Raw genomic sequence first — 51,143 nt, 5'->3', positions numbered from 1 at the left:
CCCACGGTGCGCTGCGCGGTCGGCGGCGCGAGCAGCGCGCGCGCGGTGGTGGCGGCCCCGCCCGCGGCCGCCACGGCGGTCAGCGCCGGGAGCTCCGGTGGTCCGTCCTCCTGCGGCGTCGACGTCCCCTGGGGGTCGGCCGGACCGGGGGCCTGCGTGTCCGCGTCGCGCTGGACCGGCCGGAGCAGGGCGGCGTCCGGGCGGGGCCGGGGCGTGGCGGTCGCGCCGTCGCTCCCGCGTCCGCCGACCGCGCCGGTCCCCGCGTCGGGGTGATGCTGGACCGCGCCGGTTCCCGCGGTGTCGGGGTGGCGCTGGACCGCGCCGGCGAGGTGTCCCTCGGAGAGCGGCCCGGCGGCGCCGACCAGAGGGGCGCTCGCGCTGCGCTGGACCGGCGCCGGCCCGGGAGCGTCGGGGCGACCGGGCGTGGGGTCCGTGGGGTCGGCCGCGTCGGTGGCTCCCGGAGCGGGACCGGACGCGGTGCGCGAGACCGGCAGGGTCGACGGAGCAGGTGCCGCGTCCGCGTCCACGCGGTGCGTCGCGCGGGAGCCCCCGACGAGCGGCAGGGACGGTGCCGCGTCGGGCGACCGGGCGACGTGGGGCTCGTCCGCGACCGGGCTCCATCGTGCCGGAGGCACGTCCCCGACGCCCAGGACGCTGCGGCTCACGACCAGGCTCGGCGCGCCGGTGGTGGCGCCGGTGGACGACGACGGGGGACCTGCGGGGACCTCGGCCCCCCGTCCGGCCTCTGCGGCGGGGCCGTGGTGGGGAAGGTCGTCGGGGGAGGCGTCGTCCGCGGGTCCGGTGGTAGCCGCTCGGGCGACGACGGGTCCCGCGTGTGCGGCAGACCGGCCGACGACCGGCAGCACTCTCCCGGCGCCGGCGACCGGCAGCGTGCCGGCCGGGGCGCCGGCGACCGGCAGCGCGTCCGCCCGGGCGTCGACGACCGGAGCCGTGCGACGCCCCGCGTCCGACATCGCGTGCGCGTCGAGGGGCTCGGGGGTGGTGGGGCCGGGGCGGGTCTGCTCCACGGTGCCGCGGGCGGGGAGCTCGACCACCGGGCCGGCGAGGCCCGGCCCGAGGGCGCCGGCCGGATCGGCGGTCGCGGTCTGCTCCGGCCCGACGGTCGCGGCCCGCTGGTCTCCCGTCTCCCCGGTCGGGTCGGGGTCCGGGGTCCGCTGCGTGACGGGCCCGTCCGATCCGGTCGGGGCGTGCGAGCCGGCGGCCGGGTCGTCCACCGTCGGCGTGCCGGGCGTGCCGGGCGTGCCGGGTGTGCTCGGCGCGACGACGGGCGGTGCGTCGACGAGCCGCGCGACGACGGGCATCGCTGCGGCGGGAGTCGCGCCTACGGGCGGTGCGGCGCTGACGGGCATGCCCCTGTCGACCGAGGCGCCGGCCGCCGTGGCCGGGGTCGATGCGGCGCCCAAGCGCTGGTCGGCGGGGCTCCCCGACGGGGCGCCGGGGGCGGGAACGCGCTGGACCGGCCAGGGCGAGGCGTCCGCGTGGTGCGCCGAGGGCCCCGGAGCCGCGGGGGCGGGCGTCGCCGGGAGCGGGGATCCCAGGCCCAGGCGACGCGGCGCGCGTGGGGCCGCCGAGGGCGCCGAAGGTGCCGTCGCGGGCGACGCGGCCTCGACGTGGCGCTGCACCGGTGCGGCGGGGGTCGCCGCGGACGGGAAGGACACCGGGGGGACCGCCACCGACGTGAACCCGTCGTCGGCGGCCGCCCGCGCGGCCGGGGACGCCCCGGCGGGCGGCACCGAGCCGCCGTCCGTCCCGCCGTCCGTCCCGCCGCCCTCGTCCGCCGCCCCGAGCAGCGGGGCACGGGACCCGGCGCCGTCCGGAGCCACCGGCTCGCCGGTCCGGGAACCGACCTCGGAGGTGACGGCGCCCGTGGCGGCGTGGGCGGCGTCCACCGTCGGCGACGCGCCGCTCCCCGGTGCGTCGTCGGACGCCTCCGCGCCCGGCACGGCCGCAGCGGCCCGGCCGACGAGCTGCAGCACCGGCAGGGCCAGCGACGCCGCGCTGACGAGCGGCGCGGACGCGGCCACGGGGTCGGCTGCTGCCGGGCCGGTCGCGGGAGGTCCGGACGCCGACGGGACCGCGGAGCGCTGCACGGGGGGTGCCGCGGTCCCGTCGGACGACTGCGGCGCGGTGCGCACCGCGCCCTGGGCCCGGCCGGGGCCCAGCAGGGGGAGGTCCGGAGCGGGCGACGTCGTGCCCGGAGCACCCGGCGCCGGCGTCGCGTGGGCGCCGAGGCCGGACCCGTCGCCGTCGACGAGACCGGCCGGCGCGTCCACGGTCACGCCGTGCGACATCCGCTGCAACGACGACGGGTCGCCCCACGCCGCGAGCGCGTGACGCGCCGTCGCGACGCCGGAGACCGTCGGCATCGGGCCGACCGTGCGCTGGAGCGCCGGCACGAACGCCCACCCCGCGACGGGCGGCGCGGTCGGTGCGGCGGCGCGGGACGTCGCCGGGGGGTCGCCCTCGGGCTGCCCACCCCCGGGCGCCGGGTCCCGGTCGCGCTGCCACGGCCACCGCATGCCGTCACCGCTCCTGCGTCAGGCGCGTGTTGATGCTCGCGATCTCGGCGACGTACCGCAGCCGCTGCCCGTGCTCGAGGTCGAGGATGGCGTCGAGCGGCCAGTGGAAGTGGTAGGCGACGTACGCGACCTCCTCGTGGATCCGGTCGGGCGCGTACGTCACGATTCCCCCAGGCGGCCACCCGCGAGGTCCACGGTCATCCGGTGCCGGCACGCCGGGCACGTGACGGCGATGCGGGTGTGGCCCTCGGCGTTGACGCGGCGGTACAGGTCCTGCAGGAACGCGACGTCCGAGGCGAACATGTTCTCGACGACGTTCGCGGTGATCGCCGGGACGGTCCCGAGCGACGTGACGACCCGTGCGAGCAGCACGACGGTCGTGTACGCGGCGTTCTCCTGGACCCGCGCGTCGTACAGCGGCAGGAGCTCGTCGCGCGCCGTCGCGAGCCGCATGACCCCCGAGCGGTGCACGACGCCGTCGCCGTCGACGTACCCGCGCGGGAGCTCGAAGGCGAACTCGGTGCGCAGCACGCCGTCGGGAGCGCCGGCGGCGTCCGGGGTGTGCCCCTCGTGGACGTCGAGGCGCTGCTCCTGGCCGTCCAGGACACCGTTGCGCAGGCGCTGCATCACGTGGCTCGGCCCCGTCTCAGGAGATCGTGGACTCGTCGTAGCAGACCGTGAACTTCTCGGTGGCCTGCTCGGCGGCACCGGCCTTGAGCGAGTTGATCTCGACCGACCGCACCCAGCAGTTCACGAAGTTGTAGGTCTTGATCGTCGCGCCCTGGTAGTCGAGCAGCGCGACCGACGCCGTCTTGCGGGACCCCGTGACGTCGCCCTCCATGACCTTCTTGAGCCAGTCCGTCACGGTCTTGGACTCGGTGAGCCCGCGCGTCACGGTGAACTCCCCGGGCTTGGGGCGGCCGATGAGCTGGCGGACGACGTACTTGCCGTCGGACGTCTGCTGCTTGAGCTCGATCTTGTCGACCTCGTTCTTCAGGCCGCTGACCTCGGTGACCTTGGGGATCTGGATCCCGTCGATGGTCACGATGAAGCCGTTCGCCGCCGACGAGTCGAATGTGTCGAGGGGCATCGCTGGTCACTCTCCTTCTGGTTCCGAGCGGACCGGGTCCGGCGTCACTCGTTGACGAGGCTCGTGCCGCCCGAGAACTGGGCGAGCTGGAAGATGACGAACTCGGCGGGCTTCACGGGCGCGACGCCGATCTGGCACACGACCTGGCCGGCGTCGATGCCCTCGGCGGGGTTGGTCTCCCCGTCGCACTTGACGAAGAACGCCTCGTCGGGCGTCGTGCCGAACAGCGCACCCTTGCGCCACTCGTTGACCAGGAACGCGCTGATGGTGCGGCGGATGCGCGCCCACAGCGCCGGGTCGTTCGGCTCGAACACGCACCACTGCGTGCCGATGAGGATCGACTCCTCCAGGTAGTTGAACAGGCGGCGGACGTTGAGGTAGCGCCACGACGGGTCGCTCGAGAGCGTCCGCGCACCCCAGACCCGCACGCCGCGCCCGGGGAACGTCCGGATGCAGTTGATGCCGTTCGGGTTGAGCAGGTCCTGCTCGGCCTTCGTGATCTGCGTCTGCAGGCTCACCACGCCGCGCACGACCTCGTTGGCGGGTGCCTTGTGCACGCCGCGCTCGTCGTCGTTGCGGGCCCACACCCCGGCCATGTGGCCCGACGGCGGGACGAACCGGTTGCTGCCCGACGCGGGGTCGAACGTCTTGACCCACGGCCAGTAGAGCGTCGCGAAGCGCGAGTCGAAGTTCGTGTCCTCCATGCGCCACTTCTTGATCTGCTGCGGGCTGAGGTTCGCGGGGGAGTCGAGGATCGCCATCCGGTCGCCCATGAGCTCGCAGTGGTCGATCACCGCGCGCTGGACCGCGACGACCGTCTCGAGGTCGATCGCCTCCTGCTCGTACGCAGCCATGAGGTCCGGGACGGCGACCATCGTGACCTCGTCGATGGCCTCGAGACCGCTGAAGCCGGTGCGCTCGGCGGCGTCGCCCACGTAGTCGTCGGCGTTCAGCGCGGCGACCGTCGGGGCCTCGGGCTCGGGCTCGGGGGCGAGCAGGCCGAACGTGCCCTTGTCGGGCTTCATGAGCGCGCTGCCCCCGAGGACCTCCTCGAGCGTCACGACCTTCGACTCGGCGTTGACCTTGGTGGCGACGTTCTCCGGCCCGCGCTTGGTCGTCACACGGTCGAACGTCTCGGTGACCTTGCCGTCGGCGTGGACCACGAGCTTGAACTGGTCCTCGGCCGCGTCGGAGCCGCCCGCGTCCTGGACCTCGACGCTCACGGACTTGTTCGCCGCGGACGGCTGCGCGGTCACCCGGTAGCCGCCGACCATCGCGACGGCCGGCCCGGTCACCGCCTTGCGTGCCTTCCCGGCGCCCGCGGCGGTCGCGCCGTTGCCTGCCCGCCCGTTGCCGTTCGACGACGCGCCGCCGATCCGCACGACGTAGCAGTTGCCGCCGCCGTTGAGGAAGTACCCGTACACCGAGTGCGCGAGGTAGGACCCGGGCAGGAAGTCGCCGAACTTCTCGGTGAACTGGGTCCAGTTCGACACCAGGGTCGGCTCGTTGAGCGGACCCTGCGCGGCGAGGCCGACGAACGCGGCGACGGCGGTGCCCACTCCTTCGATCGGGCGGGATCCCGCCTCGACCTCCTGGACGTAGACACCTGGGGAAAGGTAGGTCGGCATGCTGGTCCCTCCAGAGCCCGGTGAGCGCCACTGCGACGTCGAGACCAGCGTCACCGCGGCGCCCGGGCAGCGGCACGTGCGTCGGGCCGTCGTGGAGGGAAGAGGTCGCTGCCCGATCGAGCACCGGGTCTAGCCTGGTCGGAGCGGGCGCAGGGGGCGCTCGCGGGCGAGGAGGCCCTCATGCTCTCGGACCGCTCCCGGGACGTCGTCCGGGCGACCCTGCCGGTGGTGAGCGAGCACCTCCCGGAGATCGCCCGCCGGTTCTACGGCCACATGTTCGCCGCCCGGCCCGAGCTGCTCGACGGGGTGTTCAACCGCGGCAACCAGGCGGAGGGCACCCAGCAGGTCGCGCTCGCCGGGTCCGTCGTGGCGTTCGCGGCGGCGCTCGTGCAGGACACCGAGCAGCTGCCCGAGCACCTGCTGCAGCGGGTCGCGCACAAGCACGCGTCGCTCGGCATCCACCCCGACCAGTACGCGATCGTGCACGAGCACCTGTTCTGGGCGATCGTCGACGTCCTGGGTGACGCGGTCACGGCCGACGTCGCGGCCGCGTGGGACGAGGTGTACTGGCTGATGGCGTACGCGCTCGTGAACCAGGAGCGCGGGCTGTACAGCGCACGCGGGGTGAGCCCGGAGAAGGTGTGGCGCGAGTGGCGCGTGGAGTCCCGCCGCCAGGAGACCGACGACGTCGTGACCTTCGTGGTGCGCCGGACCGACCACCGCTCGGTCCGCACGTCGCTGCCCGGGCAGTACGTCACCGTCAAGGTCCCGATGCCCGACGGCGTGCACCAGCCCCGGCAGTACAGCCTCACGCGCGCGGACGACGGCGAGACCCGGCAGTTCTCGGTGCGGCGCGTGCGCGGCGGAGGGGAGCGGCCGGACGGCGAGGTGTCGACGCTGCTGTGCGAGACGGTGCAGGTCGGTGACGTCCTGACCATGTCGGTCCCGTTCGGCGACGTCGTGCTCGACGACTCCGGGCGCCCGCTCGTGTTCGCGAGCGCCGGCATCGGGATCACGCCGATGGCCGGGATGCTCTCCCACCTCGTCGCGGCCGGCTCGCAGCTCGAGGTGCACGTGCTGCACGCCGACGTCGAGGAGCGCACGTTCGCGCTGCGCGAGCAGGTGCTGGCGGACGTCCGGCGGCTCCCCGGCGGGACGCTCCGCACCTGGTACGAGCGCGGCGCGGTGTCCGCGCTCGCGGTCGACGGCGTGTCCGCCGGGCTCCTCGACGTGGACGACGTCGACCTGCCCGACGGCGCCGGGTACTACCTGTGCGGGCCGCTGCCGTTCATGAAGTCGGTCCGCTCGGCGCTGCTGACCCGCGGCGTGCCCGCGCGCGACATCCAGTACGAGGTGTTCGGCCCGGACCTGTGGGCCGCGGACCTCGTCACGGAGGTCTCGCCGGACGCCTGACGAGCGCGCTCGCGGTTCAGCCCGCGGGCGCCTCCTCCTCCTCGGACTCGTCGCGCTGCACCGCGGCACCCGCCTTGAAGGCCCCCTGCACCGGTGCCTCCTCGGGAGCGTCCTCCTCCGCCTCGTGCCGCTGCACGGCCGCGCCGTCCGGCGCGCCACCACCGGTGCTCGCGCCGACGGGTGACGTCTGCACCGGCGGCGCCGACATCACGCGCTCGGCGTTCGCCGCCGCCTCGCGCTCGAACCGGTCGGACGGGTCGCTCACGCGCACCCCGTCACCCGTCGCGGTGCCGTCGACGGGGCCGCTGCGCTGCTGCACGACGTGCGTGAGCTCGTGCGCGAGCATCGTGCGCCCCGCCGTCGAGCCGGGGTCGTACTGCCCGCGCTGGAACACCACGTCGGAGCCGACCGTGTACGCGTGCGCCTGCACGGACGCCGCCGAGCGGTGCGCCGCGTCGTCGGTGTGCACCCGCACGTCCCCGAAGTCGTGGCCCAGGCGGGACTCCATGTCGGTGCGCACGTGCGTGTCGAGCGGGCTGCCGCCCGAGCCGACGACGTCGAGCACCGGCGAGCGCTCCTCCTGCGCGAGCCCGCGGACCCCCTGGTTGCCGACGGCGCGCTGCAGCCGCGCGAGCCCCTGCGGCCCGACGACGTCCGTGCGCCCGGCCGCGGCGGCCCGCCACAGCGCGCTGTCGGGCCGCTCCTCGGTGCGCTCGGAGCGCGGGCGCTGCGCGTCGTCGTCCAGGTGCTCGTGCTCGTGCTCGCGCATGGTCGCTCCTCACCGGGCTCACCGCCGGGCCGGACCCCGGTGCGGCGTCTCCTCCGAGGCTTCCCCGGGCACCGCGCGGCGCCAAGGACGGTCAGCCGTCGTCCGGGGCAGGTCCGCTGCCCGATCGCGCACGTGCCGGGCTCACCCGCCGGTCGGCTGGAGCATCGACCAGTACCGCCCGAACTCGCCGGGCAGGCACAGCCGGCCGAGCTTGCGGTACTCGTGCTCGACGGCGCTGATCACGTGCGTCATGCGGACCGTGCCGCCATCGTCGGCCGCGAGGTACGCCGCGGTGACCGCCGACGAGCGGATGGCGCCGCCCGCGAGCTCGAACGCACCCGCCACGAACTCGAGGTCGACGTCCGCCTCGCGCGGGACGAGCGCCCCGAGGCTGCGGTCCCACAGCGCGCGGCGGTGCTCGGGGTCGGGCAGCGGGAAGTCCACGAGCACGTCGAGCCGGCGCGTGAACGCCTCGTCGATGTTGGCGCGCAGGTTCGTCGCGAGGATCGCGAGCCCGTCGAAGGACTCCATGCGCTGCAGCAGGTAGGCGCTCTCGATGTTCGCGTAGCGGTCGTGCGAGTCGCGGACCTCGGAGCGCCGGCCGAAGATCGCGTCGGCCTCGTCGAACAGCAGGACCCCGTTGACCTCCGCGGCGGCGGTGAAGATGCGCTCGAGGTTCTTCTCGGTCTCCCCGATGTACTTGTCGACGACCGTCGCGAGGTCGACGACGTACAGGTCGAGCCCGAGCTCGTGCGCGACGACCTCGGCGGACATCGTCTTGCCGGTCCCGGAGTCGCCCGCGAACAGCGCCGCGACGCCGTGCCCCCGCCCGCCGCCGGGCCGCATCGACCAGTCGCCGAGCACGCGCTCGCGGTGCCGGGCGCGCAGCGCCACCTCGCGCAGCGCGACCAGCGGCGCGCGCGGCAGCACGAGGTCCGCCCAGCCGACCGCGGGCTCGATGCGCCGGGCGAGCCCGTCGAGGGCCGAGCCGTTCTCCGCGCGGGCGCCGGCCCGCAGGTGCTCGGCGGTGACCCGCCCGTCGGGCTCGACGCGCGCCTGCACGAGCGCCGACGCCGCGGCCCGGGCCACCTGCTCGGGCCGGAGCCGGAACTGCAGGGTCGCCGCCTCGACGGTCGCGTCGTCCATGCCCGCGGCCGCCGCGTCGCGCTCGTCGTCCGCGCCGGAGCCCAGCGCGCGCAGCCACATCGTCGAGCGCTCGCCGGTGGTGCTCGCCGGCACGGTCTGCAGGAGCGGGGGGTGCGTCGTCCACGCGGGGTCCCACGCCCCGCGGCCCACGAGCAGCAGCGGCTCGGGGTCGCAGGCCAGCGCGGCGAGCAGGCGGGGGCGCGCCGCCACGGCCTCGACCGGCCCGGCGACGAGCCCGGCACCGCGCAGCCGGGCCTCGCGCGCGGCGGACCGGGCCAGCGCGTGCGCGTCCGGCTCCGCGGCCAGGGCGTGCAGGTCGACGACGACGGCGTCCCGGCCGAGCGCGTGCAGCGCCTGGGCGGCGAGTACGCGCGCCGAGCCCGTCGAGCCCTCGCGCAGGTAGGTCAGGGTCGTCCCGCGAGCGAGGGCCCGCGCGAGGGGGCCGGCGTCGCCCCACCGGACGTCCGGGGCGGCCACGAGCACGGGCGCGAGCGCCGCGTCGGGGGCGTCGTCGCCGAGCAGGTGCTCGACGACCCGGTCGGGGACGCGCACGGCCCGGCCCGGGAACGGCCGGTCGGGGTCCTCGACGACGAGCAGGCCGGCGGTCACGAGCGGCCCGTGCGTGAGCCGGGCCCGGCCGTGCGCGGAGGCGAGGTCGACGCCGCACAGCTCGAGGGCGACCGCCGTCGCGGGCCGGCGCCGCGTCACGTCGTCGTTGAGGTACCCGAAGAGCTGCTCGAAGCGGGAGTCGAGGTCGCACACGAGCGCGACGAGCAGGAGGTCGACGTCGAGCGGCGTCAGCCCGCAGCGGCGGACGAGCTCGCGCAGGCGCAGCCGGTGCCCAGCGCGCTCGGCCTCGTCGGCGGTGCGCTCGACCGCGTCGGTCCGCCCGTCCGCGGCCCGGTCGGGGGCGTGCCCGGGCCGGGGACCGGCGAGCAGGCGGTCGACGGCCTCGTCGCTCAGGTACAGCCCCCGGAACGGGTCGTCGGGCTGCGGGTCGACCGCCCGGCGCCGTGCGACGAGGGCGCGGACCCGCTCCTCGACCGTCGCGGCGCGCCCGAGCAGGTGCGCGAGGCTGGCCTGGTCCGACCCGTGGGCGGAGCCGTCCGCGCGCCCGCCCACGCCGGTACCCCGGCCGGCGCCGGGGTCGTCGTCCACCCGCGCGTCGCCGCCCACGCGGGGCTCCCGGGCTACGCGCGTGTCGCCGCCCACGCGGGCGTCCCCGCTCACGCTCGCGTCCCCGCTCACGACGTGCCGCGCTTGCGGGACCGTGCGGCCGGGCGGGCCGTCGTGGGTGCGGCGGTGGTCGTGACCGCGGGCGCCACGGGTGCCGCGACCCGGGGCGGCGGTGCGTGCCGCCGCCGCGGCCCGGTGCCCGAGCCGCCGGCGAGGTCCTGCAGCCCGACGTACGGGCCGTCGGAGACGGGCGGGCCGGCGGGGTACACGATGCCGGTGTCGACGGGAGCGCTCACCACGACGTCGAGGGACGGCTTGAGCTCGCCACCCAGCGCGGACCACACGTCGGCGAACGCGCGGTCCTCGGGCGGCGGGAGCCCGACGGTCACGGGGACGTCGAGCCCGGTCTCGGCGAGGTGGCCGACGACGAGGCCGCGGGGCAGCGCCTCGTGGCGCAGGAAGCACGCGAGCAGCGAGTCGAGCAGCATGTGCTCGTCCTCGGGGCGCTGCGTCCACGCCGTCACGAGGTAGGACAGCTTGAAGAACCGCGGCGCGGGGCTGCGCGAGACGACGACGCCGTCGGACCCGCGCCGCTCGGTCCACCCGCGCTCGCGGCGCTTGAGGTCCTCGCGCAGGTCGTAGAGGTACAGGTTGACCGTGGGCGTGTTGCGCCGCGACGCCCAGTCCTTGGTCGGCGCGTCGAACACGACCTCGAGGTCCGTGCCCGCGACCGCATCGGTCCGCACGATGCTGCGCAGGGCCGCGTCGACCTGGGCGATCACCCGTCCACCCCCTCGTGCGCTCCTGCGCTCGTGCCGCTGACCGCTCCACGGTGCCGACCGTCCCCGCTGCGCGGCACCCGGCGCCGGGCAGCCGATCGGGCAGCGCGAGCGGCCGTCCGGGCACCGGGGACCGGGCGCCGGGCGCAGGGCGCCGCACGGCCGTGCCCCCGCGCGGGCGCCGTCGCCCGCGCGGGGAGCCCCGCCTAGATGAGCCCCTCCCGCACCGCGTACGCGACGGCGTGCGAGCGGTTGCGCAGCTGGAGGCGGGTCGTGACGTCGTGCAGCACGTTCTTGACGGTCCGCTCCGAGTACGAGAGCTGCCGGGCGATCTCGCTCGTGTCGAGCCCGTCGGCGACGAGCCGCAGCACCTCGACCTCGCGCGTGGCGAGCCCGGTGAACGTCAGCCCGCGCGGGCCGAGCACGTGCCGCTGCAGGCGGCCCACCTGGTCGAGCAGCCGCCCGAGCAGGTCCGGCGGGACGCTGCCCTCGCCCGCGGCCGCCGCGCAGATGACCTTGACGAGCCGCTCGGGCGTCGCCTCGCTGCGGCGCACGAGCCCGAGCACGCCGGCCTCGACCGCGGTCACGAGGTCCTCGTCGTCGAGGCGCCCCGCGACGAGCACGGTCCGCGCGATGCCCGCGCGCTGGCTGACCCGCAGGATCGTGGCGGTCTCGTCGTCCACCTGGTCCACCACGATCACGGCGACCTTGGCCTCGTGCAGCTCGGACCGGCCGACGACCCGCACCTCCGGGCGCGGCCGCAGCTGGCTCGCGACCCCGGCCTCGGAGATCGGGTCCCTCGCCAGGACGTGCACCCCGATGCGCTCCATGTCCACTCCTCCCGTCGCGGCCCACCCCCTCGGGGACCGCATGCCCGGGAGTCTGCCGCCGGCCGATCTTCGTGCAGTCAACAGGGACACAACGGGCATCCCGGGCTGCCCCGAAGTCCGGCCCGGCAGCACCGGGGACCGCTCTGCGCACCGCCCTACCGTCGGTCCATGACCACGACAGCCACCCTCGACCCGACCCCGGTCATGCTCGACCCGGGCGGGGCTGCGGCCGTCCCGCTGCAGATCTACAACAACGGCGAGCTCGTCGAGGGCTACCACCTCGAGGTGGTGGGCCCCGCGAAGGGCTGGGCCTCGATCGAGCCCGAGGACGTCTCGCTGTACCCCGGCGCCTCGACGACCGCCACGGTGATGTTCTTCCCGCCCCGCTCGGCCGCCGTGCCCGCGGGCGAGCTCCGGTTCGGGGTGCGCGTCGTCCCGACGGAGCACCCCGAGGAGACCGTCGTCCCCGAGGGGTCGGTCGAGGTGCTCCCGTTCATGGAGACCACCGCCGAGCTCGTGCCGCGCACGTCGCACGGCCGGCGGGGCGCCAAGGTGCGGGTCGCGGTCGACAACCGGGGCAACCAGCCGGTGACCGTGGCGCTGCGCGGGGGCGACCAGGCGGACGCCCTGCAGTTCGGGGTCAGGCCCGCGGTGTCGACGGTCGGTGCGGGCAACGCGGCGTTCACCGACCTGCGCGTCGAGCCGGTCCGGTCGATGTGGCGCGGTCAGCCGAGGACCCTGCCGTACACGGCGACGGTCGAGCCGCGCGACGGGACGCCCGTGACGCTCGACGGCACGTTCGTCCAGGAGCCGCTCATCCCGTCGTGGCTGCCCAAGCTGCTGCTCGCCCTCCTGGCCCTCCTCGCGGCGCTCCTCGCGCTGTGGTTCCTCGTGCTCCGTGGCGCGGTGGAGTCCGCGGCGCAGGAGGCGGTGCAGGAGGAGGTCGCCGCCGCCGAGGAGCAGGCCGCCGTCGCGGAGCAGGCCGCCGAGCAGGCCGCGGCCGCTGCCGGCGGGGCGGAGCAGTCCGCACAGGTCGCGGGCGAGGCCGCGGTCAAGGCCGACGAGATCGCCGGCGGGACGCTCCTGCCGCCCACCGAGATCCCGACGTCCGGCCGGCTCGAGGTCGAGACCGTGGCCGCCTCCACGAGCGCGGACACCTTCCCGGTCCCCGAGGGGCAGACGATCGAGCTCACCGACCTGGTGCTGAGCAACCCGCAGGGCGACTTCGGCCGCGTCCGCCTCGAGATGGGGGAGCAGGTGATCCTCGACTCGGCGCTCGAGAACTTCCGTGACCTCGACTACCACTTCATCTCCCCGATCGTCGGCGTCGCGGGGGACGAGCTCGTCATGACGCTCGAGTGCAACGAGGTCGGCAAGCCGCCCGGGGAGACCACGCCGCCCGACGAGTGCGCCGCCGCGATCTACTTCGGCGGCTCGCTGCTGACGCCGGCCGCTCCGGCGCCCTGACCGGACCGCGGCGCGATGCCCACCGGACCGGCCCTGCGCGCGGGCGACAGCGCGCTGTGCCCGCTGACGGACGGACCGAAGCCGCACGTCGGAGGCCCGATCACCCCCGCGGCGGCGGTCATGACGGTCCTGATCGGGTCGATGCCCGCGGCCGTCGCGAACGCGGTGCCCGGCGGCATCGTGTGCGTCTCCCCGGCACCCAACGGGATCGCCACGGGCAGCACGACCGTGCTGATCGGCGGCTTCCCCGCGGCCCGGCTCGGCGACCAGTCGCTGCACGGCACCCCGATCGCCCCGGGCCCGGGCTGCCCGACGGTGGTCGTCGGCGGATGATCCTCGCGCGCGGACGACCGCGCGCGCCGACGTCCGGCCGGGCCCGCACGAGGACGCGCTCAATCACCCGGACGGCCCAGCCTGGACAGTTGACCAACACCGCGCCAAGCCGCACACTTGAACCTGACAGTGCGCATCGCCTGCCCCCTGCGCGGTGCGCACTGTTCTCACGTCACGATCGGGCGGGTCCTTCCGAGGGCCCGCCCGATCGTCGTTGGGGAGCGGATGACTTCCGCGGGATCACGCGCCTCCCGGCGTGCCATGCGGCGTCCCCCGGAGGCGGCGGTTAGCGTTCCGAGGGTGATCGTCCCTGCGCGCAACCTCGGCCCCGGTGCAGGCTCGGGCTCGCGACCCGACCCGAGCGCGCCCCCCACGCCCCCCTCGGCCACGGGCGGTGCCCCGGTCGACGGCGCGGACGTCACTCCCGACCCCGCCGCGGCCGCCGCCCCCGTGCTCGTCGAGCCGCCGTCCGCCGAGGAGCTCGTCGCCGGTGCGCTCGCGGGCTGGCGCGCACGCCTCGTCGAAACCGCGGGCGGCTCGACCCTCGCGGACGTCGACCTGCTCGGTGACGCCGCCCTCGACCTGTCGGCCGCGCACCCGTCGGGCATCGCCCAGCTCTTCGCGGGCCGCGAGACGCGCCTGTCGAACCTCGTGCGCGAGGGCGGGTCCCTCGCGACCGCCAAGCGCCGCGCCCGGGCCGTCGGCGCACGCGCCGAGCAGTACGCGCAGCGCTACGGCATCGCCCCGACGTACCTCGCGATCGGCGTCGCGACGTGGACCGAGCGGACGACCCCCGACGTGGCCGAGGACGACGTCGCGGCGCTGGCCGCCGTCACGCGCCGCGCGCACGGCACGGACCCCGACGACGCGCTCGCGCCCCTCGGCGGCGTCTCCGCGCCGGCCGGTGCGACGACCGCGAGCGAGCCGCGCACCGTCCGGGCGCCCGTGCTGCTGCGTCCCGTGTCGCTGCGGGCCCGGGGGAGCGGCGAGAGCGACTACGAGCTCGTGCTCGAGCAGACCCTCGAGGTCAACCCCGTGGTCGCGCGCGCGCTGCGCAGCCGCGGCGCACTGCTCGACCCGGGCGCCGTCGCGCGCGGCACGTTCACGGGCACGGGCTTCGACCCGCGCCCGGCGCTCGCCCGGCTCGCGTCGCTCGGCGGCGCGGTCCTCGAGGGTTTCCGGCTCACCGAGAGCCTCGTCGTCGGGACGTTCGTGCATCCCGGGCAGGTGCTCGTCGACGACCTGGACCAGCTCTCCGGGACGCTCGACCGGCACGAGGTGGTCGCCGCGCTGGCCGGTGTCGACGAGGCGCTCGAGCGCGTCCGGCGCCCGCTGCCCGAGATGCGCCGCGGCGACCGCGAACCCGACGTCGAGCGCGGCGTGGGCGACCTCGACGCCGCCCAGCAGCACGTCCTCGACCTGCTCGCGACGGGCGAGCACCTGTTCGTCGACGCCCCGACCGGCTCCGACGTGACCGGGACGCTCGCGGCGGTCGTCGCCGACGCGGCCGCGTCCGGCAAGACGGTCCTCTACGTGCCCGGGCACCGCCGTGCGGCGGGGGCCCTCGCGGCCCGGCTCGCGGAGCTCGGGCTCGACGACCTGCTGCTCGACGTCGCGCCCGAGGCCGGCTGGCGCACCGCCGCCGCGCGCCGCCTGCTCGACGCGATGACCCTCGAGAGCACCCCGGTCGACGCCGCCCGCACGACGCTGCTGCGCCGGGACCTCGTCGCGCACCGCGAGCGCCTGCGCGCCTACGTCGACGCGCTGCACGCCGGCCGCACGCCGTGGGACGCGTCCGCGTACGACGCCCTCCAGGCGCTCGCGAGCCTGACCGCGACGCGCCCGGCCCCCCGCACGACCGTGCGGCTCGCGCCCGACGTGGCGCGGGTGCTCGACGCCGAGGGGCGCGCGGTGCTCGCGGCGGACCTCGAGCGGGCGGTGGCGCTCGGCGCCTCGACGCTCCGCCCGACCGACACGCCGTGGTTCGGCGCCGACCTGACGACCGACCACGCCGCGCGCGAGACGCTCGACCGGATCGGCCGCCTGCTCGACCATGCGCTCCCGATCCTCGCCTCGCGCGTCAAGGAGGTCGCCGCGGCGACGGGCCTGAACGAGGCCACGACGGTCGACGCGTGGGGCGAGCAGCTCGTGATGCTCGGCGGCATCCGTGGCGCGCTCGACGTGTTCCAGCCGCTCATCTTCGAGCGCACCGCCGCCGACCTCGTCGCCGCGACCGCGACCAAGCAGTGGCGCGAGGAGCACGGGATGCCGATGGGCTTCTGGCTCCGCCGCCGGCTGCGCAAGCAGGCGAAGGACATGGTGCGCCCCGGGCGACCGGTCGCCGACCTGCACACCGCGCTCATCGGCGTGCAGGAGCAGCGCCAGATCTGGCAGGCGCACTGCCCGGCGGGTGGCTGGCCGCGCCTGCCCGAGGGCCTCGCGACCATCGAGGACGAGTACCGCACGGTGCGGGCGGACCTCGACGCGCTCGACGCGGTGCTCCGCACCACCCCCGGCGGGGGAGGGCTCACGGCCCTGGCGCTGCCCGCGCTCGTCGAGCGCCTGCGCCGGCTGTGGGGCGACGCGCGCGCGCTCGACGCCCTGCCCGAGCGCACCCGCCTCGTCCGGTCGCTGACCGCCGCGGGCCTGGGCTCGCTGCTCGACGACTTCGCCGCGCGCCGGGTCGAGGCCGAGCTCGCGGGACCGGAGCTCGAGCTCGCGTGGTGGAGCACGGTGTTCGAGCAGATCATCGGGGACGACCCCGCGCTCGCCGACTACGACGGCGCGGCCCTCGGGCGGCTCGCCGCGCAGTACGCCGCGCTCGACCGTGCGCACGTCGCGAGCCTGTCCGGGCCGGTGCGCCGCGCCGTCGTCGGGCACGTCGCGTCCGCGCTGCGGGCGAACCCGGGGCAGACGCAGGCGCTGTTCGCCGAGCTCGTCGAGGACCGCATCACGAACCTGCGCGAGACCGTGACCCGGTACCCGGACCTCGTGCGCCGCCTGCGCCCGGTCCTCGCCGCGTCGCCCATGCTCGTCCCGCAGGTGCTGCCCGCGACCCGCACGGTCGACCTCGTCGTGCTCGACGCCGCCGCGCACCTGCCGCTCGAGGTCGCGCTCGCCGCGATCGCGCGCGGTCGCCAGGTGGTCGTGCTCGGCGACGCCCGCTGCGCGTCCGGCAGCGCGGTCCGCGAGCTCGCCGAGGTGCTGCCCGGCGTCGCGCTGCGGGCCGACGCCTCGCGCCGCGACCCGCACCTGACCGCGTTCCTCGCCGCGCACGGCTACGGCGACGTGCTCAGCCCGACCCCGCTGCCGCAGAACGCCCCGCTCGTGCGCCTCGACGTCGTCGACGGCACGGGCATGCCGGACGCGACGAGCGGCGCCGTCGACAGCACGCGCGCCGAGGTCGAGCACGTCGTCGAGCTCGTCCTCATCCACGCCCTGACCCGGCCCGACGAGTCGCTCGCCGTGATCACGCCGTCGTCCGTGCACGCCGAGCACGTGCGCGAGGCGGTGCTGGCGGAGGTGCGCGACAACCCCGGGCTCTCGGCGTTCTTCGACGCCGGCGTGGCCGAGCCGTTCGTCGTCGCCGACCTCGCGGGCGTCGCCGGGCTCAGCCGGGACGCGGTCGTGCTGTCGGTCGGCTTCGGCCGGACCCCGCACGGGCGGGTGCTGCACCGCTTCGGGCCCATCGGCGGCCCGGGCGGGGACGCGCTGCTGCTCGCCGCGCTCGGCGCGACCCGGCACCGGCTCGACGTCGTCTCGTGCTTCCGCGCCGGCGACCTCGACCCCGAGCGCCTGCGCGGACCCGGCCCCCGGCTCCTCGCGGACCTGCTCGCGTTCGCCGAGCGCCGCAGCGCCGACTCGGGCGAGGTGTCGTTCACGCCGTCGACGACCGCACCGTCGGTCGCGTCGATCGCTGCGGCGACCGCGCCGTTCGTGTCGATCGCTGCGTCCGTCCCGCCGTCCGCGGACCGGACCGCGTCCGGCGACTCGACCACGTCCGTCGACGGGACCGCGTCTGCCGCCTCCACCACGTCCGGCGACTCGACCACGCCCGGTGCCGGGTCGGCCGGGACCGAAGCGAGCCGCTCGGCCGCCGACCCCGACACCATGACGCTCCCGCAGCACGTCGACGACCGCGCCGGGCACGAGCCCGACCGGCTCGTCGTCGACCTCGCGGAGCGGCTCTGGCGCCACGGCCTGACCGTCGAGCTCGACCACGGGCTCCCCGGCGGCACCCGCATCCCCCTCGCGGTCGGCCACCCCGACCTCCCGGGCCGCCTGCTCGTCGCGGTCCTCACCGACGACGAGGCCTACGTCGCCGAGCCGAGCATCCGGGTGCGCGACCGCCAGGTCGCCGAGCGCCTCGAGCGGCTCGGCTGGACGGTCGTGCAGGTGTGGTCGGCCGCGGCGTTCCTCGACCCGCAGGCCGAGGTCGACCGCGTCCGGAGCGCCGTCGAGGCGGCGATCCCGGCGGCGCCCGCGGCGGTGCGGCCCGCAGCCGGCACCCGGGCCCCCGCGCGCGTCGACGAGCCCGAGGACGACGCGGACGTGGAGACCCCGGCGCACGGCGTCGCGCTCATGCCCGGCGGCCCGACCACGCCCGACGGCGCGCCGGCGCACGGCGTCGCGCTCATGCCCGGCACCACGACCACGCCCGACAGCACGACGACGCCCGGCGGCACGGTCAAGACCGGAGCCGAGGGGACGCCGGCCGCCGGCCCGGCAGATCCGGGTTCCGAGGCGCGTGCGGCAGCCGCGGTCCCCGGTTCGCCGGAGGCCGAGGGTCGGTCCGACGCGTCCACGCCCACCGACCCCGCCTGGGCCGAGCCTGTGACCCGTGCGCGCCGCCGGACGCCTCCGCCCGCCGCGCCGCAGAGCCCACTCACGCCGCCGCGAGGGACGCTCGCCGCGCGGAAGAGCCCATGGCACGCCGTGACACCCCCGACCCCGCCGACGCCCGCCGGCCCCGCCACCGCGACCCCGTCCGGGGGCGACGTCCCCGTCGGAGCCCCGCGCACGGGCCCGGTCCCGGTGCGCACGGGTGCGTGGCCGACGATCCCGGCGGCGCGGCGTAGCGGGAGCGCAGGCCCCGACAGCACCCCTCGCCCCGGAGCCGAGGACTCGGACAAGGGCTCGGTCCGCCAGGACGGGCACACCGCGGCCGGCGGTCCCGGTCGCGCGGACGCCACGCACCCCGAGCCCGCACCAGCCGGGACCGGCCGCCGGGCGCAGAGCCCTGCGACGGGCTCGCTCCCTCAGGTCGAGCGCCGCTCGACGGGCGTCATCCCGCGCGTCGGCGAGGCGCCGGCAGGGTCCCGTCACGTCGAGCGCGTGAGCACGGGGAGCCTGCGCCAGGTCGCACCCTCCGGCACCGGCACGGCTACGGGCACGGGCGCGGGCACGGGGTCGACGCCTCGGGTCGAGCAGCCGACGCTCGCCGTCCCCTCGCGGCCGCGCCCGCCGATCCGGCCCGGCCTGCCGATCAACGCCTACAGCGACGACCAGCTCGACGAGGTCGTCACCTGGCTGGTCTCGGACGGCGTCGAGCGGGGTCGCGAGGAGCTCGCCGCCGCGGTGCGCGAGGCGCTCGGCATCACGCGCCGCAGCTCGCGGGTCGACGCGGTGGTCGCCGGCGCCGTCCGCCGCGCGACGTCCTGAGCCGCAGGCCCGCCCGGCGGTCCGCTCTGCGGTGCGACCATGGAGGCGTGAACGCCGACAAGCCCCGTGACGTCCCGAGCGACGACGCACCGCGTCCGCCGGCGCGCCCGGTCCCGGACACGCCGCTCATCCCGACCCGGAGCGCCGACGACTCGGACGCCGGCTGGGGGGAGCGCACCGACGACGCGAACGACGACCGCCTGCTCCGGGACGTCCCGCCCCACTGGTGACCGGGCGGCGGTCCTGACCCACGACGAGCGACGCGCCAGCGCCTCGACGCGGCAGGCAGACGACGCGTCAGAGTCGCGGCACGGTGGCGCGCCCCGCGGCGCGAGGGCGCACCACCCGCCTACGACGCGTCCGGCCAGAGCCCGATCAGGCGGCTGAACCGTTCCACGACGGCCGGGATGATCCCCTCGGCGCCGAGCGCGCGCCGGACTTCCTCGTGCGGCGGGGACTGGTCGCCGTGCGCCCACCGGTGCAGCGACGTGAGCCGGCCGGCGAGCTCGGGCTCGATCTCGCTCCACCGTCGGGCGGCGCGTGCACGGTCGGTCGTCCAGGTGTGGTCGTGGACGCTCACCATCCCGGCAACGGCGAGCAGGGTCTTGCGGGCCACCCGGACGCCGAGCCGATCCGTGCCTTCCGTCCCGGAGCTCAGGCTGTGGCGCCATCGCCGGAGGTGGTGGCCGAGGTCGCCGTTGAGGCCCCGAGCAGCGCGGGCGTCGGCGGGACAGGACGGAAGGGCGGCGGCCGGGTCGGGGCCGGCGAGGTGAACGCAGTAGTGGCGGACGAAGACACGCAAGCCGTAGGCCGCGTCGGTGTCGCCCGCGAGCTCGTCACTCCTGGCGGCAGCGACTTCCACAGCCCTGCACCGGTCGGCGTAGCGGGCCGAGAGACGTTGCCCGACGATGGCCGCATCGGCGAGGTCGATCGACAGCAGATCCACGTCCGACGACCCGGGACGCGCAGTTCCGGTGGCGACCGACCCGTAGAGGTACAAGGACGCCCCCGACTCACCGACGGACTCGACCGCGTCCCGCAGGACGTCCTCGAAGATGGCCGGCACGCGGTCCCGGCGCGCGCCGGTCCTGATCGTGCCGTCGGCGGCCACCCGCTCCTCGGGGCCGGTCAACGTGAGCCCCCGGGCAGGCGGGCGGTCCACCCGAGCTCGGTCGTCGACGCGCAGCAGCCGTCCGTCATCGGTACGCAAGCGCGATCCCAGCCCACCCGGCCAACGTAGCGGGGGTCGTGTCGTGACCGGAGGGGCCTGAGGCGGACCCCGGCGGTCGGGGTGCGAGCTCGCCGTCGGCCGACGCGCCGGACGCACGACGGCCGCGGCGACCCGGAGGTCGGCCGCGGCCGTCGAGGCGTGCCGGCGGAGAGATCAGCCGCGCGGCGTCGGGGGCAGCGACGGCCCGGTGTCGTTGCGCAGCGCCGCCGACTGCTGCCCGGCGAGCAGGTCGCGGATCTGCTGGAGCAGCAGGATGTCCTCCGCCGGAGCCGTGGGCTCCGCCTCGAGGCCCTTCTTGCGGCGCTCGGCGAGCTTGTTGAGCGGCAGGACGATGAAGAAGTAGATCGTGATCGCCGTGATGAGGAACTGCAGGATGGCGTTCAGGATCAGGCCGATCGAGAAGACCGTCCCGTTGATCGTGAACTTCGCGACGTCGCTGATGTCCGGCTGACCGAAGATCAGGGCGATCAGGGGCCCGAGCAGGCCCTCCTGCAGCGAGGCCACGATCCCGGCGAACGCCGTACCGATGATCACACCGACCGCGAGGTCGATCGCGTTGCCGCGTGAGATGAAGTCCTTGAAGCCGTTGAGCAGGCTCTTCACGGTCGCTCCTGTTCGTGGTGCACGCGCACGGCCGGGTGCACGCGTCGAACGGGATCATTCCACGAAGACGGCGCTGAGTCCGGACGAACCGGTCAGCGCCACCGACTCCTCGGGGGTCACCGCCAGCAGCACCAGGGGCGAGCGTTCGGCCTCCCCGCCACCGCCCCCGAGCAGCCCTCCGCCGAGGGGCTCCGTGCCGGACGACCCTCCCGTGTCCGCGTCGGTCGGCCCGGCCAGCACGAGCGCCCCGCGCGCGAGGACGCCGGCACCGGTCGTCCCGTCGAGGTCGTCGTCCCCGCCGAGCACGTCCACGACGACGCCGGGGGTGAGCATCGCGGCGACGCCGGGGTCGGCGAACCGGACCGGTGCGACGACGGTGCCGGGCGGGCCGTGCACGGACGCCTGGGTGAAGAGGCTCGGCACGACCGGCAGCCCTGGCGTCCCCGGCACGGCGAGCGTCGCGTCCGGCAGCTCCTCGGCGGCGCGCAGGCCCGCGTCGGGCACGAGGTCGACCGGCAGCCGCACCGTGCGGACGTCGTCGGGAGCCAGGCGCTCACCGGCGGCGACGGCGCGGTCGAGGACCAGGACGGGTGCCGTCGGGGGCGGGGCGGGCCGGAGGGCGCTCACGACGACGGCGCACGCACACCCGAGGAGCAGCGCGGCGACGGGGAACCGTGCACGCCACAGGAGGAGTCGTGCGCGCACGAGCGGCCGCGGCGACGTGCGCGAGGCCGTGCGCGCACCTCGATGCGGGGCACGGCCGGGGGAGCGGTCGCGGGACGGGGCTGCAGCGCGGAGCAGGGGCATGCCGCGACGCTAGGTCGACGGCGTCCCGACGGTCGGCGGCAGCCGCCGCGCGCCCGGTCCGTCGCCGGGCCGCTGGGCTGAGGGTGCGCGACCGGCACCGCCGCCCGTCAGCTCGCGGCGGTGGCCGGAGCCGAGGACGACCCGCTCGACGCCGCGGGCTTCGCCGGGGTCGAGGAGGACGACGACCCCTCGCCCGAGGAGCCGGAGGTCCCCGACGAGGACCCGCCGTTCGACGACGACGCGGAGCCGGACGAGGATGCGCTCGACGACGAGGACGAACCCGACGAGGACGTGCTCTTGCCCGACGACCGCGAGTCGTTGCGGTAGAACCCCGAGCCCTTGAACACGACGCCCACGGCCGAGAACACCTTGCGCAGGCGTCCCTCGCACTCGGGGCACACCGTGAGGGACTCGTCGCTGAACGACTGCTGGATGTCGAAGGCGTGCCCGCAGGCGGTGCACGCGTACGAGTAGGTGGGCACTGGTGTCTCCTGGTTCGGGCGGGACGGCCGGCCGGGGACGCCGGGCGCTCACGAGGGGCGCGCGACGTCGGCCTGGTCGTCCGACGTGCTGGCACTCTCCAACTTCGAGTGCCAAGTCTACCGGGGGACGCAAGCCCGGCACGCGCCTCGCTGCACCGGGTGCGCGCCGGGGGGCGTGCACCCGGTACGGCCCCGCGGCACGCACTAGTCTCGCTGCGTGCCTCGTCGTCGTGCCGTCCGACTGTCCCTCGCCGCCGCGGCGGCGATCCTCGTGCTCGCGCTCGCGGCGACCGCCGTCGGGACCGTCCTCGTCGTGCGCGAGCCGCTCCCGCAGGTCGCAGGCCGCGTCGAGGTGCCCGGCCTCGGGTCCGCGGTGACCGTGAGCCGGGACGAGCGTGGCGTGCCGTTCATCGAGGCGGACACCTCGGGCGACCTGTTCCGCGCGCAGGGCTACGTGCACGCGCAGGACCGCTTCTTCGAGATGGACTACCGCCGCCACGTGACGGCCGGGCGCCTCTCGGAGCTGGTCGGCGAGAACGAGGCCGCGCTCGAGGCCGACGCCGTGATCCGCACGCTCGGCTGGCGCCGCGTCGCGGAGCAGGAGTGGGAGCTGCTCGAGCCCGAGACCCGGGAGAACCTGCAGGCGTACGCCGACGGGGTGAACGCGTACCTCGACCAGCGCGACCGGTCGGCGCTCGCCGTCGAGTACAGCGTCCTCGACGTCCGGCTCGACCTCGCGGACCCCGAGCCGTGGACGCCCGTCGACTCCCTCGCGTGGCTCAAGGCGATGGCGTGGGACCTCAAGGCCAACTACTCCGACGAGCTCGCGCGCGGCATGGCCTTCGAGACGATCGGCGACGTCGCGCGCGTCGACGAGCTGTTCCCCGCGTACCCGCAGGACGTCAACCTGCCGATCCTCCAGGCGTCGAGCGTGCAGCCGACGGCCGCCGCGCAGCAGGGCGGGGCCGTCGACCTCTCGTCGTCGCACCTCCAGGAGGCCCTCGCGTCGGCCGAGCGCGCGCTGTCGTCGGTGCCGCACCTGCTCGGCGAGGGCGACGGGATCGGCTCCAACTCGTGGGTCGTCTCGGGGACGCACACCGTCTCGGGGCTCCCCGTCCTCGCGAACGACCCGCACCTCGGCATCTCGGCCCCGGGCATCTGGACGCAGGTCGGCCTGCACTGCCGCGAGCGCTCCGCCGAGTGCCCGTACGACGTCTCGGGCTTCTCGTTCGCCGGGCTCCCGGGCGTCGTGATCGGGCACAACAGCTCGCTCGCGTGGGGCCTGACGAACCTCGGCGCGGACGTCACGGACTTCTTCCTCGAGCGCGTGTCCGACGGCACGGCGCTGCTCGACGGCGAGCGCGTCCCGCTGAGCACGCGTCGCGAGGTGATCAAGGTCAACGGCGGCGAGGACGTCGAGCTCGAGATCCGGTCGACGGCGCACGGGCCGATCGTCTCGGACGTCCTCGACATCGACGCGCTCGGCGACGTCCCGGTGCCCGAGGGGTCGCCGTACGGGCGGTACGAGGTCGCCCTCGGGTGGGCCGCCCTGACCCCGGGCCGCACGGCGGACGCGATCTTCGCGCTCGGACGGGCCGCGGACGCGGACGACGTCGCGGCGGCCGCCGCGCTGTTCGAGGTTCCGTCGCAGAACATCGTGTACGCGACGACGGACGGGCACATCGGCTACCAGGCGCCCGGCCGCATCCCGGTGCGGGCGGACGTCGTGGGCTCGGCGGTGCCGTCCGACGGCTCGTGGCCGCGGCCCGGCTGGGACAGCGCGTACGACTGGCAGGGCTGGGTCCCCGCCGAGCAGATGCCCGCGGTGCAGGACCCGGCGGAGGGCTTCATCGTGGCGGCGAACCAGGCCGTCACCCCCGCCGGCGTCGGCCCCTACCTCACGTCCGACTGGGACTACGGCTTCCGTGCGCAGCGCATCCGCTCGGTCCTGGAGGAGCAGATCCGCTCGGGCGAGCAGATCGACGTCGCGACGACCCGCTCGCTGCAGGCCGACGTCGACAACCCGTACGCGCACGTGCTGCTCCCGGCGCTCCTCGCGGTCGACGTCCCCGACTCGTTCGACGACGACGGCCAGGAGCTGCTGCGCACGTGGGACCTGCGCTCCGACCCCGACTCCGCGGCGGCCGCGTACTTCGCGTCGGTGTGGTCCAACCTGCTCGAGCTCACGTTCTGGGACGACCTCCCCGAGGGCTACGAGCCGACGGGCGGGGCGCGCTGGCTCGAGGTGGTCCGCCGGCTGCTCGAGACGCCCGACGGCTCCTGGTGGGACGACCGCAGCACCGTCGGGGTCGTCGAGGGGCGCGACGAGATCCTGACGCGCGCGCTCGTGGCCGCGCGCCGCGAGCTCACCGCCGACCTCGGCAAGGACCCGTCCGACTGGCGCTGGGGCAAGGTCCACACCGCGGCTCCCGAGCACGACGTCCTCGGCTCGCCCGCGCTGCCCGCGCCGGTGCGCCGGCTGGTCAACCCGGCTCCGCGCGAGGTCGGCGGCGGGGCGTCGCTCGTCAACGCGACCGCGTGGGACGCCGGGAGCGGCTCGTTCCGGGTGACGGCCGCACCGTCGATGCGCATGGTCGTCGACCTGGCCGCCCTGGACTCGTCGGCGTGGATCACGATGACCGGCGCGTCCGGCCACCCGGGCTCCGTGCACTACGCCGACCAGCTCACCCCGTGGGCGGAGGGACGGCTGTTCCCGTGGCCGTTCAGCGCCGACGCGATCGACGACGCCGCGTCCGACGTCCTGGAGCTCGAGCCCCCGGCCTGACCTGTCGCGTCAGTCGACGGGGCGCAGCGGCACGTGCCGGCCCGCGTCCTCGGTGCGCAGGCAGTGCCAGCCCTCCGGGGTCGCGACGGCGTCGACCGTGCGGTCGTGCGCCTCGCGGGGGAGCGGGCGCACGTCGGCGTCGTAGAGCTCCTCGGGGAAGACGAGCGCGACGACGCGGACTCCGGGGCGTGCGTGCAGCAGCGCGCGGTCGTACCAGCCGCCGCCCTGGCCGAGCCGGGTGCCGCGCGTGTCCACGGCGAGCGCCGGCGCGACCACGACCTCGGCGTCGGCGATCGCCTCGGCCCCGAGCGTCGGGGTGCCGGGCTCGGGCGGTCGACCGGGGGCGCGCTGACGCAGGTCGTCGGCCCCGGCGTACTCGGCCCAGTCGCGCTGCAGGCCGGTGCCGAGCACCGGGAGCAGCACGCGGACGCCGCGCGCGGCGAGGCGCTCGAGCAGCGGGCCCGTGTCCGGCTCACCCGGACGGGACGCGTAGACCGACACGCAGGAGGCCTCGGCGATCTCCGGGACGGTCTCGACGACGTCGGCGAGCGCGAGGCCGGCCTCGGTGCGTCGTCGGGGGGAGCGGGTGGTGCGCGCCTGGCGGATCGAACGGCGCAGGGCGTCCTTCAGGTCCTCGATCTCCGTGCCGTCAGAGGCGTGCGGATAAGGCTGAGCAGCGCTGCGCATGGGGACCAGTATGGCCAACGTTTGCACTCCCTGGGGGGATCGTGAGGGTGGAGATCCTGTGACGTCCCCCTGAACCGCCGTCCGACACCGCACGGACACGGTGGCGCCGCATGTCACGGCGTGTCACCGCGTGCCGCCGCGGCCCGGGCGGGGGTGGGGCACGGCACAATGCGGGCATGAGATCCGTCCAGGACCACCTGGCGGCGGTGCTCGCCGCCGTGGGCCCGGTCGCCCCGCTCGACGTCGTGCTCGCCGACGCGGTCGGGTGCATCCTCGCCGCCGACGTGGTCGCGTCCGTCGACGTCCCCGCGCTGCGGCTCGCGGAGCGCGACGGGTACGCGGTCGCTGCGCAGGACACCGTGCTCGCGCTCGACGCCCGGGGCGCGGTGCAGAGCATGCCCGTCGCGCACGACGTCCTCGCGGGGGCCACGGCGCCGCTGCGCCTCGCGCCCGGTCAGGCCGTCCGGGTCGCCTCGGGTGCGCCGCTGCCGACCGGCGCCGACGCGGTCGTCCCCGTCGAGGAGACGGACCACGGGACGGCGCGCGTGTCCTTCCAGCGCATCGCGCGCGCCGGTCAGCACATCCGGGAGATCGGTTCGGACGTGCGGTCGGGCGACGTCCTGATCGCGGCGGGCACGCGGCTCGGCGCCCGCCAGCTCGCGGTCGCCGCGGCGCTCGGCCGGGGCCGGCTGCGCGTGCACCCGACGCCGCGCGTCGTCATCGTCTCGATCGGCGACGAGCTCGTCGAGCCGGGGTCCCCGCCGCGCGACGGGTCGGTCTACGAGGCGAACGGGCACTGGCTCGAGGCGGCGGTGCGCGACACGGGGGCCGCGGCACGCCGCGTCGGGATCATCGGCGACGAGCGCGTGGCTCTGCGCGAGGCCCTCGAGGACCAGCTCGTGCGCGCCGACCTCATGCTCACGACCGGCGGGCTCAGCGAGTACGCGCGCGACACCGTCAAGGACGTGCTCGCGCCGCTCGGCACGGTCCGCTTCGACAACGTCGCGATGACGCCCGGGCACCGGCACGGCTTCGGGACGGTCGGCGGCGGGCTCGGGGGCGACGGCGCCGTGCCGCTCTTCGCGCTGCAGGGTCACCCCGTCGCCGCCCAGGTGTCGTTCGAGGTGTTCGTGCGCCCCGCGCTGCGGGCGATGGCCGGCCACCCGGAGCTGTTCCGCCCGTCGGTCACCGCGACCGCCACGACCGGCTGGACGTCCCCCGCGGGCATGCGCCAGTTCGTGCCTGCCGTCGTCGTCGGCTCGCCCGACGAGGGCTACCAGGTGACCCCGGTCGGCGACCCGTCCGTGGTGTCCGTCGCGGCGCTCGCCCGGGCCAACGCGCTCGCGGTCGTCGGCGAGCAGGACCTCGCGGTCCGGCCCGGCCAGCGCGTGCACTGCCTCGTGCTGGAGGGCTGATGGCGGCAGGGTGGCCCGTCGTCCTGGCCGACGGCGACGTGCGGCTGCGCCCGCTGCGGCGGCGCGACCAGGGGGCGTGGATGGCGCTGCGCGCCGCGAACGCGACATGGCTCGAGCCGTGGGACGCGACGTCGCCCGTCCCCGTGCTGGGGCCGCGGCCGACGTTCGGGGAGTTCGTGCGCGCGCTCAACCGGCAGGCACGCACCGGGGCGGCGCTGCCGTTCGCGATCGACTACCAGGACCGGCTCGTCGGGCAGCTCACCGTCTCGAGCATCACGTACGGCTCGCTGTGCTCGGCGGCCATCGGGTACTGGGTGTCCCGCGACGTCGCGGGCCGCGGCATCATGCCGACGGCGGTCGCGCTCGCGACGGACCACTGCTTCGGGCCCGTCGGGCTGCACCGCGTCGAGGTCAACATCCGGCCCGAGAACGCGCCGTCGCTGCGCGTCGTCGAGAAGCTCGGGTTCCGCGACGAGGGGCTGCGCGAGCGCTACCTGCACATCGGCAGCGCGTGGTGCGACCACCGGACGTTCGCCCTCACGGTCGAGGACGTGCCCGACGGTCTGCTCGCCCGGTGGCGCGCGAGCCGCTGACCGGCGGACGGGCGCGCCGGCCGCACGTGGCCGCGACGGTTACCACGGGCGACGCTGCCGAGCACCTCGACAGCGCACTACGGGACAGAAGGGACATCTGCGTGGAGGTCAAGGCCGACACGCCGCAGGCGCGTCCCGAGAGCCGGACGCCGCTGCGCCTACCGTCATGACGTGAACTACCAACCCACCGGCGTGGTCGCCCTCGCGGTCGCCGCCCTGTGGATCGCGTACCTGGTGCCGCACAAGCTGCGGTACCGGCAACAGCTGCTCGAGTCGCGGGCGGACGACCGTTTCTCCGGGGCGCTGCGCGTGCTCGCCGTCACCGGCCCTCGAGGCCGGGAGGCACGGCGGGACGCGGAGGCGGCGGCCCGGGCGGGAGCGGGCGCCGACTGCGGCCCGACGACGGAGAAGCGAGTCGGGCTCCTCACCCCGGGGCGGGGTGTCCCGCTCCTGACAGCCGGCAGAGTCGGAGGCACGGCCGTGGATCGACCGCACGGGACGCAGGACAGGATCAGCGCGGACGCCGCACGGCGGGCCGCCCAGCGTCGTGCCGCGCACGCCGCCGCAGTCGCCCGTCGTGGCGCCGCGGCGCGTCGACGCGCCGCGCTGGCCCTCGCGCTGCTCGTCGCGACCGTCGCCGGGTGGACCGTCGTCGGCCTCAGCACGGTGACGGTCGTCGCGGGCATCGTCCCGTCGGTGCTGCTCGGCGGTGTGCTCGTGCTCGGGCGGCGTGCCGTGCTCGCCGGGCGCGCGGCTGACGCCGAGTGGGAGCAGCGACGCCACGAGGCGCCGCCCGTGACCGGGTCGGTGCCGCTCGTCCGGAACCCGCCGGCCCCTGCGCCGGCGCGTGGTGCCGCTGCTTCGTCCGCCACGTCTGCGGGCAAGGGTGCAGGCGTCAAGGGGCGGGCGGTGCACCCGTCCGAGGCGCACACCGAGGTGTTCGCGCGCATCGTCGACAACGTCGAGGGCACGACGGCGGCGCGTGCGCCGATGTCCTCCGCGGGTCGCCCGGCGACCGGCGCGATCCCGGTGGTCAGGAAGGCCGAGACCGGCGCGCAGCCGACCGTCGCGGCGCAGGCGTCCGCGGAGCAGTCCGACGGCGAGCCGTGGTCGCCCGTGCCCGTGCCGCGCCCGACGTACACGACCAAGGCCGCGGCCCCGCGTCGCGAGCCCGCACCGCTCGGGGACGTCGAGGGGTCGACGGCTGCGGCCGCCGAGCCCGCCGGTCCGGGGCGCGTCGAGGTGCCCGCCGCCGAGTCCCGGCCGGCCGCGCGTGCCGACGAGCGGGCCCCGCTCGAGCCGCCTGCCGCGACGACCGGGTCGATGAACCTCGACGAGATCCTCGCGCGCCGTCGGGCTGCGGGCGAGTGATCGTGCGGCTCGCCGCCCGGGTCCGGCCGGTGCTCGGCCGAGGGGCGGCGCGCCGCGGGCTCGATTTCACGTCCGGGGCGGTCCTGGGCTAAGGTTGAGCCCGCTTGAGGGGCTGTGGCGCAGTTGGTAGCGCGTCTCGTTCGCAATGAGAAGGTCAGGGGTTCGAATCCCCTCAGCTCCACCTCACGATCGGCCCCCGGTGCCCTGAGCGCCGGGGGCCTTTCTCGTACCGGCTCCCCGTGCGGCGGTCGACGACGGGAGCGTCGCCCCGCGTCAGCGCCGCGCGAGCGTGATCACCAGCCGCCCGGTGTTCTCTGCGTTGCCGAGCTCCGTCAGCACGAGCTCGCCGCTCGCGCCGATGTACCTTCCCGTCCCGCCGGTGACGGCGAGCGTCTTCACGGGCGCGTTCGAGGCGCGGCCCTGTGCGGTGATCTGACCGTCGGGCAGCTGGTAGCTGACCTGGCACGCGAGGGCGAGCGGCGGGTCGGCGGGGACGACGGCGGTGACCGTGCACGTCCCGCCGCCGGCGCCGACCTCCCGGCCACCGCGCAGCAGGGTGTCCTCGAAGACGATCTGGTCGCCGCGGCTCGGGCTGAGGCCGGGATCGGTGATCGACGTGACCTCGCGCACGCCGTCCGGCCCGAAGTCGAGCAGGAAGAAGCCGGAGAACTGGACGTCGAGCGTGAGGGTGCGGTCACGTCCGTGAGCCCGGTCGAGAGTGTCGCCTCCGAGGGCGGCGCCGGTGAGCGTGACGGCGGCGAGGGTCGCCGTGATGGCGGCTGCGAGCGGCTTGCGCATGAGGACTCCTGGCTCCGGTCGGACCTGTGGCCGACGGGCCGCGGCCACGTCCGACGCTCCGCGCGCGCCCTGGGGGAGTCAAGGGTCGCGCCGTCGGCCCGCCTCCTCGTGCACCGGCGACGGCTCCGGGGCGTGGAGGTGGCCCGGTCGTCAGGAGCCGGGTCGCCAGGCCGGTCGTCGAGCAGCCCGCGAAAGGATCGCCTTGAGGGCCGCGGCACGACGACGCCGGCCGACCCGTCAGACGGGCCGGCCGGCGTGCGTGGTGTGCGGGACCTACAGAGGCGGAGTCCCCGGAGCGCCGCCCGTCACGGGTAGCTCAGCAGGTACGCGTTCATCGTCCCGCTGTTCACCCCCGGCCCCGTGCCGTTGATGACGTGCGTCATGTTCCCCACGCCGCCGAGGGACACGACCGCCATGTTCTCGAAGCGCACGTTCGGGTTCACGGGCGCCTCGAAGGTGTGGAACAGGGTGACCGACGGGTCGGCCTGGAAGAACACGTAGCTGCCGAGGCCCTGCGCCCGGAACGACGTCACCGAGTCGGCGACCTTGATCGACGCGTAGCCCTGGCGGCTGCCGTTCATCCACGCGGCCTGGTTCGGCGGGTCGTAGGGCTTCTCGTTCTGGAAGAAGATGACCCGGCCGCGCTGGCCGTTCCAGATGACCTCGTACTTCTGGTAGTGCTCGACGAACAGGCCGGTCGCGAGCACGTCGTTGCCGTTGACCACGAGGCCGGTGTCGGCGGTGTTGATCGTCCAGCCGATCGTGCCCGCGTTGCCGTGGTCGCCGCGCCACATCCAGGTGTGGTCGACGATCGTGTTGCTGCTGTTGACGATCAGCGAGTTCGTCGCCTTGCCGGCCACGCGGCCGCCGATCCGGAAGAACACGTCCTGCACGGTGACGGGGTTGGCGGCGCGGCTGGTGCCGATGCCCGCGGTGGTGCCGACCGTCATGAGCGCGTTGCTGTTCGTGGTGCCGGCGTCGATGAACATGCCCTTGACGCGGACGCCGTCGACGTCGCCGACCGCGATGGCCGTGACGCCGCCCTGCGGGACGAGCGTGGCGTAGCCCATGCCCAGCAGCACCGTGTCGGCGCGGTTCACGACGATCGGGGCGTCCAGGTTGTAGATGCCGGGCGTGAACACGACGTGGCAGCCGCCCGCGATGCGGGCGTTGATCGTCGCGGCGCTGTCCGACGGGCGGGCCACGAACACCTGGCTGAAGCTCACGGACGAGCCGGGCGTCGGGGAGCCGACGGCCCAGCTGGCGCCGGTCGCGTTCGTCCGCAGGGACGGCAGGAACAGGCGGTACTCGTTGCCCGCGACGTAGATGTACGGGACGTCGCGCGAGGCCGGCGTGCTGCCGACGTTCGTGTGGTGCACGCCGCTCGGCGAGGTGGAGAAGTTCGTCGCCGGGGCGCCGTTGACGCCCGAGAAGACCATGTTCCAGTTGGAGCCGCTCCAGCTGCCGAGGTTGCTGTTCATCGTGAACCACTGCTGCTGCGACGCGGACTCGACCGAGCCGGTGACGCGGGTGTCGGAGATGTAGCCGCCCGAGGACCAGCCGTACGACGCCGGGAACAGGTCGAGGCCACCGAGGACGTTCATGCGACGGAACGGCGCGGCCTGGGAGACGCCCCAGCGGTTGCGGCCGCCGTTGGTGTTGATCGTCATGTTCTCCGCGCTGCGCCAGAAGTTCTGCGTCGCGTTGCCGGCGTCGCTCGCGTTGAACGCGTCGACCGTGACCGCGCCGTTGATGGTGACGCCGTCGGGGTTCTGCGCGAGGCCCTGGATCGAGGTGTTGAAGCCGATGTTCGCGTAGACGTCGTACGAGCCCGGCTTGAACAGCAGCGCGTCACGCCGGTCGTGGAACTGGTGGGCCTGGGTGTCCTTCTGCGCCTCGAACACCTGGTTGAGCGACGCCTGGATCGTCGCGTCGGGCGTGCTGTCCTCGAAGATGCGGACGTTCGGGCCGAAGTCCGGGACCGTCGGCTGCGCGGCGCACGTGGTGCCGGTCGTCGTCGTGGTGAGGACCTGGAAGTCGAACAGCGAGTACCCGAAGCCGGTGCCGCGGGCCGTGCCGGTCAGCCGGACGTAGCGCCCGCTGCCCTCGACGGCGAGGGTGTCGGTGCCGCCGTCGCCGGTCGTGGTCGAGGAGATCGTCGTCCACGGGCCGCTCGCGGAGCCGCTCGTCTGGATCTGGTACGCGCGGCCGTACGCCGCCTCCCAGCTGAGCACCACGCGGCAGATGCTCTGCGTGCTGCCCAGGTCGACCTGGATCCACTGCGGGTCCGCGAACGCGCTCGCCCAGCGCGTCGTCGCGCTCGCGTCGAACGCGGCGGACGCCGGGGTGCCCGCGTTCTCGGTCGACGACGCGGAGGCCGCCTTGTTCAGCGCGGCGTTCGTCCCCGAGGTGCACGTGGGCGTCGTCGTCCCGGTCCCGAAGACCTGGACCTCCCACAGCGAGTAGCCGTAGCCCGTCGCGCGCTGCGTGCCGAGCACCCGCACGTAGCGGCCGGTGCCGGTCACCGCGAGGGTGTCGACGCCGCCGTCGCCCGTGGTCGTCGCGTGGACGTCCGTCCACGGGCCCGACGCCGACGCCGCGACCTGCACCTGGTACGAGCGCGCGTACGCGGCTTCCCAGCGCAGGACGACCTGGTCGACCGCGTACGTGCCGCCGAGGTCGACCTGGATCCACTGCGGGTCGGCCGACGCGCTCGACCAGCGGGTGCCGGTGTCGCCGTCGACGGCGCTCGCGGCCGGGGTGCCCGCGTTCTCCACGGACGACGCGGTCACGGGCTTGCCCTGCGAGATCAGCGGGCCGGCCGCGCGCGCGACGGGGACGAGCGGGGTGAGGGTCGCGAACGACAGGAGCGTCGCGACCAGGAGGAGCACGAGGACGGGCCGGCGCCAGGGGGACGCCGTGGGTGCCACGAGGGGGACGGTTCCAGCAGATCGGGCCATGGAGAGGCTCCTGACAGCTCGGAGGAGGCGCGCGGAGGACCCGCGGCGCACGGTGCAGCGGGGAAACCGGGACGGCGGAGCACCGCAGGCGATCGGGTGGTGTGCACCTGCAGCGGGACGGTCACGACCTTGTGAGTCCGGTGTTGCGGTACGACGACGCAGCCTGCTCCCGACGCTGGGAGCAACTTACTTTCTGGATAGTAAGACTATGGGAGCCGTGCGCGCCAGGGGTCGAGGCCACCGCTGCTTCCGGCGCAGGGCGACGGATGAGGCGGACCCGGCCCGGGGGAGCAGCGGTCCGGGAGGCGGAGCTGCCTGTGAGGTTCTGGTTCCGAGCCGGAAGCATCCCGATGGCATGATGACGCGATGCCCGGCAGCCCCTCCGAGTCCCCCGGCGGCGCCCGCCGCACCTGGTCCGCCGTGAAGGCGTGGATCGACCCGCTCGTCGTGATGATCATCGCGGTGCTCGTGCTGGGACTCGTGGTCCCGGCCAGCGGGGTCGCCGCCGACGTCCTCGGCACCGTCAAGACCGCCGCGATCGTCGTCCTGTTCTTCCTCTACGGCGCGCGCATGGCGACGCGTGAGGTGTGGGACGGTCTGCGCGCGTGGAAGCTGCAGGGCTCGATGCTCGCCGCGACCTACGTGCTGTTCCCGGTGCTCGGGCTCGCGATCCAGCTGCTGCCCGACGAGGTCCTGGCGCCCGAGCTCAAGACCGGCCTGCTGTTCCTCTCGGTCCTGCCGTCGACGATCCAGTCCTCGGTGGTGTTCACGTCGATCGCGCGTGGCAACGTCGCCGGGGCGATCTGCGGCGCGACGGTGTCGAACGTGCTCGGGATCGTGCTGACGCCGCTGTTCGTCGCGGTGCTGCTCAGCCGGACCGGGGGATCGCTCGGCGGGTCGGCTGCCGCGACCCTGCTCCAGCTGCTCGTGCCGTTCGTCGCCGGGCAGCTCGTGCAGCCGTGGATCGGGGCCTGGGTGCGCGCGCACCGGCCGCTGACCCTCGTGACGGACCGGGCCGCGATCCTGCTCGTCGCGTACGCGTCGGTCAGCGAGGCGCAGGTCTCGGGGGCGTGGGACGGGATCACGTGGGTGTCGCTCGTCGTGCTGCTCGTCGTGTGCGCGGTGCTGCTCGCGGTCATGCTCGCGACGACCTGGGGCGCCGGCGGGTGGCTCGGGCTCAACCGGCCCGACCGGATCGCGCTGCTCATGTGCGGGTCGAAGAAGAGCCTCGCGACCGGGCTGCCCATGGCGTCGGTGCTGTTCAGCCCGGTCGTCGCGGCGAGCGTCGCGCTGCCGGTCATCGTGTTCCACCAGCTGCAGCTCGCGACGTGCGCGGTCATCGCGCGCCGGCTCGCGAGCACCGAGCCCGACGAGGTCGCGGCCCGCACCGCCTGACGCGCCGCCAGGTCAGCGCTCCTGGACCGGGTTCGGCGCCGCCTCCGGAGCCGGCTGGCCGGCGGTCGGGACCGGCGGCGCCCCGGCCGGAGGAGTCCCGACCGGCGGCGCCCCGACCCACGGGCCCGGCGGGTACGGCTGCGGAGCGCGGGCCGGCCGGTGCGCGCGGACCCACCGCCGCAGGCGGACGACGCCGAACGCCACGAGCCCGCCGAGCACCAGCCACGGCAGCAGCACCCCGAGCACGAGGACGAGCGTGCCCAGCATCGCGACGAGCGACTCCCAGCCGACCGCGAGCCCACCGAGGAAGCCCTCGGGCGCCGGCTCCTCCTCGGCGACCACCGGCTCGTCGGACGGCTCCGTGATCGACACGCGCAGCGTCGAGAGCGCGACCTGCTCGGCGAGCCGGGCGCGCTGCCCCTGCAGGGTCTCGAGGTTCGTCTGCCGCTCCGCGAGCGCGACCTCGGCCGTGATGAGGTCCTCGCTCGTCGTCGCCCTGCCCAGCAGGTCCTCCATGCGCGCGACCGAGATCTGCAGCGACCGGATGCGGGCGTCGAGGTCGGCGCTGCGGGCCGTCACGTCCTCCGCGGACAGGTCGATCGACTCGACGGTGCCGATCTCCTCGAGCGCGTCGAGCGTCGGGGTCAGGTCGTCCGACGGCACGCGGACCAGCAGCTCGGCGCCGGCCTCCTGCCCGGAGGTCGCGGCGCGCTCGTAGCGCTCGTCGACGCGCCCGTCGGCGGCCTCGACGAGCCGGACGACCTCGTCCGCGGCGTCGCGCGGCTCCTCGGAGGTCAGGAGCACCTCGCCGCTCGTGACGACCTGGCGCCCGATCGCGTCCGACTCCGCGGCCGCACTCTCGGAACCCTCGGCGCCGGCCTCACCCCCGACGGCACCCTCGGCGGCGTCGGCGGCCTGCGGGGCGTCCTGCAGCGACGCGCCCGCGTCCGACGCGGCCTCGGAGCCGCCCGAGTCGCTCGCGGAGCAGCCCGCGAGCACCCCGACGAGGAGCAGCGGCACGGCGGCCAGCACAGCGGTCCTGCGTCCTCGCACCCGGTGTGGTCTCATGCGGCGACGGTAGGGGCGGGCGCCGGCCGGCCGGGGCGTCGTGGCCCGATCGTGACGCTTCCGTCATCCGATCGCTGCACGGCGGCCGCCGTGCGGGGCTGCACCGTGCGGGCCTAGACCCAGGTGTCGAGCCACATGTGCGCGTGCCAGAACGAGTAGGGGATGACCCACGCGGTCCAGATCGGGTAGAAGAACGCGCTGACCGCGACGAGCACGACCACGAACGCCGAGACCCCGGCGATGGCGCGCCGCCGGTGCACGGGGTCGCCGTCCCGCTCGCCGATCAGCAGCCCCAGCACGTAGGCGAGCGTCAGCACGACCCACGGCGTGAAGGCGATCGAGTAGAACGCGAAGATCGTGCGGTGCGTGTAGGCGAACCACGGCAGCCAGCCCGCGACGATCCCCGAGAGCACGGCACCCGCGCGCCAGTCCCGCTGCCACACGAGCCAGCCGAGCGCGACGACGATCGCGGCGGCCGCGGACCACCAGATCAGGGGGTTGCCGAGCGAGGTGATCGCTTGCGCGCACGCGTCCGCCCCGCAGGCCTCGCGCGCCTGGTCGGGCGGGAGCGTCGAGACCTCGGACGGGTAGAAGTACGACGTCGGGCGCCACTGCACGATCCAGCCCAGCGGGTGCGCGGCGTAGGAGTGCTCGGCGCTGAGCGACGTGTGGAACGCCCACATGTCCGTGTGGTACTTCCACAGCGAGCGCAGCCCCTCGGGCAGCCACTGCACGCCCTGCCCCGGGTTCTGCTCCGCCCACAGGCGCCCGTAGGCGTCGGGGGAGCGGAACCACGACCACCACGAGCCGACGTAGGTGACGACCGCGATGGTCACCATCGCGATCCCGGCGGGCACGGCGTCCTTCACGAACGCCGCGAGCGGCCACGCGCGGACCCCGACGGCGCGGCGGGCCGTCGCGTCCCACAGCACGCTCATCAGGCCGAACACCGCGAGGAAGTAGATGCCCGACCACTTGGTGCCGGCGCACAGACCGAGGAGCACCGCCGCGGCGAGCCGCCACCAGCGCACCCCCATCCAGGGTCCCCAGCCCAGCGCGGCCCCCGAGTCCAGGACCGCCGCCGTGCGTGCCGCGAGCCGGCGCCGCGCCTGCTCGCGGTCGATCAGCAGCGCGCCGAACGCCGCGAGCGCGAAGAACATGACGAACCCGTCGAGCAGGCCGATGCGCGAGTGCACGATCGCCATGCCGTCGACCGCGAGCAGCAGCCCCGCGAGCGTGCCGAGCGCGGTCGAGGCGAACAGCCGCCGCCCGATCCGCGCGACCATGAGCACGCTCAGGATCCCGGCGATCGCCGCGCCGAGGCGCCACGCCGCCGGGTTCTCGACGCCGCCACCGAGCTGCAGCCCGAGCGCCAGCATCCACTTGCCGACCTGCGGGTGCACGACGTACTCCGCGGCGACCTGCAGCGCGCCGGGGTCGCCCGCGGCGAAGCGCTGGTTGGCGTCGTCGCCGAGCCACTGCGCCTCGTAGCCGCGCTCGAGCATCGACCACGCCTGCTTGACGTAGTACGTCTCGTCGAACACCAGGGTCCGCGGGCGGCCGAGGTCCCACAGGCGCAGGAACGCCGCGAGCGCGGTCACGGCGAGCGGCCAGAGCCAGCCCAGGAGGCGTGCGCGCGGGGTCGCGTCGAGCTCGAGCGTCGCGGTGCCGAGCAGGCGGCGCAGCAGGCGGGTCTCGGTCGGGACGATGGGCCCGGCGTCGGCTGCGTCTGCTCCGTCGGCGGCGTCGGTCCCGTCGGCCCGCTCGGTCCCGTCCGCCTCGGCGTCGCCGTCGGCGCGGACCTTCGCGGTCATCACGGCGTGGAACGGGCGGCCGTCGTCGGGCCCGTCGGTGCGCTCCTCGGCGGCGGACGGGCCGCGCGGCGCGCCGCCCTCGGTGCGCTCGTCGGGGTCGGCCGGGGGCCGCTCCCCGGGCGCGCGGGGACCTGCCGGGTCGGTGGACGTCGAGGCGCCCGTGGGCGCGGCGTCGTCGTCGAAGGTGCGCGGCACCCGGTCATCGTAGGGGGAGCGTTCCCGCGTGCGCCCCCTCCGGATCCCGGTCGTTCCGCTCCGTGGGCGCCCGACGACGTCCACCGGCCGCGCGGACCGCCGACCCGCCGAGCCCGCACCGGTGGCGCCCCGTCGAACGTGCGGCGTCCGCGCCGTCGAGGTCCGCCCGGCCCGGTCGCCGGCCCGGTGGCCGGTCCCGAGCGCGGCGGGTGGCAGGCTTGCGGCGTGAGCACACCAGGCACCCCGACCGGCCGGCTCGTCCTCGCGGCGACCCCGATCGGCGACGTCGAGGACGCCTCGCCGCGCCTGCGCCGGCTGCTCGAGGAGTCGGACGTCGTCGCCGCCGAGGACACGCGCCGGCTGCGGGCGCTCGCCGCGCGCATGGGCGTCACGGTCGGCGGGCGGGTCGTGAGCTACCAGGAGCACAACGAGGCGGCCCGCGCGCGCGAGCTGCTCGACGTCGTCGCGCAGGGCGGGACCGTGGTCGTGGTGACGGACGCGGGCATGCCGTCGGTCTCCGACCCGGGGTTCCGGGTGGTCGCCGCGGCGGTCGAGGCGGGGCTGCCGGTGACCGCGGCGCCCGGTCCGAGCGCGGTGCTCACCGCGCTGGCGCTGTCCGGGCTGCCGACCGACCGGTTCTGTTTCGAGGGGTTCCTGCCGCGCAAGGCGGGGGAGCGGGCGCGCGCGCTCGCGGGCCTGGTGACCGAGCGGCGCACGATGGTGTTCTTCGAGGCACCGCACCGGCTCGCCGAGACGCTCGCGGCGATGGTCGAGGCGTTCGGCGGCGACCGTCCCGCGGCGGTGTGCCGCGAGCTGACCAAGACCTACGAGGAGGTCCGCCGCGGGCCGGTCGCCGAGCTCGCGACGTGGGCGGCCGACGGCGAGGTGCGCGGCGAGATCGCGGTCGTCGTCGCCGGGGTCGCCGGGCCGGCGGCGACGTCGATGGCGGACCTCGTCGTCGAGGTGCTCGCGCGCGCCGACGGCGGCGAGCGGCTCAAGGACGCCGTCGCCGAGGTGGCCGTCGCGGGGCAGGTCGCGAAGCGGGACCTGTACGCGGCGGCGCTGGCGGCGCGCTCGCGCTGACGCTCGGGGCGGCGCCGGTTACCCGCTCGCCCGGCACTGCTCGCCCGGCGCCCGCCCGCCGCGGCCCGCGGGATCACCCGGTGCGATCACGATCGAATCGTTACGATGACGCGGTGACCGGCGAGCTGCTCGAGGACCGCTACCAGGGCGGCCGACCCCTGCGCACGCTCGCGTACCTGTTCGCGGGGCAGCGCTGGCGCCTGCTCGTCGCGGCCGTGGCGTTCGCGTTCAAGCACTCGCCGGTGTGGATCATGCCGGTGCTCACCGCGGAGGTCATCGACATCGTCGTCGACCACCGCCCGCTGCGGGACCTGTGGTGGGCCGCCGCGCTCATGGCGCTGTTCATCGGCCAGAACTACCCGCTGAGCGTGCTGTTCATCCGCCAGCTGTCCCTCTCGGTGCGCACCGTGGAGACGAACCTGCGCATGGCGCTGTGCCGCCGCCTGCAGGAGCTGTCGATCGGCTACCACCGCCGGATCAGCGCGGGCGTCCTCCAGGCGAAGATCGTGCGCGACGTCGAGAACGTCGTCGAGAGCACCCGCCAGACGTTCGACTCGGGGATGGCGGCGGTCACGACCCTCGCCGGGGCGATCGTCATCACCGCGGTGCGCGTCCCGGAGTTCCTGCCCGTGTTCGCGGTCGCGGTGCCCGCGTCGGCCCTGCTCGTCGTCGCGATGCGCCGGCGCATGACCGCGCGCAACGCCGCGTTCCGCGCGCAGGTCGAGCAGATGTCGGCGCGGGTCAGCGAGATGACGCACCTCATCCCGATCACGCGGGCCCACGCGCTCGAGAACGACGAGCTCGACCGCATGGACCGCTCGCTCGTCGGCGTCCGCGAGGCCGGGATCCGGCTCGACGTCGTCAACGGCAAGTTCGGCGCGCTCGCGTGGATCACGTTCCAGCTGCTCAGCGTCGCGTGCCTGGTCGGCGCCGCGTGGGTCGCGTGGACCGGCGTGTTCGACGTGAGCGCGGGCGACGTCGTGATGCTCTCGAGCTACTTCATGGCGCTCACCGGCTCGGTGACCGCGCTGCTCAGCCTCGCGCCCGTCGTGACGAAGGGCCTCGAGTCGGTCCGGTCGATGGGCGAGGTCCTGACCGAGCCCGACGTCGAGCGCAACGCGGGCAAGGCCGAGGTGACCGACGTCGCGGGCGCCGTGCGCTTCGACGACGTGCGGTTCGCGTACGACGACGCGCCGGACGAGCACGCGGTCGACGGGCTGACGCTCGACGTCGCCGCGGGGGAGACGGTCGCGCTCGTCGGGCCGTCGGGCTCGGGCAAGTCGACCGTGCTGAACATGGTCATCGGGTTCCTCGCCCCGACGCAGGGCCGCATCCTGCTCGACGGCCGGGACATGGCCGAGCTCGACCTGCGCACCTACCGCCGGTTCCTCGCCGTCGTGCCGCAGGAGTCGCTGCTGTTCGAGGGCAGCGTGCGCGCCAACGTCACGTACGGCAGCCCGGACCTGTCCGACGACGCGGTCCGCGCCGCCCTCCGGGACGCCAACGCGCTCGAGTTCGTCGAGGCGATGGGCGGGCTCGACGCCGTGATCGGCGAGCGTGGCGCACGCCTCTCGGGCGGTCAGCGCCAGCGCCTCGCGATCGCCCGCGCGCTCGTGCGGGACCCGCGGGTGCTCGTGCTCGACGAGGCGACCTCGGCGCTCGACACCGCGTCGGAGCGCCTCGTGCAGGAGGCCCTCGCGCGCCTGATGAAGGGCCGCACGACGTTCGTCGTCGCGCACCGGCTCACGACCATCCAGGGCGCCGACCGGATCGCGGTGATGCGCGACGGGCGGCTCGTGGAGATCGGCGCGCACGAGGAGCTCGTCGCGCGCGGCGGAGCGTACGCGCAGCTGCACGCGATGGGGCCGCTCGCGGGCTGACCGCGGATCGCAGCCGTCGTACCGGCTGGTCGCGCCGTCGGCACCCGGCCGGGCGCGACGCGGACGGGGTCAGCCGAGCTCGTCCGCCGCGTACCGGACGTCGTCGGGCAGGGGCAGGGGCTCGTCCCACCCGGTCGGCGGGCGCCACGACTCCCACCCCTCGTCGAGCGGCCAGCCCCGGCGCTCGACGACCTCCGCGGCGGCGGCGCCTTGCGCGCGCACCCAGGACGCGAACGCCGGCGAGATCGTCCCGGCCCCCTCGAGGTCGGCCAGCTCGTCCTCGTCCTTGTACTGCCACGACCCGTCCGGGTGGACCAGGAGGTCGAGCACGAGGTCGTGGGTCACGGTGGTCCGCGCTCCTCGCCGGTGCGGCAGCTCCACGTTGACGTAGACGCCGGTCCACCCGCCGTCGTCGCCCGTGAAGAACCAGAGCGACCAGGGGGCGCCCGTGGGAGCCACCCGCACCTGGCCCGCACCCTGCCACCGCCTCCGGTTGGGGACCTCGGTGTGCCGGTCGCGCTCCGAGGGCCGCACGGCGCGCACGTCCCGGCCGTCGGGCAGCCGGGCGACGACGGACTCGGAGCCGCGCGGCAGCCACGCGACGAGTCCGCGCGCGTCGTCCCGCACGACGCGGACGGGGTGGCCGCGGTGGGGTGACTCGCGCCAGAACAGGACGTCACCCGGTGACCAGTACGGGCCGCTGCCGTCGACGGGTGTGGCGCCGGGGACCGCGGGGTAGAGGGCCCGGGCTTCGGTGGGCACGTCGGTGCCGGTGCCGCGCGCCGGTCGGGGTCCGCTCACGCGTCGTACGACGCGACGAGCTCGACCCCCGCCGCGGCGAGCTCCGCGCGCGCCTGCGCGCCGAGCTCCGGGGTCACCGGCACGGTGAGGTCCGTCAGCACCCGGGTCCGCAGCCCGAGCGCGTGGGCGTCGAGGGCGGTCGCTCGCACGCAGTGCGACTCGGCGATCCCGACGACGTCGACGTCCGTCACGCCGCCCTCGCGCAGCAGGTCCGCGAGCGGGCGCCCGTCGGTGTCGACGCCCTCGAAGCCCGAGTAGGCGGCGGCGTACGCGCCCTTGCGGACGCTGAGGTCGGGCAGCATCGCGGCGAGCGCGGGGTGGATCGCGGCCTCGGCCGTGCCCGCGACACCGTGCGGCGGCCAGGTGTCGACGAAGTCGGGGGTGTCGCTGAAGTGGGCGCCCGGGTCGACGTGCCAGTCCTGCGTCGTGACGACCAGCGGGTACCGGTCGCGGTGCACGTCGACGTAGCGCGCGATCGCCGTGGCGACGGCGTTGCCGCCCTCGACCGGGAGCGACCCGCCCTCGCAGAACGTCGGCTGGACGTCGACGACGAGCAGCGCGCGCACGGGCCCGGCGCCGTCAGCCGCTGCCCGGGGTGCGGCGTCAGGGGCGGTCGGCGCTGACGTCCTCGGCGCGGCGGTGGCGCTGGTCGGCGTCGGCTGGGCGTGGGAGTCCTGCTGCGTCACGGTGCTCCTCCAGGTCGTGCGGGCGGCCCCGCGTCCCGAGTCTCGCAGCGTGGCGGACCGGGTGCGTCCCCGCACGCGGGCACTAGCGTCGGTCCATGGAGTTCCGCCGCATCCCGGGCCTGCCGCCCTACGTGTTCACGATCATCGACTCGCTCAAGCTCGAGGCCCGCCGCGCCGGCCACGACGTGATCGACCTCGGCTTCGGCAACCCGGACCTGCCGAGCCCGCAGATCGCGGTGGACAAGCTCGCGGAGGCGGCCCAGAACACGCGCAACCACCGGTACTCCTCGTCGCGCGGCATCCCCAAGCTCCGCCAGGCCGTCGCCGACCTGTACCAGCGGCGCTTCGGCGTGAGCCTCGACCCGGACACCGAGATCATCTCGACGATCGGCGCGAAGGAGGGCTTCAGCCACCTCATGTGGGTGCTGCTGCAGCCGGGCGACGCCGCGATCGTCCCGACGCCGAGCTACCCGATCCACATCTGGGGCCCGTACTTCGCCGGCGCCGACGCCCGGCAGGTCCCGATCGGCGACGGCGACGACGGCGCCGGGTACATCGACCGCGTCATGGAGGCGTGGGAGCTCGGCTGGCCCAAGCCGCGCGTCGTCGTGCTCTCGTTCCCGCACAACCCCACGACGACGACCGTCGACCTGCCCGACCTGCAGCGGCTCGTCGACTGGGCGCGCGAGCGCGACGTGGTGCTGGTGCACGACCTCGCGTACGCCGACATGTGCTTCGACGGGTGGACGCCGCCGTCGATCCTGCAGTGCGAGGGTGCCAAGGAGGTCGCCGTCGAGCTGTACTCGATGACGAAGTCGTTCTCGATGGCGGGCTGGCGCGTCGCGTTCCTCGTCGGGCGCCCGGACGTCGTGGGGGCGCTCGCCAAGCTCAAGAGCTACCTCGACTACGGCACGTTCCAGCCCATCCAGATCGCCGCGACCGTGACCCTCAACGAGGCCGCCGACTACCCGACCGAGCTCAACACCGTCTACGCGTCGCGCCGCAACGCGCTCTACGACGGCCTCACGCGCATCGGGTGGGACATCCTCAAGCCGCGCGGCACGATGTTCGCGTGGGCGAGGATCCCCGAGCAGTACGCCGAGATGGGGTCGATCGAGTTCGCCCAGCACCTCGTCCGGGAGTGCGACGTCGCGGTGTCGCCGGGCGTCGGGTTCGGTCCCGGCGGCGACCGGCACGTGCGGTTCGCGCTCATCGAGAACGAGCAGCGGATCGCGCAGGCCGTGCGCGGGCTGCGGCGCGGGCTGACGCGGCTGGGCTGACGCTGCGCGCGGGTCGACGCTGCGTGCGGTGCTGACGCGGCGTGCGAGTCCACGCTGCGCGGGGGTGACGCTGCGCGCCGTCGGGAGGCGGCCGTGCCCGCGACCCGCGAGGCTGACCGCATGGTCGAGCGGACGCGGTGGAGCGGTCGAGGGGTGGACGGGACGGTGACGCTCGCGGTGGCGGCGCTCCTGCTCGCCGGGTGCACGACGTCCGACGCGGGCGGCGGTCCGGCGACCCCCGGGCTGAGCCCGGGGTCGTCGACGGCGCCCGCGACCGGGTCGACCGGCACGGGCGCCGCGCTCGTGGAGGTGCCGACGGTCGACGTGACCGCGGTCGACGAGGTCGTGTCTGGGCTCGACATCCCGTGGGGCCTGGACTTCCTGCCCGACGGTCGCGCGCTCGTGACGCTCCGCGACGCCGGACGGCTCGTCGTCGTCGACCCCGCGGGCGACGTGACGGACGTCGTCGGGCCCGGTGCGGACGCGATCGCGGCGGCGACCGACGCGCAGGGCGAGGGCGGGCTGCTCGGCGTCGCGGTCCTGCCCGCGGAGGGCGCGTCCGAGGGTGCCGCGCCGGGCGCGGGCGCGACGACCGTCGCCGTCTACCTCACGTCCGAGCGCGACAACCGCGTGCTCACCGCCCCGTTCGACGGCGCGACGCTCGGCGAGGTCACCGAGGTCCTCACGGGCATCCCGAAGGGGCAGAACCACAACGGCGGTCGCCTCGAGGTCGGCCCCGACGGGTTCCTCTACGTCACGACCGGCGACACCTACGACACGTCGCTCGCCCAGGACCGCGACAGCCTCGGCGGCAAGGTCCTGCGCGTCACGGCCGACGGCGAGCCGGCGCCGGGCAACCCGTTCCCCGGCTCGCCCGTGTGGACCCTCGGGCACCGCAACGTGCAGGGCGTCGGCTGGGCGGCGGACGGCCGGATGTTCGCCTCGGAGTTCGGCCAGGAGACGTGGGACGAGCTCAACGTGCTGACGCCCGGCAGCAGCTACGGCTGGCCCGTCGTCGAGGGGGACGGCGGCGAGGACGAGGGCTTCGTGGCGCCGGTCGCGACGTGGGCGACGTCCGACGCGTCACCGAGCGGGCTCGCGGTGACCGGCGAGGGCGTCTACCTCGCGGGCCTGCGTGGGGAGCGGCTGTGGCGCGTGCCGCTGGGGTCCGACGGGGTGGGGGAGCCGCAGGCGCTGCTCGACGGCGAGCACGGGCGCCTCCGCGCGGTCGAGGTTGCGCCGGACGGCTCGCTGTGGGTCGTCACGGGCAACACCGACGGCCGCGGCCGGGTGCGCGACGGCGACGACCGGATCCTGCGCGTGACCGTGGTACCCGCCGGCTAGCCCGGGCGCGCGCCGCCCAGCAGCTGCTCGACCGCCGTCTCCACGAGCCCGTCGAGCAGCTCGGGCCGCACCAGGCTGCCGTTGATCATCGACGCGATGCCCTGGAGCGTCGCGAACACCACGAGGCCGGTCCGCTCGGGGTCACCGGCAGGCAGGGCCCCGAGCTCCTGACCCTCGACGACGAGCCCGTGCATGAGCGTGAACGGGGCCGACGCGGCCTCGACGATCCGCTCAGCGCCGGCCCGGTGCTTGCTCGTGTACATGAGCTCGAGCAGCGCGGCGTTCTCGGTCGCGAAGTGCACGTAGGCGGTCATCGCGGCGCGCAGGCGTCCCGGGAAGTCGGCGCCGGAACCGGCGTCCGCGAGCGCGCCGCGCAGGGCGGTGTCGAGGCGGGCGAACCCGGCCTCGGCGAGCGCGTCGAGCAGGGCCTGCCGGTTCGCGAAGTGCCGGCGGGGGGCGGCGTGGCTGACACCGATCTCGCGCGCGAGGTCGCGCAGCGTGACCTGGTCGGGGCTGGTCGCGCGGAGGCGCTGCTCCGCCGCGTCGAGCAGGGCGGTGCGGAGGTTGCCGTGGTGGTAGCGGCGCTCGTCGGTCGTCTCGGGCACGCCTCGCAGCCTACCGCCGATGTTGCCGTTGACGACATTGTGGCCGCTGCCTACTATGTTGCACATGACAACATTCTCCGCGGCGGACGTCCCCGCCATGACCGGGCGCACCGTCGTCGTCACGGGTGCCAACAGCGGGATCGGGCGGGTGGCGGCGCAGGTGCTCGCCGAGCGCGGCGCACGCGTCGTCCTCGCGGTGCGGGACGTCGAGAAGGGGCGCCGCGCCGCCGCGGGGATGGCCGGCGACGTCGAGGTGCGCCGGCTCGACCTCGCCGACCTCGCCTCGGTGCGCGCGTTCGCGGACGAGCTCACCGGGGACGTCGACGTCCTGATCAACAACGCGGGCGTGATGATCCCGCCGCTCACGCGCACCGCCGACGGCTTCGAGCTGCAGCTCGGGACCAACCACCTCGGCCACTTCGCGCTCACGAACCTGCTGCTCCCGCGGATCCGGGGACGGGTCGTGACCGTCTCGTCCAACGGTCACCGGATGGGAGCCATCGACTTCGGCGACCTGCAGTGGGAGCGCAAGCCGTACCGGGCGATGACCGCGTACGCCCAGTCCAAGCTCGCCAACCTGCTCTTCACCACCGAGCTGCAGCGCCGGCTCGACGAGGCCGGCTCGCCCGTGATCGCGACCGCGGCGCACCCGGGCCTCGCCGCCACGAACCTCCTGCGTGCCGACGGTCGGAGCCGGGCGCGGCACGCCGTCGAGCGGGCCGTGAGCCGGCTCATGTCGCAGAGCGAGGAGCAGGGCGCGCTGCCGACGCTCCTCGCGGCGGTCGGCGACGTCCCGGGCGACTCCTACGCCGGGCCGGGGGGCTTCCTCGAGGGCCGCGGTGCCCCGACGCTCGTCGGCCGGTCCGCCAAGGCGCGGGACCGCGAGCTCGCGCGACGGCTGTGGGACGTCTCGGAGGAGCTCACGGGCGTCACGTTCCCCGGGCGCGCGCTCCACGCGGCCTGAGGCTCGGCGCGGACGGCGCCCTGGGCCGAGGGGCGAGGCGGGTGCGCGCGCTGGGGTGCGGCGCGCGGGGTGCATCGACGAGGTGCCGACGTCAGGCCGGTGACCTCGGCGGCGCGGGCTCGTCCGGCGACGGCGGCCCGCCCGGCGACTGCGGCGCGCCCGACGACGCCGGCGCGTCGGCCGGGCCGAGCACGCGCTCGAACCACCCTCCGGCGGGCGGGTGGACCGGCGGGGGAGCCGGCGGCCGTGCCACGCGCGGTTCGACCGCCCACAGCACCTCGACACGCTCCGCCGCACCCGCGAGGACGGCCGCGGGGACGACGGTCCGCGTCTCGGGGACGCCGAGCGCCGGGCACGCGCAGACGAAGACGAGGTCGCCCTCGGCCGGCACGGGCGTCAGCCAGAAGGTCGCGTCGACGCGGCGGTCGCCGCCGTGGCTGTCGCGGGGCGTCAACCGGGGAGCGTCGTCGTCGGCGGACTCGAGCGCCGGCCCCACGTTCGTCGCCACGCCGCCGTCGGGCAGCTCGACCCCGAGCAGCAGGCGGCCGGCCGCCGGTCCGGGGCGGCGCGCGTAGGCGTGACCGTGGACGATCGTGTGCAGCTCGGCGTCGTCGTCCTCGTCGTCGCGGCGGCGGACGGTGAGGTCGATCTCCACGCCCGTGGAGGACACGCGTCCCCCGACGAGCGCGATCGCGACGTCGTCCGTCCGCGCGAGGACCCCCCGCACCGGCACGGGGACCGGGAGCTCGTTCTCCGGGGGGCCCGTGGACCAGGCGGGGAGCGTGGGCACGGAGCCGTCGTCCGGGACGAAGTACATGCGCCGACGATCCCGCTGCTGCGCCGGCCGGTCAACGGCGCCCGGTGTGTGCGGGCGTCTTCGCCGGCCACGCGCACGGGGCGCGGCACGGGCGAGCGCGGTTCTCGTCGGGCGGCCGCTCTGCGTGCGGACCCCGCGGATGGTGAAACGTTTCGCCGAGCGCGGCGAGGCCGCAGCGGTGCTTCCATGACGGACGTCGCCCCGTCGCAGTGCTGCGTCGTCGGCCACTCCTGCCGGGCCTGCACCCGCGCGGAGCAACGTGAGTCCTCGCCGTCCCCGCACGGACCAAGGAGCGACATGAGATCCCTACGCACCACCCTGCTGACGGGCCTGCTGAGCCTCGGGCTCGGCGCGTCCGTGCTCGTGGCGGCCGCGCCCGCGACCGCCGCCGTCATCTGCGAGCAGTACGGCAGCGCGCCGATCCAGAACGGCCGCTACGTCGTCGGCAACAACCGCTGGGGCAGCAGCGCGACGCAGTGCATCGACACGACCGCGACCGGCTTCCGGGTCACCCAGGCCGACGGGAGCAACCCCACGAACGGCACCCCGAAGTCGTACCCCACCGTCTACTACGGCTGCCACTACGGCGTCTGCTCGACGAGCGGCAACATCCTCACCAACGGCCTCCAGGCGAGCGACCCCGCGTTCGCCGGGATCTCGACCAGCGTGAGCATGAGCTACCCGAGCAGCGGCACCTACAACGCCGCGTACGACATCTGGTTCCACCAGAGCCGCCCGACGTCGACGACCGGCCAGAACAACGGTGCCGAGCTCATGATCTGGCTCAACCGCCAGGGCTCGATCCAGCCGATCGGCTCGCGCGTCGGCACGGCGAACCTCAACGGCGCGACGTGGGAGGTGTGGTCCGGCAACATCGGCTGGAACGTCATCTCGTACGTGCGCACGACTCCGACGACCAGCCGGAGCTTCAACGTCAAGACCTTCTGGGACGACGTGGTCAGCCGCGGGCTGGGGTCGAACGCCTGGTGGCTCACGAGCGTCCAGGCCGGCTTCGAGCCGTGGATCGGCGGGACGGGCCTCGCCGTGAACAGCTTCTCGGTGACGACGGGCGGGAGCACCCCGCCGCCGACGACGCCCCCGCCCACGACGCCGCCCCCGACGACCCCGCCGCCGACCGGCTCGGGCGCGTGCTCCGCGACGTACTCGACCGCGAACGCGTGGCAGGGCGGCTCGCAGGGCTCGGTCACGGTCCGCAACACCGGCTCGTCGGCCATCTCCGCGTGGACGGTGCGCTGGACGTTCCCGAACGGCCAGACGATCAGCAGCCTGTGGAACGGCCGCCTCACGCAGAGCGGCTCGAGCGAGACCGTGCGCAACGAGTCGTACAACGGCTCGCTCGCGGCCAGCGCCTCGACGACGTTCGGCTTCCAGGTGAGCGGCGCGGCCCCCGGGACGCCCGCGCTCACCTGCACGCCCTCGTGACCCGGGCCTGACCCCCGTCCGGCACGCACCGACGCCCCGTCGCGGCCACCACGGCCACCGCGGGGCGTCGGCACGCGGCCGCCGGTGCGGACCGGGCGGGCGCGGACGGCGTCGGGGCGGACGGGGGCGCCGCGACGGTCCACCCGCGCGCAATGACGGGGACCCGGCGCGCGCCCCCGCCTACGATGTCGCCATGCCCGAGTCCCGCTCGTCCTTCTACCTGACCACGCCGATCTACTACGTCAACGACGCCCCCCACATCGGGCACGCGTACACGACGGTCGCGGCCGACGTCCTCACCCGCTGGCACCGCCAGCGCCAGGAGCAGGTCTGGTTCCTCACGGGGACCGACGAGCACGGGCAGAAGGTCATGCGCACCGCCGAGGCGAACGGCGTGAGCCCGCAGGAGTGGGCGGACCGGCTCGTCGAGAGTCAGTGGCAGCCCGTGCTCCAGACGCTCGACGTCGTCAACGACGACTTCATCCGCACCACGCAGGAGCGCCACACCACGCGCGTGCAGTCGTTCATCCAGGACCTGCACGACAAGGGCGAGATCTACGCGGGGTCCTACGAGGGCCCGTACTGCGTCGGCTGCGAGGAGTACAAGCTTCCCGGCGAGCTGCTCGACGGCACCGGGGAGTACGAGGGCCAGAAGGTCTGCCCGATCCACGGCAAGCCGGTCGAGATGCTCTCCGAGCAGAACTACTTCTTCCGCATGAGCGCGTACACCGAGCGCCTGCTCGAGTTCTACGAGGCCAACCCGACGTTCGTGCAGCCCGCGAGCGCCCGCAACGAGGTCCTCGCGTTCGTGCGCCAGGGCCTCCAGGACCTGTCGATCTCGCGGAACACCTTCGACTGGGGCATCCCGATCCCGTGGGACACGAGCCACGTGCTCTACGTGTGGTTCGACGCGCTGCTCAACTACGCGACGGCCGTCGGCCTCGGGTCGGACGACCCCGAGGAGAAGGCGCGGTTCGAGCGGGTCTGGCCCGCCGACGTGCACCTCGTCGGCAAGGACATCCTGCGGTTCCACGCCGTCATCTGGCCGGCGATGCTGATGGCCGCGGGGCTCCCGCTGCCCGGGCAGGTCTTCGCGCACGGCTGGCTGCTGGTCGGCGGCGAGAAGATGAGCAAGTCCAAGCTCACGGGCATCGCGCCGAGCCAGATCATCGACACGTTCGGGTCCGACGCGTTCCGCTACTACTTCCTGCGCGCGATCGCGTTCGGGCAGGACGGCTCCTTCTCGTGGGAGGACCTGCACGCCCGATACACCTCCGAGCTCGCGAACGGCTTCGGGAACCTGGCCTCGCGCGTCACGGCGATGATCGCCAAGAACTTCGGCGGCTCGCTGCCGGAGCCCGGCCCGCTCACGTCCGCCGAGGAGGCGCTCGCCGAGGTCGCCGCGCGCGCGGTGGCCGACGCCGAGCAGGCGATCGACCGGCTCGCGCTGCACGAGGCCATCGGCGCGGTGTGGACCCTGGTCGACGCGACGAACCTCTACCTGACCGAGCAGGAGCCGTGGAAGGTCGCCAAGGCGCCCGGCGAGGTCGGCGAGGACGGGCTCGGCGTCGCCGGTGGGCGCCTCGCGACGATCCTCGTGACCGCCGCGGAGGCCCTGCGCTCGCTCGCCGTGCTGCTGCACCCGGTGACCCCGCGGGCCGCGCAGCAGCTGTGGGCGGCGCTCGGTGCCGAGGGGGCGCTCGGGGCGCTCGGCGCGCAGCCGGTGGCGGACGCCGGCCGCTTCGGGGTGCTCCCGGTGGGCACCACCGTGACCAAGGGTGCGTCGCTGTTCCCGCGGATCGAGGAGCCGGCCGAGCAGTGAGCCGGTCGCGCAGCCGCGAGCGCGGCTGGCCGGCCGACCCCGAGCCGCTGCCGTCCCCGGTCTGGGACAACCACACGCACCTCGAGAGCGTGCTCGCGTTCGACGTGCCCGACGGCGCGGCGGACGCGGCCGGTGCGTCGGCGGCGCCTGACGCGCCGTCGCCCGACGGGCAGCGCGACGGCGCCCCGACGGACGACGAGCGCGGTGCGAGCCGTGCGCCCGGGCGCCGTACCCTCGAGGACCACCTCGGCCGGGCGGCGGCGGCCGGTGTCACGGCGCTCGTCCAGGTCGGCTGCGACGTCGACGCGATCGCGTGGACCGACGCGCTGCTGCGCGCGCACCCCGACGGTCTCGCGGGCGTCCGGCTGCTCGGTGCCGTCGCGATCCACCCCAACGAGGCCGTGCTGCACGCGCGGGTGCTCGAGGTCGCGCCCGACGGCCTCGACCCCGCGCTCGACCCGCGCCACGACCTCGACCTGGACGCGGCGATCGCCCGCGTCGCCGACGTGGCCCGGGCGAACCCGCGCGTGCGTGCGGTCGGCGAGACGGGGCTCGACCACTTCCGCGCCGGTCCGCTCGGCCGCGAGGTGCAGGTCGAGGCGTTCCGCGCGCACGTCGCGCTCGCCAAGGAGCTCGGCCTCGCACTGCAGATCCACGACCGGGACGCGCACGCCGCGGTGCTCGAGGTCCTGGAGCGCGACGGTGCGCCGGAGCGCACCGTCTTCCACTGCTTCTCGGGCGACGCGGCCATGGCGCGGCTGTGCGCGGACCGCGGCTGGTACCTCTCGTTCGCCGGTCCGGTGACCTTCGGGGCGAACGACGAGCTCCGGGCGGCCCTGCGCGCGGTCCCGCTCGACCGGGTGCTCGTCGAGACCGACGCGCCCTACCTCACCGCGCACCCGCTGCGCGGGCGGCCGAACGCGCCGTACCTGCTGGGCCTCACGGTGCGCCGGGTCGCCGCGGAGCGCGGTGTCGGTCTCGACGCGCTGTGCCGCACGCTGAGCGCGACCTCCGAGGCGGTGTACGGCCCGGCCTGACGCTGCCCGGACCCGACCGCGCCGCGCCGCGGGCACGACCGCGCCGCACCGCGGGCACGACCGAGCCGCGCCGGGCGTGCTCGACGGGTGAGACGTCCCGGCGAACCCGGACAAGCGTCCTGCTCCCGCTACCCGCCGCGGTCACGGATCGGTTACGGTCGGACGTGCCGCGCGCGGACCGTGCCCCGAGGGGGCCGGGTCCCTGCGAGCACCGCAGGCGCAGCACCCACCGAGGACCGAGAGGACGCCCGTGCCCGAGCCCGACGCGTTGCCGCTCACGCGGCGCGAGCGTGCGGCGCTCGAGCGGGCGCAGGCGCGCACGGCGGTCCCCGGCCTCGCCCGGCG

39 protein-coding genes, 1 tRNA gene and 3 pseudogenes are annotated in these 51,143 nt (G+C 75.4%); 20 read left to right on the top strand and 23 right to left on the bottom strand.

The window, feature by feature from the left end:
- The 5 genes and pseudogenes from AB6N24_RS08100 to AB6N24_RS08080 form a co-directional block, all read right to left on the bottom strand.
- Positions 1 to 2,540: pseudogene (locus AB6N24_RS08100) on the bottom strand (hypothetical protein); the annotation flags it as partial.
- Between the two features lie 4 nt (positions 2,541 to 2,544).
- A complete protein-coding gene (locus tag AB6N24_RS08095) occupies positions 2,545 to 2,703 on the bottom strand; it encodes a DUF6760 family protein (RefSeq protein WP_412868893.1) in 159 nt (52 codons plus the stop codon).
- The gene (locus AB6N24_RS08090; protein ID WP_412868895.1) at positions 2,700 to 3,167 is read right to left on the bottom strand and encodes a hypothetical protein; all 468 of its coding nucleotides are present in this window, start codon (positions 3,165 to 3,167) and stop codon (positions 2,700 to 2,702) included. Before AB6N24_RS08090 ends, AB6N24_RS08095 begins: the two co-directional genes overlap by 4 nt.
- 19 nt (positions 3,168 to 3,186) lie before the next feature.
- Entirely contained in the window at positions 3,187 to 3,630 is a 444-nt protein-coding gene (locus AB6N24_RS08085) for a phage tail protein (RefSeq protein ID WP_141372809.1), read from the bottom strand.
- A 44-nt stretch (positions 3,631 to 3,674) separates the two neighbouring features.
- Positions 3,675 to 5,258 (bottom strand): phage tail sheath family protein, encoded by a 1,584-nt coding sequence (locus AB6N24_RS08080; protein WP_412868892.1) that lies wholly within the window; start codon positions 5,256 to 5,258, stop codon positions 3,675 to 3,677.
- Positions 5,259 to 5,438: 180 nt separating this feature from the next.
- Here AB6N24_RS08080 and AB6N24_RS08075 point away from each other — a divergent pair, with 180 nt between their 5' ends.
- Positions 5,439 to 6,671 (top strand): globin domain-containing protein, encoded by a 1,233-nt coding sequence (locus AB6N24_RS08075; RefSeq protein WP_412868891.1) that lies wholly within the window; start codon positions 5,439 to 5,441, stop codon positions 6,669 to 6,671.
- Between the two features lie 16 nt (positions 6,672 to 6,687).
- Here AB6N24_RS08075 and AB6N24_RS08070 read toward each other — a convergent pair whose 3' ends face one another.
- The 4 genes from AB6N24_RS08070 to AB6N24_RS08055 all read right to left on the bottom strand — a co-directional run bounded on the left by AB6N24_RS08070 (position 6,688) and on the right by AB6N24_RS08055 (position 11,371).
- A complete protein-coding gene (locus AB6N24_RS08070; protein ID WP_412868890.1) occupies positions 6,688 to 7,440 on the bottom strand; it encodes an eCIS core domain-containing protein in 753 nt (250 codons plus the stop codon).
- A 141-nt stretch (positions 7,441 to 7,581) separates the two neighbouring features.
- Positions 7,582 to 9,816, bottom strand: a complete 2,235-nt coding sequence (locus tag AB6N24_RS08065) for an ATP-binding protein (protein ID WP_412868889.1) — start codon at positions 9,814 to 9,816, stop codon at positions 7,582 to 7,584.
- A gap of 14 nt (positions 9,817 to 9,830) precedes the next feature.
- The gene (locus AB6N24_RS08060) at positions 9,831 to 10,544 is read right to left on the bottom strand and encodes a Pvc16 family protein (protein ID WP_412868888.1); all 714 of its coding nucleotides are present in this window, start codon (positions 10,542 to 10,544) and stop codon (positions 9,831 to 9,833) included.
- A 203-nt stretch (positions 10,545 to 10,747) separates the two neighbouring features.
- The gene (locus AB6N24_RS08055) at positions 10,748 to 11,371 is read right to left on the bottom strand and encodes a LuxR C-terminal-related transcriptional regulator (protein WP_412868887.1); all 624 of its coding nucleotides are present in this window, start codon (positions 11,369 to 11,371) and stop codon (positions 10,748 to 10,750) included.
- Positions 11,372 to 11,539: 168 nt separating this feature from the next.
- Between AB6N24_RS08055 and AB6N24_RS08050 the strand changes: the two genes are divergently transcribed.
- The 4 genes from AB6N24_RS08050 to AB6N24_RS08035 all read left to right on the top strand — a co-directional run bounded on the left by AB6N24_RS08050 (position 11,540) and on the right by AB6N24_RS08035 (position 19,062).
- Positions 11,540 to 12,838: a COG1470 family protein gene (locus AB6N24_RS08050; protein WP_412868886.1), complete on the top strand. Its 1,299-nt coding sequence runs from the start codon at positions 11,540 to 11,542 to the stop codon at positions 12,836 to 12,838.
- Positions 12,839 to 12,853: 15 nt separating this feature from the next.
- On the top strand, positions 12,854 to 13,171 hold the full coding sequence (locus tag AB6N24_RS08045) for a PAAR domain-containing protein (protein WP_412868885.1): 318 nt from the start codon (positions 12,854 to 12,856) through the stop codon (positions 13,169 to 13,171).
- Positions 13,172 to 13,471: 300 nt separating this feature from the next.
- Positions 13,472 to 18,832, top strand: coding sequence for a hypothetical protein (locus tag AB6N24_RS08040; RefSeq protein WP_412868884.1), 5,361 nt, complete (start codon positions 13,472 to 13,474; stop codon positions 18,830 to 18,832).
- A 47-nt stretch (positions 18,833 to 18,879) separates the two neighbouring features.
- Entirely contained in the window at positions 18,880 to 19,062 is a 183-nt protein-coding gene (locus AB6N24_RS08035; RefSeq protein WP_412868883.1) for a hypothetical protein, read from the top strand.
- Between the two features lie 119 nt (positions 19,063 to 19,181).
- Here AB6N24_RS08035 and AB6N24_RS08030 read toward each other — a convergent pair whose 3' ends face one another.
- The 4 genes and pseudogenes from AB6N24_RS08030 to AB6N24_RS08015 all read right to left on the bottom strand — a co-directional run bounded on the left by AB6N24_RS08030 (position 19,182) and on the right by AB6N24_RS08015 (position 21,293).
- The gene (locus tag AB6N24_RS08030) at positions 19,182 to 19,778 is read right to left on the bottom strand and encodes a hypothetical protein (protein ID WP_412868897.1); all 597 of its coding nucleotides are present in this window, start codon (positions 19,776 to 19,778) and stop codon (positions 19,182 to 19,184) included.
- A pseudogene (locus tag AB6N24_RS08025) lies at positions 19,779 to 19,898 on the bottom strand (nucleotidyltransferase domain-containing protein); the annotation flags it as partial.
- A gap of 318 nt (positions 19,899 to 20,216) precedes the next feature.
- A complete protein-coding gene (mscL, locus tag AB6N24_RS08020; protein ID WP_412868882.1) occupies positions 20,217 to 20,666 on the bottom strand; it encodes a large conductance mechanosensitive channel protein MscL in 450 nt (149 codons plus the stop codon).
- Between the two features lie 54 nt (positions 20,667 to 20,720).
- Positions 20,721 to 21,293, bottom strand: coding sequence for an SAF domain-containing protein (locus tag AB6N24_RS08015; protein ID WP_412868881.1), 573 nt, complete (start codon positions 21,291 to 21,293; stop codon positions 20,721 to 20,723).
- A gap of 300 nt (positions 21,294 to 21,593) precedes the next feature.
- Between AB6N24_RS08015 and AB6N24_RS08010 the strand changes: the two genes are divergently transcribed.
- Positions 21,594 to 21,800, top strand: a complete 207-nt coding sequence (locus AB6N24_RS08010; RefSeq protein WP_412868896.1) for a hypothetical protein — start codon at positions 21,594 to 21,596, stop codon at positions 21,798 to 21,800.
- A gap of 14 nt (positions 21,801 to 21,814) precedes the next feature.
- Here the strand turns inward: AB6N24_RS08010 and AB6N24_RS08005 are convergent.
- Positions 21,815 to 21,955, bottom strand: a pseudogene (locus AB6N24_RS08005) (FmdB family zinc ribbon protein); the annotation flags it as partial.
- Between the two features lie 217 nt (positions 21,956 to 22,172).
- On the opposite strand from AB6N24_RS08005, the gene AB6N24_RS08000 reads away from it, so the two are divergent.
- On the top strand, positions 22,173 to 24,740 hold the full coding sequence (locus AB6N24_RS08000; RefSeq protein ID WP_412868880.1) for a penicillin acylase family protein: 2,568 nt from the start codon (positions 22,173 to 22,175) through the stop codon (positions 24,738 to 24,740).
- A gap of 9 nt (positions 24,741 to 24,749) precedes the next feature.
- Here the strand turns inward: AB6N24_RS08000 and AB6N24_RS07995 are convergent, their stop codons facing one another.
- Positions 24,750 to 25,427 carry a 5-formyltetrahydrofolate cyclo-ligase gene (locus tag AB6N24_RS07995; RefSeq protein WP_412868879.1) on the bottom strand — a complete coding sequence of 226 codons (678 nt, stop codon included), beginning with the start codon at positions 25,425 to 25,427 and terminating at the stop codon, positions 24,750 to 24,752.
- 176 nt (positions 25,428 to 25,603) lie between these two features.
- On the opposite strand from AB6N24_RS07995, the gene AB6N24_RS07990 reads away from it, so the two are divergent.
- The 4 genes from AB6N24_RS07990 (at position 25,604) to AB6N24_RS07975 (ending at position 28,987) form a co-directional block, all read left to right on the top strand.
- Entirely contained in the window at positions 25,604 to 26,842 is a 1,239-nt protein-coding gene (locus AB6N24_RS07990; RefSeq protein WP_412868878.1) for a molybdopterin molybdotransferase MoeA, read from the top strand.
- Complete coding sequence (locus tag AB6N24_RS07985) at positions 26,842 to 27,435, top strand: GNAT family N-acetyltransferase (protein WP_412868877.1); 594 nt, start codon at positions 26,842 to 26,844, stop codon at positions 27,433 to 27,435. The genes AB6N24_RS07990 and AB6N24_RS07985 overlap by 1 nt, the downstream gene beginning before the upstream one ends.
- Before the next feature lie 171 nt (positions 27,436 to 27,606).
- A complete protein-coding gene (locus tag AB6N24_RS07980; RefSeq protein ID WP_412868876.1) occupies positions 27,607 to 28,806 on the top strand; it encodes a hypothetical protein in 1,200 nt (399 codons plus the stop codon).
- A 108-nt stretch (positions 28,807 to 28,914) separates the two neighbouring features.
- A tRNA-Ala gene (locus AB6N24_RS07975) sits at positions 28,915 to 28,987 on the top strand.
- Between the two features lie 92 nt (positions 28,988 to 29,079).
- On the opposite strand, the gene AB6N24_RS07970 is transcribed toward AB6N24_RS07975, so the two are convergent.
- Positions 29,080 to 29,604, bottom strand: a complete 525-nt coding sequence (locus tag AB6N24_RS07970) for an allene oxide cyclase barrel-like domain-containing protein (RefSeq protein WP_412868875.1) — start codon at positions 29,602 to 29,604, stop codon at positions 29,080 to 29,082.
- A 305-nt stretch (positions 29,605 to 29,909) separates the two neighbouring features.
- The gene (locus AB6N24_RS07965; protein ID WP_412868874.1) at positions 29,910 to 32,564 is read right to left on the bottom strand and encodes a discoidin domain-containing protein; all 2,655 of its coding nucleotides are present in this window, start codon (positions 32,562 to 32,564) and stop codon (positions 29,910 to 29,912) included.
- Between the two features lie 366 nt (positions 32,565 to 32,930).
- Between AB6N24_RS07965 and AB6N24_RS07960 the strand changes: the two genes are divergently transcribed.
- Complete coding sequence (locus tag AB6N24_RS07960; protein ID WP_412868873.1) at positions 32,931 to 33,959, top strand: bile acid:sodium symporter family protein; 1,029 nt, start codon at positions 32,931 to 32,933, stop codon at positions 33,957 to 33,959.
- A gap of 12 nt (positions 33,960 to 33,971) precedes the next feature.
- Here AB6N24_RS07960 and AB6N24_RS07955 read toward each other — a convergent pair whose 3' ends face one another.
- Together AB6N24_RS07955 and AB6N24_RS07950 are read right to left on the bottom strand one after the other, a co-directional pair.
- A complete protein-coding gene (locus AB6N24_RS07955) occupies positions 33,972 to 35,027 on the bottom strand; it encodes a DUF4349 domain-containing protein (RefSeq protein WP_412868872.1) in 1,056 nt (351 codons plus the stop codon).
- Between the two features lie 113 nt (positions 35,028 to 35,140).
- The gene (locus tag AB6N24_RS07950) at positions 35,141 to 37,036 is read right to left on the bottom strand and encodes a dolichyl-phosphate-mannose--protein mannosyltransferase (protein WP_412868871.1); all 1,896 of its coding nucleotides are present in this window, start codon (positions 37,034 to 37,036) and stop codon (positions 35,141 to 35,143) included.
- 225 nt (positions 37,037 to 37,261) lie between these two features.
- On the opposite strand from AB6N24_RS07950, the gene rsmI reads away from it, so the two are divergent.
- Complete coding sequence (gene rsmI, locus AB6N24_RS07945; RefSeq protein WP_412868870.1) at positions 37,262 to 38,119, top strand: 16S rRNA (cytidine(1402)-2'-O)-methyltransferase; 858 nt, start codon at positions 37,262 to 37,264, stop codon at positions 38,117 to 38,119.
- A gap of 113 nt (positions 38,120 to 38,232) precedes the next feature.
- Positions 38,233 to 39,999, top strand: coding sequence for an ABC transporter ATP-binding protein (locus tag AB6N24_RS07940; protein ID WP_412868869.1), 1,767 nt, complete (start codon positions 38,233 to 38,235; stop codon positions 39,997 to 39,999).
- Positions 40,000 to 40,068: 69 nt separating this feature from the next.
- On the opposite strand, the gene AB6N24_RS07935 is transcribed toward AB6N24_RS07940, so the two are convergent.
- Both AB6N24_RS07935 and AB6N24_RS07930 read right to left on the bottom strand, forming a co-directional pair.
- A complete protein-coding gene (locus tag AB6N24_RS07935; RefSeq protein WP_412868868.1) occupies positions 40,069 to 40,800 on the bottom strand; it encodes a ribonuclease FAU-1 family protein in 732 nt (243 codons plus the stop codon).
- On the bottom strand, positions 40,797 to 41,366 hold the full coding sequence (locus tag AB6N24_RS07930; protein ID WP_412868894.1) for an isochorismatase family protein: 570 nt from the start codon (positions 41,364 to 41,366) through the stop codon (positions 40,797 to 40,799). The genes AB6N24_RS07935 and AB6N24_RS07930 overlap by 4 nt, the downstream gene beginning before the upstream one ends.
- Before the next feature lie 215 nt (positions 41,367 to 41,581).
- Here AB6N24_RS07930 and AB6N24_RS07925 point away from each other — a divergent pair, with 215 nt between their 5' ends.
- Both AB6N24_RS07925 and AB6N24_RS07920 read left to right on the top strand, forming a co-directional pair.
- A complete protein-coding gene (locus AB6N24_RS07925) occupies positions 41,582 to 42,766 on the top strand; it encodes an aminotransferase class I/II-fold pyridoxal phosphate-dependent enzyme (RefSeq protein ID WP_412868867.1) in 1,185 nt (394 codons plus the stop codon).
- A 120-nt stretch (positions 42,767 to 42,886) separates the two neighbouring features.
- The gene (locus AB6N24_RS07920; protein WP_412868866.1) at positions 42,887 to 44,110 is read left to right on the top strand and encodes a PQQ-dependent sugar dehydrogenase; all 1,224 of its coding nucleotides are present in this window, start codon (positions 42,887 to 42,889) and stop codon (positions 44,108 to 44,110) included.
- Here the strand turns inward: AB6N24_RS07920 and AB6N24_RS07915 are convergent.
- Positions 44,107 to 44,715, bottom strand: coding sequence for a TetR/AcrR family transcriptional regulator (locus AB6N24_RS07915; RefSeq protein ID WP_412868865.1), 609 nt, complete (start codon positions 44,713 to 44,715; stop codon positions 44,107 to 44,109). The genes AB6N24_RS07920 and AB6N24_RS07915 overlap by 4 nt on opposite strands.
- A 64-nt stretch (positions 44,716 to 44,779) precedes the next feature.
- On the opposite strand from AB6N24_RS07915, the gene AB6N24_RS07910 reads away from it, so the two are divergent.
- Entirely contained in the window at positions 44,780 to 45,679 is a 900-nt protein-coding gene (locus AB6N24_RS07910) for an oxidoreductase (protein WP_412868864.1), read from the top strand.
- A 91-nt stretch (positions 45,680 to 45,770) separates the two neighbouring features.
- Here AB6N24_RS07910 and AB6N24_RS07905 read toward each other — a convergent pair whose 3' ends face one another.
- Entirely contained in the window at positions 45,771 to 46,496 is a 726-nt protein-coding gene (locus tag AB6N24_RS07905; RefSeq protein WP_412868863.1) for a hypothetical protein, read from the bottom strand.
- A 297-nt stretch (positions 46,497 to 46,793) separates the two neighbouring features.
- On the opposite strand from AB6N24_RS07905, the gene AB6N24_RS07900 reads away from it, so the two are divergent.
- The 3 genes from AB6N24_RS07900 (at position 46,794) to AB6N24_RS07890 (ending at position 50,798) form a co-directional block, all read left to right on the top strand.
- Positions 46,794 to 47,939 (top strand): GH12 family glycosyl hydrolase domain-containing protein, encoded by a 1,146-nt coding sequence (locus AB6N24_RS07900; RefSeq protein ID WP_412868862.1) that lies wholly within the window; start codon positions 46,794 to 46,796, stop codon positions 47,937 to 47,939.
- Positions 47,940 to 48,132: 193 nt separating this feature from the next.
- Entirely contained in the window at positions 48,133 to 49,761 is a 1,629-nt protein-coding gene (gene metG / locus AB6N24_RS07895; protein WP_412868861.1) for a methionine--tRNA ligase, read from the top strand.
- A complete protein-coding gene (locus tag AB6N24_RS07890) occupies positions 49,758 to 50,798 on the top strand; it encodes a TatD family hydrolase (protein WP_412868860.1) in 1,041 nt (346 codons plus the stop codon). The genes metG and AB6N24_RS07890 overlap by 4 nt, the downstream gene beginning before the upstream one ends.
- Positions 50,799 to 51,143 lie beyond the last annotated feature (345 nt).

Source organism: Cellulomonas jepli, from assembly GCF_047229345.1.
Classification (GTDB): Bacteria; Actinomycetota; Actinomycetes; order Actinomycetales; family Cellulomonadaceae; genus Cellulomonas_A.
Note: the sequence above shows the minus strand (reverse complement) of the source record. Positions and strands in the feature narration are given on the sequence as shown.

Excerpts from the sequence above, each read along its gene's own strand:
- AB6N24_RS07970 (WP_412868875.1), bottom strand. The coding sequence starts at position 29,604 with ATGCGCAAGCCGCTCGCAGCCGCCATCACGGCGACCCTCGCCGCCGTC.
- AB6N24_RS07990 (WP_412868878.1), top strand. The coding sequence starts at position 25,604 with ATGAGATCCGTCCAGGACCACCTGGCGGCGGTGCTCGCCGCCGTGGGC.
- AB6N24_RS07985 (WP_412868877.1), top strand. The coding sequence starts at position 26,842 with ATGGCGGCAGGGTGGCCCGTCGTCCTGGCCGACGGCGACGTGCGGCTG.
- AB6N24_RS08050 (WP_412868886.1), top strand. The coding sequence starts at position 11,540 with ATGACCACGACAGCCACCCTCGACCCGACCCCGGTCATGCTCGACCCG.
- AB6N24_RS07920 (WP_412868866.1), top strand. The coding sequence starts at position 42,887 with ATGGTCGAGCGGACGCGGTGGAGCGGTCGAGGGGTGGACGGGACGGTG.
- AB6N24_RS07900 (WP_412868862.1), top strand. The coding sequence starts at position 46,794 with ATGAGATCCCTACGCACCACCCTGCTGACGGGCCTGCTGAGCCTCGGG.
- AB6N24_RS08080 (WP_412868892.1), bottom strand. The coding sequence starts at position 5,258 with ATGCCGACCTACCTTTCCCCAGGTGTCTACGTCCAGGAGGTCGAGGCG.
- AB6N24_RS07910 (WP_412868864.1), top strand. The coding sequence starts at position 44,780 with ATGACAACATTCTCCGCGGCGGACGTCCCCGCCATGACCGGGCGCACC.
- AB6N24_RS08045 (WP_412868885.1), top strand. The coding sequence starts at position 12,854 with ATGCCCACCGGACCGGCCCTGCGCGCGGGCGACAGCGCGCTGTGCCCG.
- AB6N24_RS07995 (WP_412868879.1), bottom strand. The coding sequence starts at position 25,427 with ATGCGCAGCGCTGCTCAGCCTTATCCGCACGCCTCTGACGGCACGGAG.
- AB6N24_RS07960 (WP_412868873.1), top strand. The coding sequence starts at position 32,931 with ATGCCCGGCAGCCCCTCCGAGTCCCCCGGCGGCGCCCGCCGCACCTGG.
- AB6N24_RS07905 (WP_412868863.1), bottom strand. The coding sequence starts at position 46,496 with ATGTACTTCGTCCCGGACGACGGCTCCGTGCCCACGCTCCCCGCCTGG.
- AB6N24_RS08055 (WP_412868887.1), bottom strand. The coding sequence starts at position 11,371 with ATGGAGCGCATCGGGGTGCACGTCCTGGCGAGGGACCCGATCTCCGAG.
- AB6N24_RS08075 (WP_412868891.1), top strand. The coding sequence starts at position 5,439 with ATGCTCTCGGACCGCTCCCGGGACGTCGTCCGGGCGACCCTGCCGGTG.
- AB6N24_RS07925 (WP_412868867.1), top strand. The coding sequence starts at position 41,582 with ATGGAGTTCCGCCGCATCCCGGGCCTGCCGCCCTACGTGTTCACGATC.
- AB6N24_RS08090 (WP_412868895.1), bottom strand. The coding sequence starts at position 3,167 with ATGCAGCGCCTGCGCAACGGTGTCCTGGACGGCCAGGAGCAGCGCCTC.
- AB6N24_RS08085 (WP_141372809.1), bottom strand. The coding sequence starts at position 3,630 with ATGCCCCTCGACACATTCGACTCGTCGGCGGCGAACGGCTTCATCGTG.
- AB6N24_RS07955 (WP_412868872.1), bottom strand. The coding sequence starts at position 35,027 with ATGAGACCACACCGGGTGCGAGGACGCAGGACCGCTGTGCTGGCCGCC.
- metG (WP_412868861.1), top strand. The coding sequence starts at position 48,133 with ATGCCCGAGTCCCGCTCGTCCTTCTACCTGACCACGCCGATCTACTAC.
- AB6N24_RS08070 (WP_412868890.1), bottom strand. The coding sequence starts at position 7,440 with ATGCGCGAGCACGAGCACGAGCACCTGGACGACGACGCGCAGCGCCCG.
- AB6N24_RS07965 (WP_412868874.1), bottom strand. The coding sequence starts at position 32,564 with ATGGCCCGATCTGCTGGAACCGTCCCCCTCGTGGCACCCACGGCGTCC.